Below are 55,799 nucleotides of genomic sequence, written 5' to 3'. Positions count from 1 at the left end.
AATTATTAGAAATTTCTTTCTTCAGATGCACTTCTTGCGAGAGTTCAGATAAATAAAAAGTTATTGAAATTCATTTTATAGTGCGTTAATATAGAACAATCAGAAAATACAAAACAATATTCTTATCACGAGAGGTGGAGGGACTGGCCCTTTGAAACCTCAGCAACCGGTTTGCTTTGCCGCGGGAAGGCAAAGTGCCAAGGTGCTAAATCCAGCAAGCGATTCACATGCTTGGAAGATAAGAGGAAGAGAAAAGCTCCTTCTTCTTATGAAGAGGGGGCTTTTTTATTTTTGAAAAGGATGGTGCTTACTGATGACGCAGCATGTTGATACAAAATTAGCCCAAATCGGAAATAGAAGCGAAGAAGCAACGGGAACGGTCAGTCCGCCGATTTATCTGTCCACCGCTTACCGACATAGAGGAATTGGAGAATCTACAGGCTTTGATTATGTGCGTACGAAAAACCCGACACGCCAGCTCGTTGAAGACGCTATCGCCGTGTTGGAAAACGGTGCGAGAGGCTTTGCTTTCAGCTCGGGAATGGCAGCCATTCAAACGATTATGGCTTTATTTAAAAGCGGGGATGAATTGATTGTATCCTCCGATTTATACGGAGGCACGTACCGTTTGTTTGAAAACGAATGGAGAAAATACGGCTTAAGCTTTATTTACGATGATTTCAGCGATGAAGACTGTTTACGCTCCAAAATAACGGAAAACACGAAAGCGGTATTTGTTGAAACACCGACAAACCCGTTAATGCAGGAGGCGGACATTGAAAAAATCGCCCGGATTACGAAAGAAGCCGGCCTGCTTTTGATTGTGGATAATACGTTTTATACCCCGGTGCTACAGCGCCCGCTTGAACTGGGAGCGGACATCGTCATTCACAGCGCCACAAAATATTTAGGCGGGCACAATGATCTCCTTGCCGGTCTTGCTGTCGTAAAGGATGAAGAGCTCGGCGAGATCATGTTTAATCACCAAAATGCGATCGGCGCGGTTCTTTCGCCGTTTGATTCGTGGCTTTTAATGAGAGGGATGAAAACACTCGGACTCAGAATGCGCCGTCATGAAGAAAACGCCCGTGAACTTGCGGAATTTTTAGAACAGGAAGAAGAAATCGCCGATGTGTTATATCCCGGAAAAGGCGGGATGCTGTCTTTCCGGCTGCAAAAAGAGGAATGGGTCAATCCGTTTTTAAAGGCGCTGAAAACGATCTGTTTCGCAGAAAGTCTCGGCGGGTTGGAAAGCTTTATTACGTACCCCGCGACACAGACGCACATGGATATTCCAGAAGACATCCGTATCGCAAACGGCGTCTGCAACCGTCTGCTGAGATTTTCAGTGGGCATTGAACATGCAGAAGATTTGAAGCGGGATGTAAAGCAGGCATTACAGCAAGTAAAAGAGGGGGCCGTGTCATATGAGTAATCACAATTGGACGCTGGAAACCCAGCTCGTGCACAATCCATTTAAAACAGACGGAGCCACCGGAGCCGTCAGCGTCCCGATCCAGCATGCTTCCACATTCCATCAGTCTTCATTTGAAGAATTCGGGACATATGACTACAGCCGCTCAGGCACACCGACAAGAACAGCGCTTGAAGAAACGATCGCAGGTCTTGAAGGCGGAACGAGAGGCTTTGCTTTCAGCTCGGGAATGGCGGCGATTTCGACGGCGTTTCTGCTCTTATCCCAAGGCGACCATGTCCTCGTCACGGAGGATGTGTACGGCGGAACATTCCGCATGGTGACTGAGGTTCTGTCCCGTTTCGGAATTGAACATACCTTTGTCGATATGACGGACACAGAAGCGGTCGCCCGCGCCATCCGCCCGAACACGAAAGCCATCTATATGGAAACACCGTCAAATCCGACGCTCGGCATCACGGATATTAAGGGCGTCGTCAAACTGGCAAAGGATCACGGCTGTCTGACATACCTTGACAATACTTTCATGACGCCTGCTCTGCAGCGTCCGCTTGATCTCGGCGTAGATATCGTGCTTCACAGCGCGACGAAATTTTTAAGCGGCCACAGTGACGTGCTGTCAGGCCTTGCCGCCGTAAAAGATGAAGAGCTCGGCAATCAGCTGTATAAGCTGCAAAATTCATTTGGAGCGGTGCTCGGCGTTCAGGACTGCTGGCTCGTATTGAGAGGCTTAAAAACATTGCAGGTCAGACTGGAAAAAGCGAGCCGGACGGCTGAGCGGCTGGCTGCCTATTTTGACGGGCATCCCGCCATCAAAAACGTTTACTATCCCGGCCTTGCCGGACACCCGGGAGCCGATACCCATAAACGTCAAGCGAGCGGAGCGGGCGCCGTCCTGTCCTTTGAATTGGAAAGCAAAGAAGCCGTCAAAAAGCTGGTCGAAAACGTATCGCTTCCGGTATTTGCCGTCAGCCTCGGCGCCGTCGAATCCATTCTCTCATACCCTGCAGCCATGTCGCATGCCGCCATGCCGAAAGCAGAGAGGGAGAAACGCGGCATCACAGACGGCCTTCTGCGCTTGAGCGTCGGAGTCGAAAACGCCGAAGATTTAGAGCGGGACTTCGAACAGGCATTGAAAAAAATAACCCCTGCCCAAGTGAGATCATAAACGAAAAGGGCGCCGTCAATTTTGCGACGCGCCCTTTTTTTATTTTAGATAAAAAAAGTGTTGACGAATGAGAAATCAGGATATATAATTATAAATGTCAGAGAGACAACAACATACCCAGCAACACATACATATCATGATTCCGTAGCTCAGCTGGGAGAGCGCTACCTTGACAGGGTAGAGGTCGCTGGTTCGAGCCCAGTCGGAATCATCCACGGCGGTTAGAGGCGTTATATCAACGTTTCTAGCCGTTTTTTATTGCGTTGACTTGGTCGATGACTTAGGCGTATTAAGGCGCAGGGTAGCGGTCCTACCAACGACAAGGTAGCGGTTTTTATTTCGGTGACTTAACCGAATGGAGGCGGTAATATGTCCGCAAATAGAACAGGAAAACGCGTCAAAAAGGAACGTACTTTACGGAAGACTACGCGCAATCTCGATGTGATTTTCTATTTCTACGGACTGAAGACAGTCTATCCTATTCTTTTATCTTGAGGGATTCAATGTGTTGTTTTATTTGTTCTGTAACTTGTTTAAGGCATTAGGAGGTCTACTATCAGGATTGGAGAGCCCTTTTTTTATTTTACTAATGTTTTTTGGATCACTCAGAACAGAAAAATATACTTTCCGACCTTTTCGGCAAGTGATGTCTGACATGTTACTCAAATTTCACGCACTATAGAAAGCCGATCTCTTATGAGAAAGGCTTTCATATTTTGGTCCTGTGGGAAATTTGAATTCCGGCTCAATAAAGGTTAAGAACCAAATTTCACCGCGTAGAATAATGAATGTACTTAATCTTTGAATATCTCAGGAATTTTATTTCTCCATATTAATAACAACTCTTTAAATTGGTCTGTTTCTATTGAGTTTTTATAAGGGTCATCGATTAAAAAAGGGTTTTCAACATCGGTAACATCTTTTTTTATCAATACACTTATCCCATTTAAATCAATTTCAAAATCCTCATGTATCCCATTTAAAACATTCTGGATGTATTCTATATACTCATCAGTTTGTTCTATTGTTGTAATATTTTCAATGAAGTCAGAGAAAAGACTGATTTCTTCTGGTAAAACTATTTTTATATCACCAAATGGATCCTTATCAAACCTGTATGAATATTTCATGTGTCACGGTCACCTTTAAGATTATTTTTTATATAACGGATATGCTGTTGCTATTGTTCCGTCACTATTTAAATACATTTCAATTTTAATTCCTGTTGAAGTGACTCCCCTATACTTATTTGAACGTACTTGTTTTCTAGTATGATAAGCTTCGTCAATTGCTTTTAATACATCGGCGCGGTTCCATTCTCTTGGAAAGAAACTTGAATCCGCTATCTTTTTTACAGACCCGACTTCAACTTTCGCCATATACACTCCATTTTTGTCAGGTTTCTTTTCTGTACCTGGTATAATCTTCCCACCCATCATGCTTTCATGGTGGTAGCCAACTGCTTTACCGCGTTTATTAACTTCTCCATGATAAATATGTTTCATTGTACCTGTGGTATACTTGCTTTTTCCTGTACTAAAATTTGAAGTCACAGATTTACTGTGAACACTCTCTTTCTGCTCTTCAATAATACTTTTCAGCAAAGGCGTATTCTTCACATTGTGAGTATTTTCAATATCCTGTGCTATTCCGGCAAGCGCGGGTTCGTACTTGTTTTTCGAAACGGAATTAATATAGTCTTTTCCTTTTTCAATCCCGGTTTTTACATGTTTTACAGCCGCTTTTTCTCCGGCTTCCAAGACGTAATCCACTTTGGCGGCACCTGTTTTTGCGAGCTTGCTTGATACTTTTACAGCTGAGCCGGAACCTTTTAGTCCGACGATGCTCCCGATGGCGTAGGTGATGTAATGTGATCTTGAATACGCATCCCCGTTAACCATTTTATCATTCCATGAATCCGCCAGGTTTGTCCATATGATTTTTGCGTAGGAGGGTGTGTTCAATACAGCTGATATGGTTTTAGCGACTTTTTGTTCATCAGAGAGATGGTAAAAATCCCATGCGCCGACAGCGAGATCTTTGACGCCTGTTATGGTGTCTTTCCCGACATCATAAAGGCCGACGCCTATTCCTTTGACGATATCCCAAGCCGTTTCTCCGACTTCTTCGAGCTGTTTTGCTTGTTCAAGCTGCATCACATATTCCACCTGAGCAGGTTCAAGGTTTTCATAGCCGATCTTTTTCGCGATTTCCAAATACTCATCCGGATCGGTCACACCATCGGCCAGCTTTTTCTTTAGGGCCTTAACTTCCCGCTCTTTCGCCTCTTCCTTCTTAATCGTCAAATAAGCATCCGAATGTCTTGCAATCTCGTCTTTTTTCTTATGGATGTCGCTTTCTCGGTACGCCTTGGCATTGTAGTGAAGCGGCGTGGCGCTTTTTCCTTTGCCTGTGGCGTTTTGGAGCTGCTGAAAGTCGGCTTGGATGAACTGTTCGTTCGCTTCGGTTTCTGCGTATTCTTTCGTTAGATCGTGATCAAGTTTGCCGAGTTTATGTATCGTTTCGCTTCTTTTTTTGTCAGCTGAAGAAAGCTTTTGTTCTGTGCTTTCGGTTGAAAACAATTCGAGCGAGATGATGTCTTCGATCTCTCTGAGGATGGACCCCATATCCTTTTTTTGCCCTTCCATAATTGCCTTTGATTTACTGAGGGCGTGGGTGAGCTCATGCTCCAGAAATGATTCCTCCACATGCGAATTGGAAAGTCCGGCATCTTCGACCTTACCGGGAAGGCTTGTGAGAAATGCGATTTTCATATCGATCAGATCAAGCCAGCTGTTTGTGACGCCGGCGTGGTCCTTGAAAAAAGCTTTGATATTATTGGCGCCCCGGCCTGAGAAGTCGCTGTCACCGAGATCAGCCATACCTTGAAACGCTTTTTTTAGATTGACCATCTGGCCGCGCAGTTTTTTGTATTCACTCGCGCGCTGTTTGGCAGCGGCCAGCAGGGTGGTTGCTTCGAAAACTTTCATGACCATAATCCTTTCATTCGAAATACTTCAACAAGATATTACCATGGAAGAATGAAGAAAAAGACAAATAAGTATTTTGAAAGTGCAAAATGATTAATTTGTTCTGGGTAAATTTACTTATTTTATGATCGGGAATTGGGGAAGAGTTAGCTTTAGGTTGAATCGGTTGTTAGAACATCATGTGACGCACCTCCTTTACAAAGCATACACACATATTAGAGGGCTGAAATTCACCCGTATGGATTGGATACGGCGACCCAAACGGCTTTTCGCATGGAACCAACATGCGGTAACTGGTCAACAGCTTTAGAAACTTCATTCTAACAGGGAAGTGCGGCAAGCATTGGGAATATAAAGAAATATAGGCTTACAGCTATGCAGGATGTGTGAATATCCGTCAGACGGCGAAGGAAAGGCAATCTCCATGTGTCGTGACAGTTCGAATGCGGGTGTATTAAACTTCCCATTCAACCGGAGTTATGTCTGAGGGACGAAAAGACTTTTTTTGAGGAGGAAGCGGAATGATTGAATTTACACGGCCATCGCCTATGAAGAAAACATGCACGATGCACCCGGAAAAGGAATCTGTCAGATCGGTTTCGTTTACTGATTTTAACGGCAATTCTGTAACAGTAACCCTTTGTCAAATGTGTCTGGCTGAATTAAAAATGAAAGCCGCGACTGAATACAGGAGCATGACAGAGGAGCGGGCCAAACTGAATCGTTTCAAGATTGGTGATCATGTGTATTTAGAGCATTTGGGAGTAGTCAGCGAGATAAAAAACATGGAAGGCGTTCAAGTGGCAAACAGGACAGACACAGACGGAGTCCGAAAGGCTACCCCTAAGGAAATCGCAGAATTTAAAAAGCAGGGGAAGCAATGACAATGAAAAAAACTACTCAAGTCAATCATTTATCCGTTGTGTTACTTACAGGAGCGGCGGCCGGATGTTTACGGATGCGCGACTTACACGGCCGGAGCCTCCACGGTGAAGTGAAGGAAAATTCAAACCAAGAATGTGAATTGATCAAACGCAGTTTCATGAATCTCCGAAGGCTTTCATCCGAAATTTAGGTGCAGTATGGAAAAAAATTTATGGAAACTTGACATAATGCTGTCAGGTCCCTATTGTATGATTAAATGAATGGCCAGTAAAATGATAGGAGGCGTTCAATATGAAATTGCTGCAAATTAGACTATTGGTTAATGACTTTAAGAAAAGCGTCGAGTTTTATAAAGATTCATTAGGACTTCCAATCAGTTGGTTAGAGAAGGAAATGGAATATGCACTCTTCGATAATGGAGAAACGAAAATAGAGCTTTTATCTCGAGAAAATATGGCTGAAATAGTTGGAGAAGAAAGAAAATCTTTAGACGGAGATGCGCAATCAAGATTTTTGCTTCAGTTTAAGGTAGAAGATGTTGATAAAACGTATGACTATCTGCACAAGCAAGGGATTAAATGCGTCAATGAACCACATGATCGTCAGGAATGGCGTGCACGAGTGGCTCATTTTAGAGATCCAGATAATAATCTTATTGAAATATATAAAATGATATAATTTTTTGACTGGCAGGATTAAGGTAATGCGTTTGTTAACTTACTTATGATTTTTATAGTCTGCAAGAGAAACATATATAGGTCCAAGACGGAAAGCCTGCGGACACTGATCATTGCACAGCTCACTGTGTTGTGATTAGTGTCCGTTTTTATTTGCACGGAGGGATAACAAATAGATGATGAACACGAAGCGGACATGCAAACATTCAGACGCGGCGAGGGCGGCGCATTTAATAAGGGGAGGAGTCAGAATGCAGGATTTAATCATCTCAAAGGAAATATATTGACTTTCATCCTGTTTGTAATGTTAATTAGAAGATGTATACAAAATCATTATAATGAGGAGGTCTGGATGTGAAAAATAAAGCGAGAATACAAGTTGGAATATGCATTGGACTTTTATGTTTAAGCTTTACCGGTTTCAATCCTTTATTCGGCTCAGCGCATGCTGAAGCGAAATCTATAGAAAACACAAAAATGACAAGCTGTATATTGAATCAAAAATTTGTTCAGCTTGAGAAAAAATTTGATGCCAGGCTTGGGGTTTATGCGATTGATACAGGTTCAAACAAGACAATTGCCTATCGGCCGAATGAACGGTTTGCTTACGCATCAACCTATAAAGTTCTGGCTGCAGCTGCTGTTCTGAAGAAAAGCTCAAATGAAAAACTTAATGCCATCATCCGCTACAGCAAAGACGATTTGGTTACATATTCTCCAATCACAGAAAAACACCTGGATACAGGCATGAGCCTGAAAGAAATCTCAGAAGCCGCTGTCCGTTACAGCGATAATACCGCCGGGAACCTATTGCTGCAGCAGCTTGGCGGTCCCAAAGGTTTTGAAAAATCACTGAAACAAATTGGGGATCATGTAACGAAAGCTGATCGATTCGAGACGGATCTAAACTCTGCGATTCCCGGGGATCGTCGTGACACAAGCACCGCAAAAGCACTGGCAACTGACCTTAAGACTTTCGCTTTGGGTAACACTCTCACGGCTGACAAGCGCACGATTTTAACAGATTGGATGCGGGGCAACGCTACCGGCGACGAACTGATTCGGGCAGGCGCTCCTGCAGGATGGGAAGTCGGCGATAAATCCGGAGCCGGAAGCTACGGCACACGAAACGACATTGCGATCGTTTGGCCGCCTGACAGAGCCCCAATTGTTTTGGCAATCCTGTCAAACCGGTTTACGGAAGATGCCAATTATAATAATGCTCTTATCGCTGAGACTGCAAAAGTCGCTCTAAATGCTCTTAAATAAACATTGCCGTTCATTTTTTATGGACGATTTTTATATGTTGAGAATGCGGTATGCCGGTTTCGTTTTTCGATAAATGTTATAATGTAAAGCCATAAAAAGATGGGAAGAGGGGGAATTTCGATGCATTACATAACGGCATGCTTAAAAATCATCAGTGATAAAGACCTTAATGAAATAATGAAAGAGTTCAAAAAACTTGAGGAAGAAACGAACAAAGAAGAAGGCTGTATTCAGTTCCATGCTTATCCGCTCGAACCATCAGAACGCAAAATCATGCTTTGGGAGATTTGGGAAAACGAAGAAGCTGTTAAAGTCCATTTTACGAAAAAACATACAAAAGACGTTCAAAAACAAGAATTAACGGAAGTAGAATGGTTAATGAAAAGCAATGTGAATGAGTAAAAGGCTTTGTCTGTTGTTGGCTGACTTTGCCGGCAACAATCATCAGTTTCATTCACTAAAACCCTTGCTGTGCAAGGGTTTTTTACTTTAAAAAGTTCTTTATATGGCAGTCTTTTTATGGGTAAGGAACAGACTTGGAATGAAGATGGCCGCAAGGATGATGACGGATACTAAGAATCCGGCATGGTAGCCTTTTAAACTGTTCGAAATCGTCGGCTGCAATCCTTGTATGACAGTTGCGGTAACGGTTGCGATCACAGCTGACCCAAAGCTGGAACCGAGGTTTTCAATCATATGAATACCGACACCCGCTTCCGGAAGCTGTTTGCTGTCAAGACCTGTATAAGCGTCACTCATCAATGGGAGCATAATTCCTCCAAAACTGGTGCCGCGGATAAATAATACGACGGAAATCCAAATCATACTTGTGTTATCGGTGATAAAAATAAGCGGGATAGATCCGATCAGCGAAAGAACAAGACTGACCGTAACCACGTATTTCGCACCGATCTTATCAATCATTTTTCCGATCAGCGGACGAGTCACGAGCATTCCGACTCCTTGAGGGATTAAAGCGAGTGCTGCTCCGGCTGCCGTGAAATGACGAATGTTTTGAAAAAACAGCGGAAGTATTAACATCGGCCCCATGATGGCAACATTCGCTAAGAACAACCCGATCGAAGATGATAAGAAGCTCTTGTTTGCAAACAAATTCATAGGCAGCACGGTTTGGTTTTTCTTGATCAGATTATATACAAGATAAATGGCTGCTGAAACAAGACCGATGCCCGCCCATAAAATGGTGTTGCTATTGTTAAATGATGCATGATCCGCCGCTTTTGTAATACCGTACATCAATGCCGTGCTCATTAATGACAAATTGATAATCCCGAAAATATCGAGTTTACGATCTTTGTTGAATGGTTCAAAGTCTGGAATGGTTTTCATCATAAGCGGTGCAGCAATCAAAACGATGAACACGTTGATGTAAAAAATCCAATGCCATGAAGCGCCTTGGACGATGAAGCCTCCAATGACAGGTCCTAAGATCGGACCGAAGATCATAGGGGTGCTGACGATTGCCATCACTTTTCCCAGGTTTTCCGGACCTGCCGTTTTAACCAAGAGTGTTGACATAAGCGGAGTCATAATGCCGGCGCTGAATCCTTGAAGCAAACGGAAGAAGATGAAGCTGGAAACGTCACGGCTCATTCCCGCAAAAACAGAAATGACACCAAAGGCGATGACTGAGCCGATGAAGATTTTCTTACCGTTATATTTATTCATAAGCCAGCCGGATACGGGTACTGCAATCGCAAGTGCTAAGACATAGCCTGTAACGGACCACTGAATGGTATCCAATGTCGTGTTGAAGTCTTTGGTCAGTTTGTCGATGGCGATGTTTACCATCGTAGAGTCAAGCATTGGAGCGATTGCTCCCAGTGCAATAGCCCAGGCGGCTGTGAGAACTTCTTTTGGCACCCGAAGTTCCTTTCTTTTATGTGTTGACATATTACTCTCCTCTCAAAATTGCTGTCTTTGTTTCCTTGTCAACAAAATAATAGAGTGATTTTGTTTCTTTGTCAACAATAAGAGGGATATAAAAAGGCAGCCCGTTTTCATGGAGAAGGGCTGCCTATGGTTTTATTCATATTTATTCCGATTTCATGTCTGCACCAAGTTTCTTTATTTCTGAATCCAAATGCCTGCTGTATGTTTCCACGAAGTTCAGCATCGTGTCAAATTGTTCATCGGTTACTTGTTCAAACACGATTTTGTCCCGTTCTTGAAACTCTTTGTGCAATTCCTCGTGAATTTTATAAATGACTTTTCCTTGCTCGGTAAGCCTGAAATAGATTTCTTTCTTGTTAAGCGGCTTCTGATAGCTTTCGATAAGGCCTTTATTGATAAGCTTCTTCGTTAATTTACTTATGGCGCCTCTTGTCATATAAAGGGACTCCGCAAGTTTTGTCACATTGGCGTCTTCAATTTTTTCGATGAATTCGATGCAATGCACTTCAGAAGGTTTATGCCCCTTAAGGCTTTCTTCCATCTTCAGCCTATTCAGCCACACCATCTTGTTAAAAAAGTCCCTGAAATCCGTGAGGAGCTGTTCTTTTTTGTCCATGTCCCGTCCTCCTGCTCGGTGGTGCTTACACAATATTATAAAATGTTTGTTTCTTTTTCAACAATCGTAAAGTTATGATTTAGGAACTGAGAGATAGTGCGCAGAAATAAGAAGGAGGGGGAACAGAAGAAGTATTCTATTTAAAAAGCGGCTTTTTAACCGAAACGTGGGTTTTCGGGTATTTTTCTTTCCGTATTCGTTACTTGCTCTGTTTCATAACAGGCCAACACTACAGCCTTATAAAAAAGCAGGCTGCACAATGAGCCTGCTTGAGATTCGCATCAATCATTTTCCTGTTGCGGCATCATGAAAAGCGTCGATTGCGGTTGTGTATTTCAAGACGTTTTTAGACACTTTGGCGGTTGCGCCTAATGGGTACGCGTCTGACAGAACGCTGGAGTGAGCTTCGGGTTCCCAGTAAAATACGCCGGTTCCTTTGCCGTTCGGAACGGCTTTCACCAGTTTTATGGTGTCTTTTATGGTCCAGTAGGAATCTTTCGGATTGTTTTCATCTCCGCCCAGTTCAACCACCATGACTTCCTTGTTGTAGCGTGAGGCGATGTCATTCAAATTAGATGATAAATGGCTGGTGAGCTCCCAGTACGGCTTACCTTCCCAATAGGGATAGAATGAAACGCCGATGATGTCGGTTTTTCCGCCGTTTTTAAAGAATTGATCAAACCACCATCTGAATAGGCTGTTGTCCGTGCCGTGTGCCAAATGGCTGATGACCTTGGTGGCCGGGCTGACGGATTTCACGGCGTCATAGCCTTTGTTCAGTAAGCCGGTCAATTTGCTGAAATCGTTCGTGCTGCCGTCGGGCAGTAAAATTCCTGAATTCATTTCATTCCCTACTTGCACCCAATCAGGGGAGATGCCGTGATTTTTAAGTTCTTTCATGACATCGTACGTATGGTTATACACGGCTGCCTGCAGCTGGCTGTTTGAATAACCGTTCCATTGGTTCGGCTTGATCTGGTGGCCTGGATCAGCGAACACATCACTGTAATGGAAGTCAACCATTACCTTCATTCCTAACGCTTTTGCCCTTTTTGCCGCTGCAAGTACGCCCGCTTTGTCACTATAGCCGAGCATGGTCCATGTTGTGCCGTCTTTCAGCCAATAATAGCTGCTTGGCGGATTCACAAACACTCTCAGTCTCACGGCATTTATTCCGTGATCTTTAAGAATCTGCAAGGCATCTTTCTGTTTTCCGCCGTCATCCAGCCAGCGCACACCTTCGTCCTCCATTTGTTTCAGCCATCCTATATCAGCGCCATAGGCAAACGGGGCTTCCGCTTTTGCTTTAGGAGACTTCTCAAAGAATGTAAAAGCAGTGAAAATGAGAGAAAGACAGATTGCGTTTACAAATACACGTTTCAATCGGTTTTTGAACATCACAATACCTCCTGATAAAAAAAATTGTTGATTGATTTCACTCTGAATGTTTCAGCTGCCATTCTCCAATAACGTCGTGAAACGCTGAAACGCCTGAATTCCTTCGGGTGTCATTTTAAAAACGCCTGCATCGGTCAGTGCGCGTAAAAATACATTCGCGGTTTCTTTTTGTAAAACAGCGGCTGCATTCTCCGATGTCACGTCTTTATCCGCTTTGATGTTTTCAGCCCACGGAAGATGAATATCTTTGATGTCATGAGGTTCATTCAGTAAATACTTTTTCACTTCTGCCAGCTCATCTTTCAGGCGGGGAGGTAAAACGGCGAGTCCCATCACTTCAATCAGACCGATATTTTCTCTTTTGATGTGATGCACATCTTGATGCGGGTGAAAAATGCCATCCGGATAATTTTCGGAGGTGCGGTTGTTTCTGAGAGCGAGATCGATTTCAAAATCCGTTCCCCTGCGTCTGGCAATTGGGGTGACGGTATTATGGGGTTCATTTGTCTTTGAGATGATGCTGACGGTTTCGTCTGAATATTCCCGCCACTTTTCAAAAACATACGCAGCGGCATCTGTCAGCAAATCCGGATCTTTTGCGCGAAGGCGGATCACTGATACCGGCCACTTCACGGCTTCGGCCTGAACGTCTGGAAAATGACGCATATGAAAAGGGTAGAGGGAACCCGCTTTTGCCATCGGAAACTCATGGGCGCCGCCTTGATAATGATCGTGAGAAAGAATGGAACCTCCTACGATCGGCAAGTCTGCGTTTGATCCCGCGAAATAGTGGGGGAAGATTTCCGTTATGGCCAGAAGCCTTCTGAAGCTGTCGCGGCTGATGTTCATCGGCTTGTGCACGCTTGAAAGAAAGATAGCGTGCTCGCTGTAATACGCATAAGGGGAGTATTGAAACCCCCACTGTTCTCCCGCTAAGTCAAGCCTGATGATGCGGTGGTTTGAACGGGCGGGGTGATGCGGTGTTCCGGCATACCCCTCGTTTTCCATACAGAGCAGACATGTCGGATACCGGTTTTCCGGACTGTTTTTTACCGCGGCGATGTCTTTAGGGTCTTTTTCGGGCTTTGATAAATTAATGGTGATGTCCAATTCCCCAAAAGGTGTTGATGAGCGGTACACGATATTTTTTCGAATGGCCCGCGTCTTAATATAGTCGTTGTTTTGGCTCAGTCGGTAAAAGTAATCTGTTGCTTTTTTCGGGCAATCTGATAACAATTTGCTGAATGCGGCGTTGATCAGAGAAGGGGCCGGTGTGATCACGTCCATGATTCTGCTTCCCAGCATGTCTCTTTCAGCCGGTGTATCGTTTATGATTGACCGTTTTACCGCGTCTTTCACCATTTCGTCCAAATAGTGGAGCCTGTTTTGTTTCTTGATATGTTTCGGTTCTGCATAATCCGTCAGTCCGAGCAGATCGAGAAGTCTGTTTCTTGTATAAATCACATCTGTTTCATTTATGTCGCCTAAGACAGTGCTTTCTTTCAGAAACCCTGTCACTGATTCAAAAACTTCAATGACCGCCGCCTCCATTTCATTTGTCCTTGTATCCGTTTGGATGTTGCCGATGCCAATTCCATGCTGACGCAATGATTTCCGATATGTCCGTTTGTTTCGGATTCCAGCCCAGAATGTTCCGCGCTTTATCGCTGGAAGCGATGAGGGTGCTTGGATCACCGGGTCTTCTTGCGGCCGCTCTTACTTTTATGTCTCTTTCGGTCACTTGCCGGGCCGCTTCCGCCATTTCTGATACGGAAAACCCGCTGCTTGATCCTAAATTGAAAATGCCGCTGTCTCCGCCGTTTTGCAAATATTCCAGAGCGAGAATATGGGCATCGATTAAATCGGAAACATGGACATAATCGCGGATGCACGTGCCGTCTTTTGTATCATAGTCAGTGCCGAATATCAAAACCTCCTCGCGCTGACCGAGCGCGGTTTGTAAAAGGATAGGGATAAGGTGGGTTTCCGGATGATGATCTTCTCCGATGGAACCGTCCGTTTTCGCGCCGGCAACGTTAAAATACCGAAGCGAGACATATTTTATGCCGCAGGCGGTTTCACACCACTTCAGCATTTTTTCTGCCATGAGTTTTGATTCGCCGTATGCGCTTTCCGGCTTTTCGGGCATGTCTTCTGTGATGGGCACTTTTTCAGGTTCGCCGTATACAGCGGCGGATGAAGAAAACACAATGTGTTTCACTCCGAATTCCTGCATGACCTCCAGCGTAATTTGCGTACCGTACACATTATTATTGAAATATGAAAGAGGGTCTTTCATTGATTCGCCGACAAGGGATTGAGCGGCAAAATGGAGAACGCCTGTTACGTTCTCCTTCGCAAACACAGAGCGAAGAAACGGTTTTTCACGGATATCTCCATGGTAAAAAACTGCTTTTTCATGAACAGCTTTCCGGTGGCCTGTCTGGAGATTATCCACAGCTATCGTTTTAAATCCTTTGTTTAATAATTGATCAACCGCATGAGAACCGATATAGCCGGCTCCGCCGAGAACGAGAATCGCCATGATTTATTTTTCCCTCCATTCAGCCGCGCCATCGCTTATATCCGCGATGTAGAAAGAAGCTTCAAGACCTGTCCTGCTGCGGTAGTGAGATGAAACGGCCCGGATAAAGCCGGCGGTTTCTTCACTTTCCACAATGGCTATGGCGCAGCCGCCGAACCCCGCGCCCGTCATCCGCGCTCCGAGTGCTCCTTCTTTCCAGGCTGCTTCAGCCAGCGCGTCTAATTCGTCACCGGTCACTTCATAATCATCGCGTAAAGAACGGTGGGACGCATTCATCAGCTCGCCGAACGTTTTCAAATCATTCGATTTGAGAGCCTCCGCGGCTGAGAGGGTCCGCTCGTTTTCGTTGACCGCGTGCCGGGCTCTTTTACGCAAAGTTTCACAGGAGAGAAGGGATTCGAGTTCGTTGAATTCTTCTCCCGTCAATTCCGCAAGTGAGGCGATATTCCGATATTGCCGCAGTTCTGAAAGAGCCTCGTCACATTCGCTGCGGCGTTCATTATATTTTGAAGCCGCCAGCTCCCGGCGCTTGTTCGTATTCATAATGACGATTTTATATCCGTTAAAAGCAGCCGGAATCATTTCGTGCTCAAGCTTATCGCAGTTTAACAGAATGGCCATGTTCTTTTTGCCTTTTTGCACTGCGAATTGATCCATAATGCCTGAATTCACGCCGATAAATTCATTTTCGACTCTTTTTCCGATAAGCGCCAGTTCAGTATCGGAAACATCCAGGCTGAATAACTTTCTTAAAATGGAACCTGTTAACATTTCAATAGAAGCGGAGGAGCTTAAACCGGCTCCGTTTGGAATCGTACCGTGAAAAAGAATATCCATTCCGCTGTCTATTTGGCCGCCGACTTTAAGAAGGTAATGGATCATCCCCTTCGGATAATTGGCCCAGCCGTCTTCTTTTTTGTATGCTGTGGCGGAAAGATCAAGGCAGACAATGCCGCTGTCAGGAAAGTTTTCTGAGTATAACCGGATCTGGTGATCTCCGCGTTTTGCGCATACGGCATAAGTTCCGATCGTGATCGCGCATGGAAGAACGTGGCCGCCTATATAATCCGTATGTTCCCCGATCAGGTTGATCCGGCCGGGTGCGAAAAACAGTTCTCCGTTACTTCTCTTGAAAATGTCTTCGAATCTTGATCTCAAAAGTTTTGCATCCATGATAAACCCCCGATTCTATTTTGAGGTATGCTCCAGTATGAACTGAATGGCTTTTTGTGAATTTCTGGTGAGGCTGATATATTCTGCTCCTTTCGTTGCGATGAGTTTCACTTGCAGGCGGTCCGCATCTTCTTTAATGTCATCGTAATAAGAGCCGACCTGCGGAGCCAAAATGATCATATCGAAGTCTTTCATGATGTCGTAATGGGATCCGTAGGCGCCTGCTGAGGCGGTAATCGGCACGTTATATTCTTCGGCTCCTTCTGTCAGTGCGTTCGCAAGCATGGCGCTCGTTCCCGCTCCGGCGCACAGCACTAACACATTGGTGCTGTGTTCCAAGGAGGATGAGGATTCCTGAAGATTTGTGCTGATGACGGAGGACGCGTCTTCGGAGGCGCCGGCCATGGCGGGCTGTAATGTTTGCGGCGCGGTTTCAGGCTCGGTGTGTTGGGCTTCTTTCGCCGCTAATACTTTGTCATAAGCTTTACAGAATGGCAGGTATATCAGGAAATCGACAATGATTAATACAGCCGTCAGCACAAAAGCCGAGAGCCCCATGCCGGTTCCGAGAATCAAGCCGGCGGGCGCCGGGGTGGCCCACGGAAGAACATACATAAAACTGTTCATTCCGATGACATCCACGAAAAATTTAAACAGACAGACATTCACCATCGGCGTTACAACAAACGGAATGAAAAAATAAGGATTTAAAATGATCGGCGCAGCAAAGAGCAGAGGTTCGTTTACTGCGAAAGACACCGGAACCGCGGATGCTTTTCCGACTGCTTTCAATTGCTTGGATTTCGCGAAAAGAAGAAAGATAAACGGAACAACAAGGGTTGCGCCGGTCCCTCCCATTGTGCCGACGAAGTTCCCGAGTCCGACGGTCAGCACGTTGGACGCCTGCTCACCGGCATTATGAAGCTGAAGGTTCGCCTCCACATTTGCGTAAATAATAGCTGCGATGGCCGGTTCCACAATAGAAGGACCGTGAACGCCGACAAACCAGAACAGCGCCATCATTCCCCAAATGACACAAATCCCCAGATAACCGTCTGCGGCGGTAAAAAACGGCGATAAGAGAGAGGAGAGAGCCTCTGCAAAAGATACGTTCAGCGTATTCCTGATCAATAAATCAACGATCACCATGGCCAAAACGGAAAAAGCGAACGGAAAAACATCTTTAAATGTTTGTGAAATGGTACCCGGTACTTCTTTCGGCATTTTAATCGTAATATTTTTCAGCACGCAGAATCTGTAAACGTTCACTGTTATGAAAGCGGATACAAAAGCGGCTAAAAGACCTTTTGTGCCGAGGTATTCCGTGGAGAATCCGCCATCGATTTGAGTGACGCTTAAAATGAGAAACCCGACGACTGAAGCAAGCATCGCTGAAACGGGGTTGATCCCTTTGTTTTTCGGCATTTTTCGGTTCATTGATTCACTCAGGCATTTCGCACTTGTTGCCGCAACGATCAGACCGAGGGCGCCCATTGAATAGTTATAAACTTTCCAAAGCCATTCAGAAACACTTTTAGGCCAAGTGAAACCCAACACTTCCGGCACAGCGGCGGTGAGGATGAAAATGCTGGCGAATAAAATAACAGGCATGGCCGTTAAGAAGCCGTCGCGGATCGCGCCTAAATAAATGTTTCTTGAGATTTTTTCAAAAAACGGTTTTCCCTTTTCGATTTGCTTGATGATACCGTTCATTTTTCCACTCCTTATCGGCGGCTTCGGTAGAGTTCTATAAAATCCTGAATAAGATCACGGAGCAAAAGGGTTGTCATCAAGTGGTCCTGACCGTGAACGAAAATAAATCCTAATTCCATGTCCTTGCCGTCAGCTTCTTCAGCTAACATTTTCGTTTGCGCATTGTGGGCGAGGGTTAAATTTTCATCGGCGCTTTTCAATGCTGCTTCCGTGTTTTCGAAGTTTCCGGCACGGACTTCCTTCAGGACTTTCAATAAAGTGCTTCTGGCGTCGCCGGCATAGGCGACGATTTCAAAACCGAGCATCTGCAATTCTTCCTTTGTCATGAAAAAAACCTCCTAAAGACGGCACACATGATGAAAAGAGACTCTTTTCACCATGTATGATCGTTAAATGATTGTTTTTGTTTCACTTACAAGTTTGTACCAGTAGGCCGATTCTTTCGGATATCGTTTTTGGGTGTCAAAGTCGACGTAAAAAAGACCGTAACGTTTGTTGTAGCCGTTGGTCCATGAAAATAAATCCATTAAGGACCATAAGAAGTACCCCTTTACATTGACCCCGTCGCTAATCGCTTTACTGACGGCTTCTAAATAGACTTTTAAATAGTCGATTCTTGCCTTATCCATAATGATGCCGTCTTCAAACTCATCTTTATAGCCCATGCCGTTTTCGGTAATGTACATTTTGTTATATTGCGGATAGTCCCGTTTGATGCGCATCAGCATGTCATACATGCCTTCAGGATAAATGAGCCAGTCCCAATCGGTCCGTTTCAGGCCTTCTTTGTAAATTCTTTCGCCGATTCCTTTTACTTTATAGACCGAAGTGCCCTTATCGCCCGTTCCGTTATGGTGAATAACGGTTTCTCCGTCGTACGCTTTGACGAAATGGCATTGATAATGATTGATGCCGAGATAATCATTGCGCGTTGAAGCTTTTTTCATCACGTCAAAGTCACTGTCTGAAAACTCGTATGAAGCGCCGTTTGCCTCACAGATTTCATCCAGAGCCCGCATGGTTTCCTCGGAGTAATAGCCGAGGTAGGTGGCGTCGAGGAGAAATCTCACTGATAACGCGTCATCCAGAAAACAGGCGCGGCGGTCTTCTTCTGAGTCGCTGGCGGGATATTTTGTTTCCAATGAGTGGACGACACCGATTTCTCCCGGATAGCCGCCGTCTTTAAAAAGATTGACGGTCATCGCATGCGCTACCATCATATGATGGAGGCATTGAATGACTTTTGTGATATCACTTTTAATTGATGGCGGGAAAACCCCGAGTAAATACTGGTTGGTGGCTGTGGGATAAATTTCGTTAAACGTGCTCCAATATCTGATTTCGCTGAATTCTTTAAAGCAAAACTCCGCATAGCTGACGAACGCTTCTATTGCAGCGCGGTTGAGGAAATCTCCCTGGTCAAATAATCCTTTCGGTGTATCGAAATGATGCAGCGTGACAAAAGGGGTGACGTTGCGTTTATGGCACTCTGAGAAAATACGATGATAGTAATCAACACCTTCCTGATTGATTTTGCCCGTGCCGTCAGGGAAAATTCTCGTCCAGGCTATAGAAAGGCGGATGCCGTTTATTCCGAATTTTTCACATAGTTTAATATCTTCCGGAAACTGGCGGTAAAAATCACTTGCCGGATCAGGGCTGAATCTTCCCTGTTTTTCAAGGAATTCATCCCAGGCCACAGGCCCTTTGCCGCCTTCTTTTGTGGCGCCTTCCGCTTGATATGCCGCAGTCGCCCCGCCGAAAATAAAGTCATGAGGTAATTTGAGCATTACTGAATCCTCCTTCGCCAATGTGGGAATTGAAGTTTGTTAATGTTTGTAATTGTTATCTTTTGTTTAATAGTAAACGCATACATTTTTGTTGTCAATAGCTTCATAAAGAAATAACATCTGTGTTCATAGGGGTTTTATAAGTTTCTTGTTGTTTTATATGTTGATTATGTTGTTTGTTAGTGTTTGTTTTTGTTGACCGGAGTGCCGCGGTGTGTTAGATTGTGTGTAAAGTTGAGGGGATGATTGAACATGTTAAAAAAAGAGCGTCTTTTAAAAATCATCGACATCGTAAACTCGCGGGGGTTTATTACGGTGAGTGATATTATCGATGAACTGGATGTTTCTGATATGACAGTGAGAAGAGATCTGGACGAGCTGGATAAGGCCGGAAAAATCGTACGTATTCACGGAGGCGCACAGAGCATATCTTATTCCATTGATCACGAATTATCGCATAATGAAAAACTGGGTGTTCAAATGGATGAGAAGGGGAAGATCGCGGAACTCGCAGCTTCATATGTAAATGACGGCGATACCGTTTTTTTAGGGCCCGGCACGACGATTGAACTTTTAGCCAAACACCTGCTGCATAAGCGAATCAGGATTATCACAAACAACTATCCCGTATTTGATATTTTAAAGCATGGTGACACTGCGGATACCATTCTGATTGGCGGCGATTTCCGAAAAAATACCGGTGCCTTCGTCGGGCCCATCGTGAACGGCAATCTGCAGAAATTCAATTTTACGAAAGCTTTCATTAGCGCAAACGGCATACATAATGATGAGATTTCTTCTTACAGCATTGAAGAAGGGGAAGCCCATCAAATCGCGCTGAATAATTCGCGGACGAAATTTTTGCTGGCGGATAATAAAAAATTCAACCGGGAAGATTTTTACGTGTTCTATAACTTACACGATATGGATTATCTGATTACGGATGATAAAGTGATGAAAGATGTTCAGATTCATTATGAGCAATATGTAGATGTCAAAATCGCAAAAAAATAAAAAAGGCGGGCGGTTCGATGAAAGGGGTTATTTTTGATTTTAACGGCACGATGTTTCAAGATTCGCATCTGCACGAAAAAGCATGGTTTTTCATGGTGAAAAAATACGCGCCGAAAACTATTTCTGATGAAGACATTTTCGTTAACATTCACGGGAGAACAAACAGTGAAATCCTGACGTATTTTATTTCCGGCGATTTAACAAATGAAGAAATCAAGAAGCTGTCTTTTGAAAAAGAAGCCTACTACAGAGAATTATGCCTTGAAAACAAAGATGAGTTAAAGCTGACGAAGGGACTGACCGGCGTATTGAACCATCTGAAAAAATCAGAAACGCCGATGACCATTGCCACGGCTACGGTAAAGGAAAATGTCGAGTTTTACTTTGACGTCTTTCAGTTGGATCGGTGGTTTGATTTTGACAAAGTCACGTTTGATGACGGGAGCTTCCCCGGAAAACCGGCGCCGGATATTTTTCTCATCGCATCGGAAAAGTTAGGCCTCAGGCCTGAAGAATGCTTAGTCATTGAAGATGCCTTTTCGGGGCTCACAGCGGCGAAAAAAGCAGGTGCAGGCAAGATTATGGCCATTGACCCGCTCGGAAAAAACCGCGCGCTATTTGAAGAAAAACAGCTGGCGGATGACGGGATACTGACAGATTTCACCTCGTTTTTTGAGGTGATTGCCGGACATTCTGTTTGAGAGATCAGCCGGTTCTTCATGCCGATATGGCTGTACAGGCTGCGAACTCCGTTCGCAACACGGGATGTTTTTGTGTTCGGCGGTGTCTGCTTCTCGTGAAGAAAGGGGTTTCGCTTTTTAATCGGAGTCACTTTTAAGACAGGGGTATCCCTGTTTTTTTAATTCCTCGTATTTCTTCCAAAGAAGCGCTAAGGTGCTTATTGCTGACTGTTTATATGTTTCACGATAAAATCCTGAGCATACAAGAAAACCAGCCATCCTGTAAGTCCAAGCCCTGATGCGGCAATGAAAGACAGTGAATGGCGAAGGGCGATGCCGATAATGACCAGCATAATGACTGTGGAGGGGATGCCGGAAGCCACGCTGAATGCAAAATGACTTAATGTCTCCTTCGTTTCGCCTTGGATGTACAGCCAAACCATGCTCAGCATACTGACAATTGGTAAAGCCGCTATTATACCTCCATAACTCGGGCTTCTTCTTGATATTTCAGTGATAATCCCAATAATAGCAGCGGAGACAATGATTTTAACGATCGTAAACATCTTCAGCACGCTCCTTCATCAAACTGAATGCTTTTAGGACAAGTGTTCTTTCTTCATTATTCATGCTGTCAAAAAGAAGCTGTTTAAGCTTTTCTTCATCAAGACCGGAATGCCGGTAAAGGACATCCGCCCCCAAACTGGTAAGTTTTAAAATGACTTTCCGCTCATCCTCAACACTTCTGGTTTTATAAACGTACTTTTTCTGCAGTAACCGCTTTATATGTTCCGAAGCGGTATTATGTGATACTTGAATCGCTTCGGCAATGTCTTTTATTCCGACTGCCTTCTCTTTTTGAATGACTTGCAGAATCCGTACACCTTGGTGAGTGATTTTTTCATGGTGCTGATAACGGAGCCGGTAATAAATATCTGTCCAGAGGTCATTTAATCGCATGATTTCGTTTGACATCATCATCCACCTTCTATCGTTTATTAAGATTATATCTTATATTACGATATATTTTTGCGGATTGAAAGCAATTTTTGAGTATGAGGGAGCGGCATTCGTTCTGTTTTTAGAAGATTGGAAGAGACAAGCGGCCGCAGCTTCAACGAATAAACTTGTTTCATATACTCTCAATAAGTTATTTCCTTTATTTTGGAAACGCCAGCTTAATACCTTCCGCATATAAATAAGGGCACTGACAATATGATAAAGAACCAAAGTATATATTCAAATGCAGTTTTTTTCAGCAGGGCAGTCCTGTGCTGATTGAAAAAGATACGGGGGATAAAAAGCGGGTAAGAAGATAAGGAAAGGAGAGAGAGGGATGGAACTTGATTTTGTGATTCGTCTGGCGGTTGCGGGTCTGCTTGGGGCTCTTATTGGATTGGAGAGAGAATTCAGGGCGAAGGAAGCCGGTTTGAGGACGCATTTTTTAGTGGCCGTCGGCAGCGCCTTGATGATGATCGTTTCCAAATACGGCTTTTTTGATTTGTTATCCAACAGCCATACGTCCTTTGATCCGAGCCGGGTGGCGGCGCAGGTCGTCAGCGGCGTCGGATTTTTAGGAGCCGGCACGATTATTTTGCAGCGGCATGTCGTGCGGGGGCTTACGACGGCCGCGGGGATTTGGGCTACGTCGGGCATCGGGCTGACGATCGGGGCAGGTATGTATGTCATCGGCATCAGCGGCACGATTTTGGCGTTAATCGGGCTTGAACTGTTAAATTTTCTGTTTAAACCGGCGGCGCATTCTTTGTCTGTCAGTTTCAGGATTGAGGAGAAAGCCGTCATGCATGATATTTTAACTTCTCTTGAGGAAAAAGGAATTCTTATTACGTCCTATGAATTGAATAAGGCGGTGCTTGAAGTGAAGGGAAGGGTGAAAAGCAAAAGCGGGAAAGCGGCGGTAATGGAAAAAGTTCAAGCCCTCCCGTATATCCTGTCGGTCAAAGTTGAATAGCAGACAGGGGAAGCCTCCTGTCTGCAGTCATTTCTTTTCAAACATTAATACCAAGGATAGAACGGGATATACGGCCGCGGATAGTATGGATATGGTCTAGGATAATAATAAGGCGGCCGCGGATAGTATGGATACGGTCTGGGGAAATAATAAGGCGGCCGCGGATAATGATATGGCACCCGTTCGTGGCTCTCGGCTGTGTATTCATGATAGAAAGGATCGTACAAGAGGAAAACCTCCTTTTCAAATGTTTGGTTCCGTTTACCTTATTCCTGTATGCCCGGTATGGTGTACGTACAACGGGCAAAAAAAAGACGCCGGTTATCATCCGGCATCTTTTTTTACACTTTCACATCAATTGAATGTCCGGCAGTCGGGTGCTGGGACGGCAGCATTTTCACTGTTTCTTCCGCCGCAGCCTGTGCTTGCTGCATGACCGTTTTTGTTAAAGCGATATTTACATTCTGCGCCAGAGATGCTTGGTGCATAGCGATTGATAACGCAGGGATATCCATAGCTTCCACCTCCTTATCCCTTCATATCGGCGGCATGCTCCGATTATGAAGGGGACTGGCGGTTTCTTTTTACGGCCCATTCTAAAAATGCGGCGGCGCATACCCCGAGGGTATAGGCGAAAATATCACTCCAGACAAATTGCCAGCCGAGGATCAGCCCGCCGAGCGTGCTGCTTCTGATTGCGTCAATCCAAGGCGCGTGATACAGCTGGCTGCATTCAATCAGACAGCAAAACGAGAGGCTCAAAAATGCGGCTGTTTCCGTCCGGATGTGCCGAAACAAAAGCCCGAATCCTGTAAAAATCATTGCCGCCCACAGGGCATCTCCTAAATAAGCGTTTATGATGCCGGGCAATAGGGCGGTGATGTATGCGGTTCTGGACAGCAAACCGAGGGCGATGATAAAAACGGTACATATTCCGTATGTTAATGGATGTCTATTCACTTCACGCTGTTCCCCTTTTTTTGTACTCCCATGTATTGTAAGGAACGACGGAGAAGCTGTCTATGAAAAAACGGCCCGGGAGTCCGCTTTTTTTGCGTTATCTGGCTTTTAGGTTGACGTGGTCTGCTTTTTGGTCACTGCCGATGACGAAGCGGAGCTCATACTGCCCCGTATGGTAGACGTAATCTGTTTCGCCCGTTTTTGGCACTGTCAGGATTTTGTCAGCGCTGCCGATTTGTTTGCTTAAGACGTCAGGTGTGACGCTGCCGAGGTTTAAGCGCCGCTCGACCCCCGTTCCGAAATAGCGTATTTCCGAGATTTTTCCGTTTTTATGATAGGAAAATCCATAACCGGGGTTTCCCATGTTCCAGCTGTATAAATCAAATGGATTGCGGCTGTCTGCTTTTTGTTCCGGCTCGCCGATTTTATCGTAAACGTCCTGTCTTGTGCTTTGGTTGATTTTCAGGCCTTTCACATTTTGCGGCATTTCCCCTTTAAATGCCGATTGGTAAAGGCTGTTCACCAGTTCTTGTGCACGTTGGTTTTCTGTTTTTGAAGCGGCTGCGGCATGGACGGGCTGTATAACCGAAAATGCTTCTGCGCCGAATGCGCATCCCGTGAGCATCACTGCCGATAATCCCGTGGCGAGTGTTTTTTTCTTCAACATATGTGAACGCCTCCTTTTTACCGCTCATACCCGTATGTTTCCTGAGATAAACGAGATGTTTTAGTGAAAGGCCGGCTGGGAATCATAGAGGATGTATAGAGGGGTACAGAAAGGGGAAAAGAAAATGGCTGATACAAAGAAGGTTACAATCAATGGGGTTGAAATGGAAGCGCCGGACGGTCAAACCGTTTTGCAGCTTTTGAACAATAGTTCAATTGACGTGCCGCATGTGTGTTATCACCCGAGTCTCGGGCCGATTGAAACGTGCGATACCTGTATCGTCAATGTTAACGGGGAACTGGTGCGTTCGTGTTCCGCGCAAATAAAGGACGGAGATGTCATCGATACGCTTTCGTCCGATGTGAAAAAAGCGCAGATTATCGGCATGGACAACATTTTGCACAACCATGAATTGTACTGCACGGTCTGTGATTACAACAATGGGAGCTGCGAAGTACATAATACCGTAAAGGAAATGAAAATCAATCATCAAAGCATTCCGTTCGATCAAAAACCGTATCCTAAAGATGAATCAAATCCGTTTTACCGATATGATCCCGACCAGTGCATTTTGTGCGGACGCTGCGTCGAAGCCTGTCAGGACGTACAGGTAACCGAAACCTTAAGCATTGATTGGGAGCGGAAACGCCCGCGGGTCATTTGGGATCAGGATGTGCCGATCAATGAATCATCATGTGTTTCCTGCGGACATTGTTCGACGGTATGTCCGTGTAATGCCATGATGGAAAAAGGCATGGAAGGCGAAGCGGGGTATTTAACAGGCATTAACCAAGAGACGCTTCGTCCGATGATTGACATCACAAAAGGCGTCGAAACCGGATACGGATCGATTTTGGCCATATCGGACATGGAATCGGCCATGCGGGATGAAAGAATCAAGAAAACGAAAACCGTATGCACTTACTGCGGTGTCGGCTGCAGTTTTGATATATGGACGAAAGGAAGAGACATTTTAAAGGTAGAACCTCAGGCCGAGGCGCCCGCAAATGGCATTTCGACGTGTGTGAAAGGGAAATTCGGCTGGGATTTCGTCAATAGTGAAAAGCGCCTTACCAAACCGCTTATCCGGGAAGGAGACTCGTTTCGGGAGGCGGAATGGGATGAAGCGCTGCAGCTGATCGCTGATAAATTTACCGATATAAAAGAACATTTCGGCCCGGACGCACTTGCCTTTATCACATCTTCCAAATGCACGAATGAAGAATCATACGTGATGCAGAAGCTTGCAAGAGCCGTCATCGGCACAAATAATGTCGACAACTGCTCACGCTACTGCCAGTCTCCCGCCACGGCCGGATTGTTCAGAACGGTCGGATACGGCGGTGATTCAGGGTCGATTACAGATATAGAAAAAGCTGAGCTCGTGCTGATTATCGGCTCAAATACGTCTGAGTCTCACCCCGTCCTGTCCACACGCATTAAACGTTCTCATAAACTGCACGGACAGAAGCTCGTCGTCGCTGACTTGCGAAAACATGAAATGGCCGAGCGCTCCGATGTGTTTTTCCAGCCGCGTGCCGGATCAGATATTGTCTGGCTGAATGCCGTATCGAAATATCTGCTGGATCACGATTTGGCGGATACTGCATTTCTGAAGGAGAGAGTGAACGGATTAGATGAATTCGTGAAAAGCCTTGAACCTTATACAATGGAATATGCGGAAAAACATACCGGTGTGGACAAGGATACCCTAATCAAAGTGGCCCGGATGATTCATGAAGCCGGCAGCGTGTGCGCACTGTGGGCGATGGGTGTCACCCAGCATATCGGAGGAAGTGATACGAGCACGGCCATTTCCAACATGCTTCTTGTGACCGGAAATTACGGCAAGCCCGGCGCAGGCTCATATCCGCTTCGGGGCCATAATAACGTGCAGGGAGCCAGTGATTTCGGCAGTATGCCTGACAGCTTCCCCGGCTATGAAAAAGTAACGGATGAAAAAGCCCGCAAAAAGTATGAGCAGGGCTGGGGAACAGACCTGCCGAAAGAAATCGGAATGACAAATCATGAAATGATCGAAGGCATCCACTCAGGAAAACTGAAGTCCATGTACTTAAAAGGAGAAGAAATGGGGCTTGTCGACTCCAATATTAACCATGTTCATGCCGCATTTGAAAAGCTTGATTTCTTCGTTGTGCAGGATATCTTTCTTTCGCGTACGGCCGAGTTCGCCGATGTCGTGCTTCCGGCAAGCCCGAGCCTTGAAAAAGAAGGGACGTTTACGAATACGGAACGGAGGGTGCAGCGTCTTTACGAAGTGTTTGAACCGCTGGGCGATTCAAAGCCTGATTGGCAGATCATTACGGACATCGCCAACCGTCTGGGCGCTGATTGGCACTATGAACATCCGGCAGACATTATGGAAGAAGCGGCAATGCTTTCGCCGCTCTACGCAGGCGTCACTTACGAACGTCTCGAAGGCTACAATTCACTGCAATGGCCGGTTGCAGCGGACGGAACCGATTCACCGCTTTTATTTACGGACAAGTTCCCGTTTTCAGACGGCAAAGCGATTCTATATCCCGTTCAGTGGACCGAGCCGAAAGAATTTGATGAAGAATATGATATCCATGTGAATAACGGGAGGCTGCTCGAGCATTTTCACGAAGGGAATCTGACTTACCGATCAAAAGGAATATCCGAAAAAACACCGAGTGTGTTCCTTGAGGTCTCGCCCGAACTCGCCGAAGAAAGAGGGCTGGAAGACGGAACGCTTGTCCGTCTGACTTCACCGTACGGAAATGTGAAAGTCAAATGCGTCATCACAGACAGGGTAAAAGGCAAACAAGTCTATCTTCCGATGAACGATTCAAAAGACGCCGCCATTAACCTTTTGACAAGCAGCTATGCGGATAAGGATACCGATACACCGGCTTATAAAGAAACATCAGCGAAGATGGAGATTTTGAAAAAAGAAGGCGTTAATCCGCTTCCGAAAATCAATTTCCGTTACGGAAACCCGCAGCCGCAGATCGGTGTCCGGGTTGATCGGAAATGGGCGCGTAAAGATTATGTATTTCCGGGAGACGCCGTAAAAAGGGGGAAGCAGCAAAATGGCTAAAGCAATCAGCGGCATCCGAAAACAGACCGTCACAGAAGAAGACAAACGAAAAAAGGACTTAGAAGAGATCGAGACGGCTCTTTTACGAAATAAAGACGCGATTTTGGAATCTCTGCACATTCTTCAGCACATGAACGAGCGCGGCGTTTTGGCGCTTCTGCGCGGGCTCTTCGGCCAGGGAGACAAAGTGATGGATATCCTCGTGAAGAAGGCGAATACTCCGGAAACGGCCAATATGCTGAAAAATCTCCTGCTGTTAAGCGGCGTTCTCGGCATGCTCGATGTAAAACAGCTTGAGCCGTTTATCGTTAAAATCAATACGGGGGTCACAAAGGCCGTCGAGGAAAAAGACAGCGGCAGGAAGACCGGGTATTTTGATATCGTCCGCGCTTTAAAAGACCCGGAAATCAACAAGGCCGTCACTCTGCTGTTTTCTTTCCTGAAAGGCATGGGCGCTGATACGGACGATATGGAAAGAAATACGCAGCCTCCTGAAGACCAAAAGCAGCACCAGAAACCGCAGACGAATGAGTGAACATATCTCCCGAGCCTGGCCGAAGGCTCGGGTTTTTTGTGCGCTTCTGCTGTTTTCTTGGGAGAAATTTCACCTCCGGATTCATGACTTTTGTTGTGTTATGTTAATAGTTAAGGTTATGAATAGAAAAAAATTGAAAATATGTGCTAGGATAAAATTCAAGGTACGTCAACTATTCAAATATGAAACAATCAGGAGTGATGAAACATGAGTAAGCTGAGGAGCACGAGACAAGCCATCCAAAGAACCCTGATGAAAGGAAAAAACGGCCTGGACGTATACAACCCTTTTCCTTGGTACGAAAAAATGAGACGGGAAAGCCCTATACACTTTGATGAAGAAACGAAGGTTTGGAGTGTGTTTTTATACGATGATGTCAAAAAAGTCATCAGTGATAAAGAGACGTTCTCAAGCCTCATGACTGATGTGAAAAGCTCGATTGCAAAGTCCATGCTGAATATGGACCCGCCGAAGCATACCCAAATCAGATCCGCCGTCAATCGCGCTTTCACTCCCCGCGTCTTGAAGGAATGGGAGCCGAGAATTAAAGACATTACCGATCATCTCCTGAAACAGGCAAAGAACAAAGGGCGGATTGATATCGTTAAAGATCTCTCTTACCCTTTGCCGGTCATGGTGATTTCAGAATTATTAGGCGTTCCGTCCGAACGTATGGATCAGTTTAAAAAATGGTCGGACATTCTCGTCAGCATGCCGAAAGATGCGAGTCCTGAAGCGGCGGAGAAAAATCAGCAGGAACGTGACCAATGTGAGGCGGAGCTGGCGGCGTTTTTTGCGGAAATAATAGAAAGCAAACGAAAACAGCCCGGCCAAGACATTATTTCTATTTTGATAAAAGAGGAAGAAGAGGGAGAGAAGCTCACGGCAGAAGATCTGATCCCGTTTTGCAACCTGCTTTTAGTGGCGGGAAATGAAACAACGACTAATCTCATTTCAAATGCGGTTTACAGCATATTAGAGACGCCCGGCCTTTATGAAGAGCTGAGACAGGACCCTTCTCTCATCGCGCAAACGGTGGAAGAGACGCTGCGTTTTCGCGCTCCCGCTCCGTTTGTCAGAAGGACGGTCCGGCACGACACTGAACTGCGCGGACGCCGCTTGAAAAGCGGGGAGATCGTTCTCTGCTACGTTGCATCTGCCAACCGTGATGAAAACAAATTTGAGAAGGCGGGCGTATTTGATATTCATCGCCAATCGAATCCGCACCTTTCCTTCGGATTCGGCGTACACTTCTGCTTAGGCGCTCCGCTTGCCAGACTTGAAGCGGAAGTGGCGCTGAAAGGAATTGTAAAAGCCTTTTCACACCTTGAGCCGGTCCAGATTGAGCCGATCCGAAACAGTGTCATGTACGGGCTGGAGTCTTTAGAAGCGGAGATAAACGAAAATGAGGGAGAAGAAAAATGATGAGAAAAACACACATCGCCATTATTAATGTGGCCGCTCACGGTCATGTCAATCCCACGCTGCCCGTAGCCGAGGAACTTGTCAATCGCGGGTATAAAGTGACATTCGCTACGACTGAGGAATTCGAAGCTTCCGTTGCCAAAACGGGCGCCATTCCCGTTTTATACCGCACAAGCATAAAGGCGGACCCGGAGACGATAAAAGAACGGGTAAATAAAAATGATGCGTTTGTGATGTTTCTGGAAGAAGCGGTTGAAGTGCTTCCGCAGCTGGAAGAGCTGTACAAAGACGACCTTCCTGACATCGTCCTGTTTGATTTTTTAGCTCTTGCAGGAAAATTGTTTGCGGATAATAGCGGCATCCCGGCCGTAAAGTTCTGCCCGAGCTATGCAATGAATGAGTATTTTCAATTAGGAAGAGACGAAGAAACACTGGAAGCGGCCAAACAGGCGATAGAAGAATACCAGGAGCAGATTGAAAATGAACAATTGAAACGGATGACAATGGAAGAATTTTTTATGCCTGAAAAACTGAATATTGTCTTTATGCCAAGGGCCTTTCAGCCGAAACAGGAAACCTTTGATGAACGATTCTGTTTTGTGGGTCCGTCTCTTGGAGAACGCACAAATACGGGAAGTCTGGAAATTGATGCAGCCGATGACCGTCCGCTTATGCTCATCTCACTGGGAACGGCGTTTAACGCCTGGCCTGATTTTTACCAGATGTGTATTGACGCGTTTCGGGACTCGGACTGGCGGGTTATTATGTCAGTCGGCACAACAATTGATCCGGAAAGTTTTTCGGATGTCCCCGATCACTTTATCATCCGCCAGCACGTTCCTCAGCTTGATGTGCTGGAGAAAGCAAAGCTGTTCGTATCTCACGGCGGGATGAACAGTACAATGGAGGCGATGAATGCGGGTGTCCCGCTCGTTGTCGTTCCGCAAATGCACGAACAAGAGGTTACCGCAAAGCGTGTGGATGAATTGGGGCTTGGCGTGCATCTGCCGCCGAAAGAAGTCACTGTGGCCCGTTTGCAAAAAGACGTTCAAAACGTATACGGCGATAAAAACATCCTCAGCCGCGTGAAAAGCATGCAGCAGAAAATAGAAGAAACCGGCGGCCCCAAACAGGCTGTTTGTGCCATTGAAGAATTTTTGAAAAAGGCGGCCGTCGAAAATTGATTGAGAAACAGGCAGCGCACCGGAAGGCGGCTGCCTGTTTTGTTATATGTTTTTCTTCATGCCGCATCTCCGGCATTCCCTCAAAAATTTTCCGCCCTTCACTGAGCTTTTAAACAGCGTGTAGTCACAATTGTCACATCGGCCGCTGTGAACATCAGGATATTCATTGAACTCATAAATGACCGAAGTATCGTATCCTTTTGTCTCGAACTCTTTTTTTGTTTCCATGATTGAAAATCCCTCCGCGAATCAAATCGTTCTGCCCGGTTAATGATACAGCAACTGCACGGGGGATTCAACGGGAGCATAGCTTGATTTTCCCGGCTGATTGCGTAACAATAATAGAAATAAATGACGGCCTGCCATAGGGCGCCCGGCATCTGAAGGGAAGAAGAAAACAGCGATGGGAAAAGGATTGAACGGGAAACGGATTGCCATCGGCGGTTCGCGGAAAACAGAAGAGATCACAAGATTAATAGAAAAGCAGGGCGGAACGGCGGTCGTCCGTTCCCTCCAAGGAACCGTATACCTGGCGGAGGATCAAATGGAACCCGACGTAAGAACATTTGCCGGGCAAAAAGCCGACTGGGTGATATTCACCACAGGCATCGGTACGGAAACGTTATTGTCGGTATCGGAAAAAATCGGTCTGAAAGAAGAATTTTTAGCGGCCGTTCATGAAGCGAAAATCGGCTGCAGAGGCTATAAAACATATGCGGCCTTAAAAAAACTCGGCATCACGCCGCATGCCTCAGATGAAGACGGTACAACAAGAGGGCTGATCCGCTCCTTGGAACGATTTGACTTTAAAGATAAAAAAGTCATGATACAGCTTCATGGCGAAAAAGCGCCGGTCTTAACGGAGTTCCTTGAGAAAAACGGAGCGGAGGTATTCCCTGTTCTGCCGTATCAGCATATTCCGCCTGAAAGGGAGACGGTTAATAAACTGCTGGGAGAGCTGTTAAACGGAGAGGTCGATGCCGTATGTTTTACAACAGCCATTCAAGTGCGCTCTCTCTTTGATTATGCAAAAGAAAAAGGGTTCACAAAAGAATTGCAGCAGGCATTCGAAAAACAAGTGCTTGCCGCCGCAGTCGGCAAAGTGACGGCTGAAGCGATCCGGGATGAAGGGGTAAAGAGGGTCCTTGCTCCGGACATTGAGCGGATGGGAGCGATGATTATTGAATTATCCCGTTACTATGAATCTCTGACCTTGTCATAAACCATCATTCAGCAGGGAAAAAAGCCTACGCTTCCCTGCTGAATTTTTTTAATTGCCAGTGTTCCGTGAAAAGGGAAGGATATGTCAAGGCGCTGAGTATGATACATGTAAGAAGAGCGGAGGCCATCGTTGTAAAAACGATCAGCAGCTGAAAGCGCACCGCCTGTATCGGATCAGCCCCCGCTAAAATCTGCCCCGTCATCATGCCGGGAAGCTGAACGAGACCCAATGTTTTCTGGCTTTCAAGCGTCGGGATCATACTGAGCTTCATACTGGACGTCAATATCTGCCGGACGGCCTGCTTAGGCGTTCCTCCGAGAGAGAGAATCAGCTGGATTTCTTCTTTCCGCAGGTCTGCTTCCGAACTGAGCCTGCTTAAAAACAGGCTTGAGAGCACCATGGAGTTTCCGATGACCATGCCGCTTATCGGAATGACATATCTTGAAGTGAACGGAATGATGTGAAGGGTCAGTAAAAGTCCCTGCGTCACGGTTTCCGCGATCGCCAGTGTCAGAAAAACGCGCCAAAATGAGCCGATCCGCATTTTTTTCCGTTTGGAGACATTGTGCGAAGCGGCCGTGAGCATGAGAAGCACCATTAATATGATAAATATCGGGTGATCACCGCGAAAAATCAGCGACAGCACATAGCCGATGATGAGAAGCTGAATGACGGCCCTGACGGTTGCGACGATCATATCCTTTTCGACGCCGGCTTTAAAAGATGTAGACAGGAATAAAGCAATAATGACAAATATACTTGTCAATAATAGAGAAAGATCATTCATATCAGCACCCGCTCCCTTGTAAAAGCGCCCGGGCCTTTTCGTGTTTCGGTTCCTTAAAGAACGTTTTCGTTTCCGCGGTCTCTAAAAGCCGACCCTCAGCCATAAACCATACCGTATCGGATAATCGTTCCGCTTGTTCAAGGTTATGGGTGATCCACAGGACCGTCAGCTGTTTTTGCCGATGGAGTTTCGTAATCAGTTTCTCAATGATGAGAACGGATGACGGGTCCAGCGCCGAGGTGATTTCATCCAGCAGCAGGATGGACGGCAGTCCGGCGAGAGTTCGCGCTAATGAGAGCTTCTGCCGCTGCCCTCCGGATAATTCTTTTGCATTTCGATCCAGAAGCCCGCGCGGAAGGTCTGTAAAATCTGCGAGCTCTTCAGGCGTATAGTGCTGTGCTCCGTGGAGTTTTTCTGCGAGCAGAAGGTTGTCCCGCACCGTTCCCTCGAGGGCGGGAGCTGATTGAAATGCAAGGCCCGCGGTTTTTCTGAGCTCTCTGATGTCCCAGTGTCTTATTTCTTTTCCGAATACAAGCACTTCCCCTTCATCAGGTGTATTCATCAGATTGCACAGTGACAGCAATGTGCTTTTTCCCGCGCCGGAAGGCCCTATCAACGCCGTGATAGAACCTTTTTGAATATGTCCGGTTACACGGCTTAGGACATCAAAGGACGTATTGTTTTGTTCAAAGCGTTTGCCGGCTGACAGAAAAGATATTGCCGGAATTTCTTCTTTCATACAGGAGGACACCTTTCGTAAAAAAATCAGGAACCGGTGAGATTGGCTGACGTTTGCTCAGCCGTTTTCTGGTCTGTCTGCCGGGAAGCGAATGTATGCATGACCATTCCCGCAATAATAATGAACAGTCCGGCAAATGAAAGAAGTGACGGAAACGCCGCGGATAAAAAGACGATTTCGCCGATCAGTGCAAAAAGAACCTCTCCGGACTGCGTCGCTTCAACAGCAGCGAGCTTCTGCGGCTCATTCCTCACCATATCGGTGGCGCGGAAAAATAATACTGTTGCGATAACGCCAGAGCTGAGTGCGACGATAAAGGATTGGAATGTCTGTCCCATTGACGGAAGCCCGTCTCTATGCCAGCCGAAAGCGGCGATCAAAAGCCAAAACGGAAGGCTTGCGAGCGTCATGCCGAGCACCCGCTGAAACGTATCGAGTTTTCCGCCGTATTGTTCCAGCATTTTGCGGTTGCCGAGCGGATAGGAAAAAGCGGCGATGACGACCGGCACAACGCTGAATAGTATCGTGCGGCCGGACAGAGAACCCGCATGCTGAAGCTGAATCAGACCGGCTCCGATCAGGATGATGACGGAAGTAACCAGCGAAATCAGCGGGATCTTTTGTCTGGCGGAAACCGGGCCCGCCGGTGAATTTTTTGTTTCGTAGAAAAACGGCGACAGAAGCACACCCGCGACAATTGTAATCTGCCACGTGCCGGCGATCAGCCAGCCCGGCCCATATGCCGCCGCAAACGTAATCGGGGCATAAAAAAGCACGAACCCGGTAAAACTCCACTTCAGCCAAAAAAACGGTTTTTTTCGGATTTCATGCCAGAGCGGCGCCCATTTTCCTTTCACATAAACGATCAAAAATAAAAACGGAACCATAAAAAGAAAACGCAGGGAAGAGCTCCACATCCAGCTTCCGCCGGAAAGCTCCATCGCCCTGTTTAAAATAAAGGTGACTGCAAAAAACAGAGATGCCAATATTCCGATCACGATGGCTTTCATTAAATCCCTCATTTTGACACATATTTTTTTATACTATACTATTCACCGGCAGGCTTCGCAATGGAATATGAGAAAATAGCGTTTTAACAAATGATGAATGGGAAACAGACATATACGGAGGTGAAAACAATGCAGAAAGAGGATATTCAAGTGCTTTATTTTGAAGATGACGGCCGCATTCCGAATAACCCGAATCTTCCGCTTGTTATTTATAACGCGGTATTTAATGAAGAAACGGTACAGAAAGCAGAGTCCGTCCTCCGCCGGCACGATTGGTCGAACAGCTGGACGGGCGGAGTATTTCCGTATCACCATTTTCACAGCACCACGCACGAAGTTCTTGTCGCGGTAAAAGGAAACGCGGTTTTGAGGTTCGGCGGGGAACAAGGAGCGGACGCCGTTCTTCAAATGGGAGACGCAGCGGTCATTCCGGCCGGCACCGGACATAAAAAACTGTCGGGCAGTTCTGATTTTACCGTGATCGGGGCTTATCCGGGCGGGCGGCAGTACGATACAAAAACGGAGAAAAATGATAGAACTTCAGAAGAAATCAGCCGTGTCCCGCTCCCGGAATGCGACCCCTTTACGGGAAAAACGGGCCCGCTATTAAAATTGTGGGAGAAATGACAGGGGAAAAGCGGATGGTCTGTAAAAAAATAGCCTAAAAGAAACGTTATTACACCCCCGCCATATAAATAATTTCATAAACGAAACAATTCACGTTCAAATTTTGTTCAAAAAGTGTTATTATATAAGAGTAAATCAAATTGGGGTTTTTTATGTTTGCTATTTTCAGAGAGGAAAAAGAAATTTTGACTTATTCAATTGTTTTTGTTGATATAAAAATAATACTGGATATGGCAAAGTGAAAAACTGGGTAGTAAACATTTATTTTTGTAAATGATTGTGCATGAATTCACAATCTTGCTTTTTCATGCTTTTCTGCATGAAGGGGGAAAGGCTACCCTTTCCAAAAAAATCAGCATACTGCTTATAGTAAAGGAGAATCGGATATGCCAGAAACAATCGATCAAACAAATGCATCTGTCAGCCAAGGCCAACGCGATCTTATTGATCAGCTGCTAAAACCTGAAGTTCAAGAATCACTGACTGTTTTAGTGGATCAGCTTCCAAAACTGACTGAGTTAGTAAATATTTTAACGAAGTCTTATGATTTTGCACAGTCTGTAGCGACAGACGAAGTATTGAAGAGCGATACAGTGGGTGCGCTTACAGAAATTCTTGAGCCGGTGAAAGAAACAGCGAAAGAAGTGGCGGCTACTGCGATCGAAGCAAAAGACCGCGCGGATGCAAGCAATGAAACGATCGGACTTTTCGGCCTGCTGCGCATGCTGAAAGATCCTCAAGCTCAAAAGCTGTTCCGTTTTGCTAACAGCTATCTTGAAATCATGAACGAAAAACAAAAATAATCTCAGATTCAAATTGATATAAAGGACGGAGGATATACGATGTCAAAACATATTGTCATTTTAGGCGCTGGTTACGGCGGAGTTCTTTCTGCTTTAACCGTTCGCAAACATTACAGTAAAGATGAAGCACGCGTAACCGTTGTGAACAAATACCCGACTCACCAAATCATTACGGAACTGCACCGCCTTGCAGCCGGCAACGTGTCTGAACAGGCTGTTGCTATGCCGCTTGAAAAACTTCTGAAAGGAAAAGACGTCGACATTAAAATCGCAGAAGTCAATTCTTTCTCAGTTGATAAGAAAGAAGTTGCCCTTTCTGACGGTTCTAAGCTGACTTATGACGCGCTTGTTGTCGGACTTGGTTCTGTTACGGCTTATTTCGGCATTCCTGGACTCGAAGAAAACAGCATGGTGCTGAAATCTGCGGCTGATGCCAACAAAGTATACAAACACGTGGAAGACCGTGTGCGTGAATACGCTAAAACGAAAAACGAAGCTGATGCAACGATCCTTATCGGCGGCGGCGGCTTAACAGGCGTCGAGCTTGTCGGTGAGCTTGCTGACATCATGCCGAACCTTACGAAAAAATACGGCGTAGATCCGAAAGAAATCAAACTGAAATTAGTAGAAGCAGGTCCGAAAATTCTTCCTGTTCTTCCTGATGACCTTATCGAACGCGCGACAAAAAGTCTTGAAAAACGCGGCGTTGAGTTCTTAACAGGTCTTCCTGTTACAAATGTTGAAGGAAACGTTATTGATCTGAAAGACGGTTCAAAAGTCGTTGCCAACACATTTGTATGGACAGGCGGCGTACAAGGCAACCCGTTAGTCGGCGAATCCGGCCTTGAAGTGAACCGCGGCCGTGCGACGGTTAACGATTTCTTACAATCTACTTCTCATGAAGATGTATTCGTTGTCGGAGACAGCGCTGTATACTTTGCGCCGGACGGCCGTCCGTACCCGCCGACAGCGCAAATCGCTTGGCAGATGGGTGAACTTGTCGGTTACAACCTGTTCGCTTACTTAGAAGGAAAAACGCTTGAAACATTCAAGCCTGTAAACTCTGGTACGCTTGCAAGCCTCGGACGTAAAGACGCGGTTGCCATCATCGGAGCGAACTCTACTCCGCTGAAAGGTCTTCCGGCATCTTTAATGAAAGAAGCAAGTAACGTACGTTATTTAACACATATCAAAGGATTATTCAGCCTCGCTTACTAATTAATCCTTAAGATCACACAGAAGACATTGCCGGACTTTCTCGGCAGTGTCTTTTTTTTGTATGAAAATGTTAATGGATACAATTTTCTGAAAAATAAAATAAAATGATTGATATGTGAGAAAGAGGAAGCTAAAATAAAAAAGAACCATTTTGTTAACGTTAACATTTTTAAGAGGGAGGATGAAAGTGTGAAAGCTTTTATGGGTGATGATTTTTTACTGGATAGTAAAACGGCCGTAAAGCTGTACAGGGAATACGCCGAAAACATGCCGATCATTGATTATCACTGTCACTTAAGCCCAAAGGAAATCTATGAAAATAAAACCTTCGCAACGATTACGGAGGCATGGCTTTACGGTGACCACTACAAGTGGCGTATCATGAGGGCCAACGGCATTGAAGAGCGCTGCATTACCGGAAACGCTTCAGATGAAGAGAAGTTTTTCGCCTGGGCAAAAACGGTGCCGATGGCGATAGGCAATCCGCTGTACAGCTGGACGCATTTAGAGCTGCAGCGCTGGTTCGGCATTTATGACGTATTGAATGAAAAAACGGCCGCGGCAATTTGGAAAAAAACGAATGAGCTCCTGCAGGGAGACGGGTTTGGCGCAAGGGATCTCATTCTGAAATCAAAAGTCAAAGTCATTTGCACAACCGACGATCCTGCCGATGCGCTGACATACCACGAACTGTTGAAAGAAAGTGATTTTCCGGTTCAAGTGCTGCCCGGATTTCGGCCTGACAAAGGACTGGACATCAGCAGCCCGGGTTTTGCCGATTGGGTCCGTTCGCTGGAGAGCGCTTCCGGAATGGCTGTCACCACCTACCAATCGTATTTAGATGCGTTAGAATCCCGCGTCCGCTTTTTTCACAATGCCGGGGGAAGAGTGTCGGATCACGCATTAGATCAAATGGTCTATGCCGAGACGACCGAAGAGGAAGCGGCCCGGATTTTTGCAGCCGGATTAAGCGGAGAGCATGTGTCTTTTGAAGATGAAAAGAAATTCAGAACACGGACGCTGCAATATCTTTGCGGTCTTTACGCCGAACTGGACTGGGCGATGCAGTTCCATATTAACGCGTTAAGAAATACCAATACAAATAAGTTCAGCAGCCTCGGTCCTGATACGGGATATGACTCAATTAATGATGAACGTATCGCAAAACCGCTCGCCCGGCTGTTAGATTCCGCCGAAAAAAAGCGGCAATTGCCTAAAACGATTTTGTATTCTTTGAATCCGAATGACAACTATATTATCGCCAGCATGATCAACAGCTTTCAGGATGGGAAAACACCGGGGAAAATTCAATTCGGCACAGCCTGGTGGTTCAATGACACGAAAGATGGAATGCTCCAGCAAATGAAAGCGTTATCAAATACAGGCCTGTTCAGCCGTTTTATCGGGATGCTGACGGATTCAAGAAGTTTCCTGTCCTATCCCCGCCATGAATACTTCAGGCGGCTTGTCTGCACGCTGATCGGCGGCTGGGCGGAACAAGGCGAAGCGCCTTACGATATGGAGCTTTTAGGAAAGATTGTCGAGGGGATTTGTTACCGGAATGCTGAGGAATATTTCCGCTTTTAAAAAATGGAATGAAAGAGGTGGCCTATGAGTAATGTGCCTGTCGTGACAGCACCTGCCGCAAAAGTGAAGGAGCATAAGCTGAGTCTGAAAGAAAAAGTATCCTATGGTTTTGGAGATTTTGGGAACGGATTTATGTTTGATCTCGGGCAGATCTATTTGCTGAAGTTTTTCACAGATGTCGCAGGCATTCCGGCAGCGTTCGCCGGCAGTATTTTTTTGGTCAGCAAGCTGTTTGCGGCTGTGACTGATCCGATTGTCGGCTCGGCCATTGACTACAGAAAAAAGATCGGACCCCGGGGGAAATTCAGGCCGTACTTATTATTCGGAAGTATTATTCTTGCGGTCATGACCGTATTGATTTTTGTGTCACCGGACGTGAGCGTCACCTGGAAGCTTGTGTACGCCTATGCTTCTTACATGCTGTGGGGGGTCGCTTATTCTTTCGTCAATATTCCGTACGGCTCCCTCGGCGCGGCCATTACACAGGATGCGGAGGACAGAACGGCGCTTTCTGCATTCCGCCAGATCGGCTCCCTCGGCGCGCTGCTCATTACAAGTGTCATCGTCATCCCGATTCTCGTTCATTTTGATAACGTTCACATCGGCTACCCGGCAGTCATGGGAATGATGGCCGTAATCGGAATCGCGGGATTTATGATCTGCTACCGAAACTGCAAAGAAAGAATTATCGTCCGTGAAGCGCCGAAAGAAAAGCTGTCCGTCATGTCGGTTTTCAAATGCTTTATCGGCAACAAACCGCTTCTGACCGTCGTTTTCATGACGATTTTCTCAATATCGGCATATAACATTAAATCCGCTATGCTTGTTTACTTCGCCCAGTACAATCTCAACAATGCGGAGCTGATGTCCTACATGAGTTTTATCATCATCGGTTCTTCATTTTTAGGTGTTTTGTTTATGCCGAAACTCGTCAAACGTTTCGGAAAAAAGCAAACGGTGATGATCGGTTTTGCCGTCAGCGCCGCGGCTGATGCGCTGAATTTCTGTCTGCCGTCAAATGTATATATCTTTACGGCGTTAGCGAGCATTGCTTTTATCGGGATCAGCATACCAAACGGCATTACGTGGGCGCTTGTGTCGGACATTATTGATTACGGGGAATGGAAGACGGGTGAACGGAAGGAGGCGACGACATATTCGCTTTTCAACTTCTCCAGAAAACTCGCCCAATCTTTATCAGGTTTTCTTTCAGGCATCGGGCTGAGCGTTATCGGCTATATCCCGAATGCATCTCAGACAAAAGGCACGCTGATCGGGATTAAAGGGCTTCTGCTGCTGTACCCGGCTTTCGCTTTAGCGTGCGCCATGCTGATTATCGGTTTGATGTATAAGCTGACGGACCGGCAGCATGCCGAGCTCGTTCAGGACTTACATCATGCAAAACCTTAACTTTAGTGATTTTATGGACTGTCCGTTAATGGTACAATAGAAATAAATGACAGCATACAGAAAGAAAGGAAAAACGATGGTAACCATAAAAGATATCGCAAAACTCGCCAACGTATCCCACACAACCGTATCCCGGGCACTTAACGGCAGCCCCTACATTAAAGAGCATACAAAACAGAAAATATTAGAGCTCGCTTCACAGCTGAATTACACACCGAATGTAAATGCAAAAAGCCTTGCCATGCAAAAGTCCCATACGATCGGGCTGTTTTTTACAAGCATCACAAACGGAACCTCACACAGCTTTTTTTCCGATACCATCAAAGGTGTAAACCGCACAATCAGTGAGGAATACAATTTGTTCGTCCGCGCGATTGACGACCTGAAAAGCTTTGAAACCATTACGCCCATGAGATATGACGGAATCATTTTAATGAGCCAAAGCGACAGTGATAATTCATTTATTTATCATATCCGCGAGAAAAACATCCCGCTTGTCGTGCTGAACCGGGACATTGATGACCGGAGCATCACGAATATCCTGTCAAACGATAAAGAAGGCTCCAGACAGGCGGTCGACTGCCTGATCGCAAACGGACACAGAGATATCGCGATCATTGAGGGAAAGGAAGGATTCAGGTCAACTTCTCAGCGGAAAGAAGGCTATTTGACATCTTTAATTGATCATTCTATTCCGATTAAGCATGAATACAGTGTAAAAGGCCGCTATGATATGGAAAGCGGCAGTCAGGCGATGGAAAAACTCTTGGCGCTTCAATCACCTCCTACGGCTGTTTTTTGTTCAAACGATGATATGGCGATCGGGGCGATGAACGCCATTTTCGCCAAAGGCCTGAACGTTCCGGAAGATATATCCGTTATCGGGTTTGATGACATCGGCATTTCCCAATACATGACGCCGAGGCTTTCGACAGTAAAACGCCCGGTTGAAAACATCAGCATTCTCGGCGCAGAGAAGATTTTGGCGCTAATCGCCGACCCGGATACGGCGGCGGAAAAAATATATGAAAACACCGAGGTGATGATAAGAGATTCCATTAAAAAACTCACATAACGGCCCGTCTGAATATCCGGGTTTTCACACGGAGAAATGTTAACGTGTGCATAAATACAGAAGGAGGCGGACAGCTTGCAGCAGCTGAATAAAAAGATGTGCGGCGAATACATTCAATATCCTGAAAAAGTCCTTCAGTTCGGTGAAGGCAACTTTTTGCGGGCTTTCGCTGACTGGCAGATCGATCAATTGAATCAATTGACGGATTTTAACGGAAGCGTTGTCGCCGTACAGCCGAGAGGCTCTGAGAAAATAAAACGTTTAAACGAGCAGGACGGTTTATTTACGCTTTTTTTGCAGGGGATAAAGGACGGAAAACCGGCTGAAGAACACATGATCGTCAAATCCATCAGCCGCGGCATTGATCTTTTTTCTGACTATGATTCCTTTAAACGGCTGGCAGCACAAGAGGAGCTTCGTTTTATCATTTCCAATACGACAGAAGCGGGAATTACGTTTGAGAAAGGCGACCGGCTTGAGGATAGACCTCAAAAAACATTCCCCGGGAAATTAGCGGCGTTCCTTTATTTCCGCTATAAGGCATTTGCGGGTGACGCCGAGAAAGGGTGTATTGTGCTTCCATGTGAACTGGTCGAAGAAAACGGACGGAAACTGAAGGCGGCCGTGCTTCAATATGCCGGGCTGTGGGAGCTGGAACCTGGTTTTACTCAATGGATTCATGACGCGAACATCTTCTGCAATACCCTCGTGGATCGGATTGTTCCCGGATTTCCTGTTGATACCGCGGAAGAACTTACCGATTTTCTCGGATACGAAGACCGTCTGCTTGTGGTTGGTGAGCATTATTATTTGTGGGTGATAGAAGGGCCGGAACAGCTTCAGAATGAGCTTCCTTTTGCTGAGGCCGGGCTGAACGCACTGATCACGTCTGACCTTACGTCTTACAGGACAAAAAAGGTGAGAATCTTAAATGGCGCTCACACGGCATTGGCGCCAGTGGCTTTACTATACGGACTGCAAACCGTCCGGGAAGCGGCTGAGCACGAGGTGACGGGCAGATTCATTGAAGAGCTGATCAATGAAGAAATCCTCCCTGTGCTGCAAATGGAGGATGTCACCCAATACGCGGCAGATGTGTTACAACGGTTTAAAAACCCTTATATCCACCATTATCTGCAAAGCATTACCCTTAACGCCGCCGCGAAATTCAAAACAAGAAACCTGCCGACGCTGAAGGCTTATATCGAACAGGAGGGCCGGCTACCTGAGAAGCTGGTATTTTCGTTCAGCGCCATGATCTATTCATACTGGAACGGACCGAACAAACCGGCAGACTGCGAGGAGGTTCTTAACCGTTTTCAAATGGCGCGGTCCCGTTGCAAAGATGATATGTTTCAAGCGGCATCTGCCATATTAGGAGAAGAGCGATTGTGGGGGAAGAATCTGAATCATCTTCCGGGGCTTACTGAACGAACGGCTTTTTTTCTGTCTGTCATTCATAAGCGGGGTATGAAGCAGGCGATACATGAATGCTGCGGAAAAAAGGGGGAAGTGAAATGAAAGAGGTCATAAAAATCCATAAAAACGATAACGTGCTTCTCGCCATGCGCCATTTTAACAAAGGGGAACGGCTGCATACAGACGGAATGACGATTGAAGTGAAGGATCCTGTCAAGCGGGGGCATAAAATCGCGCTGCAAACCATTGAAGAAAACGGCAGCACCATTAAATACGGTTTTTCAATCGGGCGTGCGACAAGGCGGATTTCGGCCGGCGAGCATATTCATACCCATAATCTGCAAACGAATTTATCCGATGTGCAGGAATACACGTATTCACCGCGCTTCGAGGACAATCCTTTTACAAATGAGAACCGGACATTTAAAGGCTACAGAAGAGAAAACGGTACATCCGGCGTCCGGAATGAACTGTGGATCGTGCCTACAGTCGGCTGCGTAAACGGCGTCGCTGAGAAAATCCTGCAGCGCTTCGTAAAAGAGGCGAAAGACATTGCGCCCTTTGACAATGTGCTGGTATTAAAGCACCAATACGGCTGCTCCCAGCTTGGCGATGATCATGAGAATACGAAACAAATGCTGATGAACGCCATCCGTCATCCGAATGCGGGCGGTGTGCTGGTTTTAGGGCTCGGCTGTGAAAATAATGAGCTGGCGGCGATTAAGGAAACACTTTCTGAAGTGAATGGAGATCGGGTGAAATTTCTCGAATCACAAGCTGTCACAGATGAAATTGAAGCGGGTACTGCGCTTCTTAAAGAGATACACCTTGCGGCAAAGGGAGATAAACGTGAGGACATTCCGCTGTCAGAATTGAGCATCGGATTGAAATGCGGCGGGTCGGACGGTTTTTCCGGCATCACCGCAAACCCTTTATTAGGGAGATTTTCAGATTACTTGATTGCACAGGGAGGGAGCACGGTCTTAACGGAGGTGCCTGAGATGTTCGGCGCTGAGACGATTCTCATGCAGCGTGCGGCGAGTGAAGAAGTGTTTCATAAAACAGTCCGATTGATCAATGATTTCAAGCAATATTTTATGAAGCACGAGCAGCCGATTTATGAAAACCCGTCACCAGGGAATAAGGAAGGCGGCATTTCAACGCTCGAAGACAAGTCGCTCGGCTGCACCCAAAAAGCCGGTCTTGCACCGGTTTCTGATGTGCTGACATACGGTGAAACACTGAAAACAAAGGGATTGACACTGCTCAGTGCGCCCGGCAATGATTTAATAGCTTCTTCAGCGCTCGCCGCGGCGGGCTGTCACATCGTTTTGTTTACAACCGGAAGAGGCACGCCGTTCGGCACATTTGTCCCGACTGTGAAAGTATCAACAAATACCGATTTATTTCAATCAAAGCCTCATTGGATTGATTACAACGCGGGCAGATTGGCGGAAGACCAAACAACAGAAGATCACATTGTAAGAGATTTTATTCAATACATTATTAAAGTTGCAAGCGGAGAATTCGTCAATAACGAAAAAAACGATTTTCGGGAGCTTGCAATCTTTAAGTCCGGTGTGACGTTATAAGGGAAAAGGCGATCTGACAACAGACCGCCTTTTTTATATTAATTTTATTCCGCTGATTAAAATAATCGCCGCCATCACAAACTGCAGCGGGCGCGGTGAGAATTTCGGCGAAAAGAAGCTGCCGAGAAGCACACCCGGCACAGAGCCGATCAACAGATTCAATACAAGCAGGTAATCGACGCTTCCGAAGCTTGCGTTTAACAGACCGGCAACAGTTACGAGCAGAAAGGCATGTGCGATATCCGTTCCCACCACTTCTGCCGTTTTCATTCTGAACAGGTATAGCATGGCGATCGCAAATAATGAGCCGGATCCAATAGATGTCAGGCCGACGATGAAACCGAAAATGACGCCGATCAATATCATGAGTGTCCGCTTTTCTTCAAGCGTTTTTTGCTGCCAGCGGTTCGGCCGCAGTTTTTTATCGAAAAAAAGGCGGGCGATAATGGAAATGGCTACAAGGGTCAGCACGTAGCCGAGCGCCTGTTTGATAATCTGCTCCTGATGCTGGTGAAAAGCGGGAAACAAGTGAAGAACACCGATGGCGGCTGTTGCGCTGGGAATGCTTCCGAGCGCCAAGTAGCCGACAAGTTTAAATTGAACGGTGCGCTGCTTCCAATGAGAAACGACACCGAACAGTTTGGTGATGGAGTTATATAAAAGGTCAGTGCCGACGGCGATTGAGGGGTTGATCCCCAAAACGATCAGTAAAGGAGTCAAAAGCGCTGCTCCTCCCACACCCGTCAATCCGACAAGCGTTCCGACAAAGAAACCCATAAACACAATGCTTACAGTCATCTGTGTGCCTCCTGAATAATCCTACTATTTTTATCAGATTATATATGATTAAGAGGCGGTAATCAATTAAATTTTCGGAAAATTTTATACAGAACAAAAAATCCGCCAGCCTGCTGTTATGTCGCAGACCGGCGGATGGCCGGATTATGATTTTTGCTGATAAAACGGAAGTTCCGTGTGGCCCATTTCTCTGACATACACGAAAAGATTGCCTTTATGATGAATTTCATGCTCCATGGCAAGCTGAAGGAGAGCCGCGCCGTTTATTTTTCTGCCGAAAGAGGCGGTCAGGTCAATTTCGCGGTTCAGCTGCTCTTCAGTCAGCTGTGACAGGATGTCTGTCGTTTTTTCAGTACATGCTTCAGCCAGTTTGACGAGGTCTGTTTCCGCTTCTTCTTTCGGTTTGTTCTGGATAGCTGATCCGTTTCCGTCGTTAATGACGTTTGCAAACATAAGAAAAGAATAAACGATGTGTTTTACAAGTTCCTGAGCGGACATTGATGTCTCTGCCGGCTTGTAGTCGTAATGCTCGCGGCTGATTTTTTCCGCCAGCTCAATCGTCACGTTTCGATGTGACAGAAAGTGGCTGACCAATTGATTTTGTGCTGTCATGTGAAAACCCCCATTTAATACAGAATAAAAGCTGCAAGGATATGCTATATCAACGGCACGGAAGAAACAAGCAATAAGCTTGTGACGGAGATAAATCGTTGCGGATATCCGAAATTCGACAATTGCGGTCTTTTTGCGTTCTTCTTTTTCTAGCAAATATGATAAAATATGACATATCTCGGTCATTCCAAAAGGGGGGATTTATTGAGGATGAAGCAGACTATTCCGTCCTCTTTTGTCGGGCTCAAAATTAATGAATGGTATACCCATATCCGGCAGTTTCACGTCCTTGAGGCGGAGCGCGTCAAACGTGAAGTAGAGAGAGAGATCGAGGATATGGAAGAAGATCAGGATCTGCTGCTGTATTATTCATTAATGGAATTCAGACACCGTGTCATGCTGGATTACATCAAGCCCTTAAAAGAGGACCCTTCTCAGCCTGAGTTTTCAGAATTATTGGAAGACATTGAAGGCAACCAGTATAAACTGACAGGACTGCTTGATTACTACTTTAATTTTTTTCGAGGAATGTACGAATTTAAACAGAAAATGTTCCTAAACGCCATGATGTATTACAAACGGGCTGAAAAAAACCTTGCACTCGTTTCTGATGACATCGAGAAAGCTGAGTTTGCTTTTAAAATGGCCGAGATTTTTTACAACCTGAAACAAACCTACGTCTCCATGAGTTATGCCGTTCAAGCCCTTGAAACGTACCAATCGTATGAGACGTACAACGTCCGCAGAATCCAATGTGAATTCGTTATTGCAGGGAATTATGATGACATGCAGTATCCAGAAAGAGCATTGCCCCACTTAGAACTTGCTTTAGATCTTGCAAAACAAGAAGGCAATCCCCGTCTTATCAGTTCAGCCTTATATAATCTCGGAAACTGTTACGAAAAAATGGGAGACCTCTCTAAAGCAGCCGAATATTTTGAGACATCCGTTTCCATTTGCAGGTCAGAAAAGTTCGATAATCTTCCGCATTCTATTTACTCATTAACACAGGTTCTTTATAAACAGAACACTACAGCCGAAGCAGAGAAGCAGTACCGTCTCGGGCTCAGTATCGCCCGCGAATACAATGATGAATTGTTTGTGAATCTGTTCCAATTTTTACATGCGTTATACGGCAAGGAAATGGATAACGCATCCGTCAGGCACACGTTTGATTTTCTGGAAGAACACATGCTGTATCCGTATGTTGAAGAATTGGCGCATGACGCTGCCAAATTTTACATGAAACACGGACAGCCTGAAAAAGCGCTCACGTTTTATGAAAAAATGGTGCACGCCCAAAAACAAATCCAGAGAGGAGATTGTCTATATGAAATCTAAACTGTTGTCAGGATTGCTGCTTGTTGCTGTCGGGTTCAGCTTTACACAGGTGATCGGCCATGAAAGCCATTTGGAAAACCAAGCGGACGGCACATTCCATATTGCCGCGCGCAACCAAACATAACATAAAGACCCTTCTGTGGAAGGGTCTTATTTTTTGCATGCGTATCCATTCCATTTTTATCCGAATGCAGGGTCTATATGCTCAAGTTATCTGTCCTACGAATGCCATCTATTGATGAAAAAGGCATAAGGAGAGATGAAGAGTGGGGATTGAAGTGAAAAAACGGCTCGTATCGGCTGATAAATATGCGTTAAAATGTCCGAATCCGATGACGCCGGAGTATATTACCATTCATAACACGGCAAACGACGCATCCGCCGCTAATGAAATCAGCTATATGACGGGAAACAGCGAATCAACGAGCTATCATTTTGCGGTTGATGACAAAGAAGTGATCCAGGGAATTCCGTTGGACCGGAATGCCTGGCATTCGGGAGACGGCACGAACGGTACCGGAAACCGAAAGTCGATTGCTATAGAAATCTGTTACAGTAAGTCAGGCGGCGAACGGTACAGAGCCGCAGAAGAACTGGCGATTGCGTTCGCGGCGCAGCTTTTGAAAGAACGGGGCTGGGGGATTGACAGAATCAGAAAGCATCAGGACTGGAACGGAAAGTACTGCCCGCACCGCATTTTGTCTGAAGGCCGCTGGGATGAAGTGAAGGCGAAGATTGAAAAGAAATTAAGCGGAAGTATGCCGGCAAAAAAAGCCTCTATTTCTTCTTCCGCGTCTGAATACCATGTGAAAAAAGGCGACACCTTATCGGAAATCGCCGCATCGCACGGTGTCAGCGTAAAATCGCTGCAAAGCATCAACCATATCACAGATCCGAATCACATTACAGTCGGACAAGTGATCAAGCTCGCTCAGACGGGTTCTTCTTCAAAAAGTCAGGCTGTGTCTTCCTATCCGCTTCCATCAAGTGTGATCAAAGTGACGAAACCGCTGACGAAAGGGACAAACGTAAAACAAGTGCAAAACGCTTTATCCGCTCTTTATTTTTATCCCGATAAAGGAGCAAAAAATCATGGGGCGGACGGCGTTTACGGTCCGAAAACGGCAAATGCCGTAAAACGTTTTCAATCCGTCAGCGGGTTAACGGCAGACGGAATTTACGGCCCGAAAACGAAGGCGAAAATTGAAGAAAAACTGTAATCAATAAAACGGAAGCTCCCCGGGCTTCCGTTTCTTCTTACATACAAACTGCGGCAAGGGCCTTTTGAATATCATAAATGCTTTCATCTTTTTTAAACTGCTTTGAGACAGCGGGAAGTTCCGCGCCTGAAATCCAAATTTTCAGCTCTGAATCAAGGTCAAAGCGGCCGGCGGTTTCTACGCTGAATCTGGAAATGCTCTTGTACGGAATGGATTGAATCTCCGTTTTCTTCCCCGTGAGTCCCTGTTTATCAACAAGAATAAGACGCTTATCCGTAAAGACAATGATATCTCGGACAAGCTTAAATGCGGCGTTGACATTCTCACCTTCCAGCAGAATACGAGCCAGTTCTGCTTTTGCTTCAGCCGTCGATATTGTCGACGCATTGCCCAGCAATCCATTGATGAACCCCATGATATATCCCCCCTGATACGTATTCTATCAAATCATACTATAAAAAGGTTTCCATTCCCAGATGAGTAGAGTAAACTGGTGCTGACTGGAAAAGGAGAGCATGCTACACATGAAAGATAGATATGACAATTTCGCAGCCCTTTCTGCTGCTGAATCGGAATACAGAATTATTTATGAAGAAAAAGAGGGAAGTAAATGTATCGTCCTCGCTCCCCACGGCGGCAGGATTGAGCCGGGTGTCAGTGAGCTGGTGCGGGCATTTTCTGACCAAAGCTCAATTTATTTATTTGAAGGAACGAAGCGGTGCGATAACCGTTCTCTCCATTTGACAAGCACACGCTTTGACGAACCCCTGGCTTTAGAAAAAGTGACCGCCCATCATTACGGATTGGCTTTTCATGGGTATTATGATCTGAAAAAGGCAAATACACTCGTCGGGGGCGCGGATCTGGAAAAAGCAAGACTGATTTGTGATCTGCTGCGTGAAGCGGGGTTTGATGCCGAGCTGACAGAGAAGAATGATCGGCTGGCAGGTGTAAATCCCCGCAACATTGTCAATCGGACAAAAAGGAAAATGGGGCTGCAATTGGAAGTGAGCACGGCGCAGAGACACGCGCTGTTCAGCAATTTTGGCTGCCGGGGAGAAAAATATACGCCAACCGATCTGTTTTTTCGGTATGTAGAAGCCGTGAAGGCCGGTTTTTATGATAAATGAACAGGGGGCCCGTTCTTATATTTACTGGAGCTGCTATGCGGCGCAAGAAGTGCGTGGCGGGCAGCACGGTGAGAACAGCGTCATGATGCAAAAACCTTTCCTGCGATGTGAAAATGATGACATTCTGCCGGCTGCGTTCCAAGCCGCGGAGAATCGCTAATTTTCAATAAAATACGGCGTTTTTTCTTCAGCGGCATGCAAGTGTGTCTGTCCGCTTTCATAATACACATTCGGCCGCTTGTCGGATAACAGACAAGCGAGCCGCTTCTGAAATTGAATACCTGCTTTACGCCGTTCAAACAGCTCGAGTCTTTTTTCCGCAAATGATGCCGTCACCCGGAAAGCGGCTGCGATTAAAATAACGGCATGGCTTCTCCGTTGGGGAAGCTCCATGTTTAACAGCATAAAGGTCGGCACACAGAAGTGGTACATAAAATGGTTGGCCTGAAATTCCTGCAGTTCCCTGAACAGCTTGTTCATATGAAAATGGTTGCCGGTATGCTTCAGCACATGGCACAGTTCGTGCGCAAAATCCTGCCATTGCTCTTCGGGTGACTTTCTTTGATTCAGGACGATGCTGTACATGCCGTCCCGCTTCAGCATCATACTGTGCGTATCTTCAAAATGAATCCAAATGTCAAGCTCCTTGGCAATCATCTGCATATCAATATGGAGAGGGGCGGTCATTCCCATGCGGCAATATAAGTTTTTGACGTATTCCTCAAGATGTGTTAAAAAATCGCCCAATTGAATACACCCTTTCGAACATATGTTCTTTTTTAAGCGAGAAAGAAAAGCCCTGATCGGACTTTGAATCAATTCCCTTTTCTTTTAAAAATAAACATTCAGCTTTTATATCGGCTGAACGTTAAGCAATTTAAAGGAAAAGAGCGGATTATTTATGTTTCGGCCTGCGGTTTTTCTCTTTTTCTTTTAAATAATTAATGAATTCAATGGCCTGCTGCTTGCTTTCCGGGGAAAAGTCCTGCATGTCCCGATATGCGATCTGCAGGTCGGGATCGGCAAACATGTCTTCATCTGAAGGTTCTTTTCCGGTTAACAAATAATCAGTCGACACTTTGAAATAATCCGCAAGCTTTTGCAGCGTGTCGTAATCGGGTTCAGATCGGCCGTTTTCATAATGAGAATATCTGGCGCGCGAGACACCGATATGATTTGCGACTTCTTCCTGTGTTTTCTTTCCTCTGAGACTCTTTAATCTTCCGCCTATCATCCGAATGACCTCTCTTTTTTCAACACCCTAAGTTACTTATGATTATAGATACAAAATGTATCAAAATAAAGAGATGATAAAAAAAGTATCAAAAAGGTCTTGATGATACGAAATGTATCGTATATAATCAACATCATAAGGATACAAAATGTATCAATATACGATAAAAAATTGATCAGGAGGGTGAGAGATGCAGCCGATAATCATCCGTTTCAGCAGCAATCCGGCTGACCAGAGATGTTTAGGAAAAGCAGGCGGTTCGATATCTTTTACCGCTTGCGGACTTCCGGTATTCCGATTTGATAACCGATTGCAGTATGAACGCTATATAGGTCTGAAGACAAACGGAGACGTCCCTTATGAATCGTAAAAGCTACCCGTTTTTCATCTATTCCGGATTATTGAATTCAGAACATTATGACAAAATAGGGTCTGCTATTTGGCTGTTTTTATGGTTCATCAGCTCAACGACAAAGGAACACGTAAAAGACGGTGTAAAGTGGGGGATCGTCCTTGGTCATAAGCCCGTAAAAGCAAGAGAGATGGCCGATGTATTTGCCGTCAGCGAAAAAACCGTCAGACGGTGGCTTGAGGTTTTGGAACAGCATGAATATATCAAAACCGTCCGCGCCCCTTACGGACTCATCGTCTCCGTAAAGCACTCGAAAAGATTCACGCCGAAAAAGACATTGACCCGCCCGGAAGCAACTGACCGGACAATATCGGCGGATCACCGGGACAAAAATGTCCGGAGAGAAATAGATATAACAAAAAATCATACTGCTGAAGAAGCGATTAACGACATTGCCGCCCATTTTATCAGATTAAGGTCTGCACAGGAGGGGCGGAGCGTATACCCGTCGCCCCGGGATTATCAGGCCATCGCCCGTATTGTTTCCCTCGGTGCGTCAGCACAAGAAGCAATCAAATGGCTCGGCGAATGCTTTACCGCTTTTGAACAGCGGCGCACCTCTTCAGCTGAAACGATCAAGGCTTTCAGCTATTGCGCCAAGTATATGGAAGACCGCTTGAATGCACGAATTGCGGGAAGGACAATCACAACAAAAAAAGAGAGGAATACGATACATGACAAAACGAACGATCGAGCAGATACTGGCCGACCTGAAAAACGGAAAACGTCCATTACTGGCGGACAGACCGGAAGAATCAGACGAAAGCCGCTTTGACTGTCCGCTCTGTAAAGATCAGGGCGGTTATCTCAAAAACCAGCTGGGAATGGATGTGTGGGTTAAGTGCCGCTGCGCCGCCGAACGAAAAGCAGAGCGCATCCTCAGCGCAAGTGAGATTACAGGCGCCTTTCGGAAGCTGGACTTCAAAGGATTTATCACGCGGGGCAAGCCTCAGGCAGTCGTCGACGCATATGAGTGCGCCCTTGAATATGTTGAAAACTTCGACAAGATTAAAAACTGCCGGAAAAACAGCATTGCCCTTTTAGGGCGTCCGGGGTCGGGAAAAACCCATCTTTTGACCGCTCTCAGCAATTATGTCATGAGACAGATGCAGACACCCGTGCTGTATTTTCCTTTTGTGGAGGGCTTTACGGATTTAAAAAATGATTTTGATCTGCTTGATGCAAAGCTTGGCCGTATGAAACAGGCGGATGTGCTTTTTATTGACGATCTGTTCAAACCGCTGAACGGAAAACCCCGGGCGACCGATTGGCAGATTGAACAAATGTACGCCGTCGTGAATTACCGCTATTTAAATCATAAGCCGGTTCTTATCTCGAGCGAGCTGGCCTGTGACAGACTGGTGCAGGTTGATGAAGCCTTGGGCACAAGAATTTATGAGATGTGCAGCGATTATTTAGTCATCATTAATGGCAATTCATTTGACGTAAACCACAGATTAGAGGGGGCGAGATAATGTGTAAGCTGTGCGGGCCGAAGAAGGTCATTGTGACGGAAACGGGTTTCGGCGCTGTCTTTCACCCTTGCCCGAACTGCAAAACAGGCACTGATTTAACGCCGGTCATTAAACGTCTTGAGCGAATGGTTCAAGACGCAAAAGCGAGGCTTGATGCACGTGTATAAATATATTAAATGGCTTTTTTGCCTGCTGTTCAGGGCGAAACGGATAGAAAAGCAAATTGAAGCATGGCATGAGGCTGATGGAAAGTGAGGATAACCATTGCAAGAAAAACACAGCCCCGCTCCATGGCGGGCCGTACACAGCGGAAAAGAAAAACCCATTTACATTTATTCCGCTTACAGCGAAGCGGATAAAGAGAAGTTCCCTTATTCAAACGGAAGGCTCATCGCGGCCGTTTTCAACTTAAGTTCATACTCTCAGCAGATCAACGCGGCATTGATGGCAAAGGCTCCGGAACTTTTTGAGGCGGCCGAAACGGCTCTCCGCCTGCTCCGGGGAGAAAGTTCTGAAGAAAAAGAAGCGTTCATAAATGAGCTCGGAAGCCTCATACATGAAGTAAACATCCTGAAAAAAACGGAGGACGTAAAACATGAATCCTAAAAAACTGACTGACATTGAACATACAACATTACAAAGCCAGCTGGAAGAAGGCAAGGTTCGGGTGATTATTGTAGACGGACTGAAGAAGGAAGCATGGCTCGCCGAAGCGCCGGAGCACGGCAAAACGCTTGTCGAAACGCGAAAAGGGGATCTGGCCCGGGTCGAATATGAAATCGGCTTTAAATTGAATTAATCGAAAAAAACAGAATACGTCCAAGACGGAAAGCCTGCGGACACTGATCAATCGCGTACATGCTGCGCATTGGTTGGTGTCCTTTTTTTGTTCCGAAAAAGAGGAGGATCTGCATGGAAGACTTACTATTTGAATATAAACGCACGCTGAAAGAGACGAAAAAGTGGTACAAGCAGCTGGAGGAAGCCGATGAAACGGTGCTTACTTCAGAAGAACTGAAAGATAAAAAAATCATCAGAACGATCATTACAGATGTGGAATATGTCATCGAATGGCTTGAAAAAGGCCGGCAGCCCGGCATAAGAAGAGCGATAGACCGCAGAGACGCTTATCAGAGAATGCTGATTAAAGATCCGAGAATCATAGAAACCTATTCGCAGGCGCTGATGTTTGAACCTTCCGGGAATGTGACTGAAGAAGACAGAATCAGACTGCGGGACGCATTAGCCGTTTTAACGGATAGAGAAAAAGAAATGCTGCTGCTCCACAAAGCGGAATGCTTTTCATATGAACGGATCGCCGCCTTGCTGAATGTAAAGAAATCAACCGTACAGACGACGGTCAAACGGGCGCTTCTAAAAATACAAAAACAGCAGGAACAAAGAAATCAATCGCCTGCTTCATAAGTTGTCATACGTTTGCCACCTAGAAGTGAACAGACGATCACAAAAAGCGGCCCGATTAGAAGCCGCTTTTTATTATAGACAATCATGTCGGAGGTGGCGGTGATGCCGTAGCATGAAAAACGCAAAAAGAAAACAGGCATTTACAATCTATCAGTCTCATAAAGGCCGCATCACAAATCGCGCCCTTGCCGGCAAATCAGGCGTATCCGCAAGAACGATCGGCAGATGGAAAAAAGAAGGGCGCTGGGACGAGGCGCTTCATAAGAACGCGGAAAGCGGCGGAAAAAACAACCCGGGCGAAGGTGATGAGTTAAACGAACGCCAGCGGCTGTTTTGTCTTTATTATGTGAAAAGCTTTAACGCCACTCAATCTGCGATAAAAGCCGGCTATTCACCGGAAAGCGCGCATGTGACGGGAAGCAGGCTGTTAAAAAACGAAAAAGTCGCCAAAGAAATCAGCCGCATGAAAAAGGAAATGGTCAATAAAGTGTTTGTCGAAGCGATGGACGTTCTTCAAGTCTATGTGAAAATCGCTTTCGCCGACATTACCGATTATGTAACCTTCGGAAAAAAAGAGGTTCAGGCCTTCGGAAAATCAGGGCCGCTCTTTGACGAAAATGATAAGCCGATTATGCAGGAAATCAGCTACGTTGACGTTAAAGATTCGCACCTTCTGGACGGAACCATCGTCACAGAAGCAAAACTCGGAAAAGAGGGCATTGCAATAAAGCTTGCCGACAAGATGAAGGCTCTTGAAAAGCTGTCCTTGTACTTTGACCTTTTCCCTGATCAATTTAAACAAAAAATCGAAAATGAAAAATTAAAGCTGGCACAGCAGAAGATGGAAAAAACAGAAGACAGCCAAAAGCCGATTGACATTGTCATTACGCGGAAAGAGGAACGGTCATGATTGAAAAAGCGGTCAACCCGCGCTTTGAAGATTATTTGTTCAATTGGAATGAAACGTACCAATTTCTCGTCGGAGGCTACGGCTCGTCAAAAAGCTATCATACCGCGCTGAAAATCATCCTGAAGCTGCTTCGTGAAAAGCGGACGGCGCTTGTCGTGCGGGAAGTTTTCGATACGCACAGAGATTCTACTTTCGCCTTGTTTGAAGACATTATCGGGGAGCTTGAGCTGGGACATGCCGTAAAGGCCGTATCTTCGCCGATGCAGCTGAGATTTTCAAACGGAAGCCGGATTATGTTTAAAGGGATGGACAACCCGGCCAAATTGAAATCCATTCATCATATTTCACTGATATGGATTGAAGAATGCTCTGAAGTGAAGTATGAAGGCTTTAAGGAGCTGATCGGGCGTCTGCGCCATCCTGAGCTTTCGCTTCATATGATATGCACCACAAATCCAGTGGGCACCTCCAATTGGACGTATCGGCATTTTTTTCGTGATGACCAAAAAAAACGGTTTGTATTGGATGATCAGACGCTGTATGAAAAAGGCACCGTCGTTAAGGGAGATACGTATTACCACCATTCCACAGCGTGCGATAATCTGTTTTTGCCGAAAAGCTATATTAAGCAGCTGGACAGCTTACGGCATTACGATCCTGA

At 45.8% G+C, this 55,799-nt stretch carries 61 protein-coding genes, 1 tRNA gene, 1 pseudogene and 1 riboswitch (1 of these 64 running past the window's edge); of the genes and pseudogenes, 37 read left to right on the top strand and 26 right to left on the bottom strand.

Annotation, left to right across the window (positions count from 1 at the left end; translation table 11 throughout):
* Positions 1 to 119 precede the first annotated feature (119 nt).
* A riboswitch (SAM riboswitch) is annotated at positions 120 to 245 on the top strand.
* A 68-nt stretch (positions 246 to 313) separates the two neighbouring features.
* From BGM27_RS03485 to BGM27_RS03475, 3 genes are all read left to right on the top strand, one after another.
* Positions 314 to 1,435: a methionine biosynthesis PLP-dependent protein gene (locus tag BGM27_RS03485; protein WP_007409074.1), complete on the top strand. Its 1,122-nt coding sequence runs from the start codon at positions 314 to 316 to the stop codon at positions 1,433 to 1,435.
* Complete coding sequence (gene metC / locus BGM27_RS03480; protein ID WP_007409073.1) at positions 1,428 to 2,603, top strand: cystathionine beta-lyase; 1,176 nt, start codon at positions 1,428 to 1,430, stop codon at positions 2,601 to 2,603. Before BGM27_RS03485 ends, metC begins: the two co-directional genes overlap by 8 nt.
* A 138-nt stretch (positions 2,604 to 2,741) precedes the next feature.
* Positions 2,742 to 2,814 (top strand) — tRNA-Val (locus BGM27_RS03475).
* A gap of 583 nt (positions 2,815 to 3,397) precedes the next feature.
* On the opposite strand, the gene BGM27_RS03470 is transcribed toward BGM27_RS03475, so the two are convergent.
* Positions 3,398 to 3,733 carry a hypothetical protein gene (locus BGM27_RS03470; RefSeq protein ID WP_007409072.1) on the bottom strand — a complete coding sequence of 112 codons (336 nt, stop codon included), beginning with the start codon at positions 3,731 to 3,733 and terminating at the stop codon, positions 3,398 to 3,400.
* A gap of 21 nt (positions 3,734 to 3,754) precedes the next feature.
* Positions 3,755 to 5,593, bottom strand: coding sequence for a T7SS effector LXG polymorphic toxin (locus BGM27_RS03465; protein ID WP_020953970.1), 1,839 nt, complete (start codon positions 5,591 to 5,593; stop codon positions 3,755 to 3,757).
* Positions 5,594 to 6,114: 521 nt separating this feature from the next.
* Between BGM27_RS03465 and BGM27_RS03460 the strand changes: the two genes are divergently transcribed.
* From BGM27_RS03460 to BGM27_RS03445, 4 genes are all read left to right on the top strand, one after another.
* Positions 6,115 to 6,477, top strand: coding sequence for a hypothetical protein (locus tag BGM27_RS03460; RefSeq protein ID WP_007407336.1), 363 nt, complete (start codon positions 6,115 to 6,117; stop codon positions 6,475 to 6,477).
* A 292-nt stretch (positions 6,478 to 6,769) separates the two neighbouring features.
* Positions 6,770 to 7,156 carry a VOC family protein gene (locus tag BGM27_RS03455; protein WP_007407334.1) on the top strand — a complete coding sequence of 129 codons (387 nt, stop codon included), beginning with the start codon at positions 6,770 to 6,772 and terminating at the stop codon, positions 7,154 to 7,156.
* Between the two features lie 347 nt (positions 7,157 to 7,503).
* On the top strand, positions 7,504 to 8,424 hold the full coding sequence (gene bla, locus BGM27_RS03450) for a class A beta-lactamase (protein WP_124693399.1): 921 nt from the start codon (positions 7,504 to 7,506) through the stop codon (positions 8,422 to 8,424).
* 120 nt (positions 8,425 to 8,544) lie between these two features.
* On the top strand, positions 8,545 to 8,826 hold the full coding sequence (locus BGM27_RS03445; RefSeq protein ID WP_007407331.1) for a putative quinol monooxygenase: 282 nt from the start codon (positions 8,545 to 8,547) through the stop codon (positions 8,824 to 8,826).
* A gap of 99 nt (positions 8,827 to 8,925) precedes the next feature.
* Here the strand turns inward: BGM27_RS03445 and BGM27_RS03440 are convergent, their stop codons facing one another.
* From BGM27_RS03440 to lacG, 9 genes are all read right to left on the bottom strand, one after another.
* The gene (locus tag BGM27_RS03440) at positions 8,926 to 10,338 is read right to left on the bottom strand and encodes an MDR family MFS transporter (RefSeq protein WP_007407330.1); all 1,413 of its coding nucleotides are present in this window, start codon (positions 10,336 to 10,338) and stop codon (positions 8,926 to 8,928) included.
* 142 nt (positions 10,339 to 10,480) lie between these two features.
* A complete protein-coding gene (locus tag BGM27_RS03435) occupies positions 10,481 to 10,954 on the bottom strand; it encodes a MarR family transcriptional regulator (protein WP_007407329.1) in 474 nt (157 codons plus the stop codon).
* Positions 10,955 to 11,239: 285 nt separating this feature from the next.
* Positions 11,240 to 12,352: a glycoside hydrolase family 53 protein gene (locus tag BGM27_RS03430; RefSeq protein ID WP_007407328.1), complete on the bottom strand. Its 1,113-nt coding sequence runs from the start codon at positions 12,350 to 12,352 to the stop codon at positions 11,240 to 11,242.
* A 51-nt stretch (positions 12,353 to 12,403) separates the two neighbouring features.
* Complete coding sequence (gene galT, locus BGM27_RS03425; protein ID WP_007407327.1) at positions 12,404 to 13,903, bottom strand: UDP-glucose--hexose-1-phosphate uridylyltransferase; 1,500 nt, start codon at positions 13,901 to 13,903, stop codon at positions 12,404 to 12,406.
* Position 13,904: 1 nt separating this feature from the next.
* A complete protein-coding gene (gene galE / locus BGM27_RS03420) occupies positions 13,905 to 14,897 on the bottom strand; it encodes a UDP-glucose 4-epimerase GalE (RefSeq protein WP_007407326.1) in 993 nt (330 codons plus the stop codon).
* 3 nt (positions 14,898 to 14,900) lie between these two features.
* Positions 14,901 to 16,070, bottom strand: coding sequence for a galactokinase (locus BGM27_RS03415; protein ID WP_007407325.1), 1,170 nt, complete (start codon positions 16,068 to 16,070; stop codon positions 14,901 to 14,903).
* A gap of 15 nt (positions 16,071 to 16,085) precedes the next feature.
* Positions 16,086 to 17,783: a PTS lactose transporter subunit IIBC gene (locus tag BGM27_RS03410; protein ID WP_007407324.1), complete on the bottom strand. Its 1,698-nt coding sequence runs from the start codon at positions 17,781 to 17,783 to the stop codon at positions 16,086 to 16,088.
* 11 nt (positions 17,784 to 17,794) lie between these two features.
* A complete protein-coding gene (locus tag BGM27_RS03405; RefSeq protein ID WP_007407323.1) occupies positions 17,795 to 18,109 on the bottom strand; it encodes a PTS sugar transporter subunit IIA in 315 nt (104 codons plus the stop codon).
* A 63-nt stretch (positions 18,110 to 18,172) separates the two neighbouring features.
* Complete coding sequence (gene lacG / locus BGM27_RS03400; RefSeq protein WP_007407322.1) at positions 18,173 to 19,573, bottom strand: 6-phospho-beta-galactosidase; 1,401 nt, start codon at positions 19,571 to 19,573, stop codon at positions 18,173 to 18,175.
* Positions 19,574 to 19,825: 252 nt separating this feature from the next.
* Between lacG and BGM27_RS03395 the strand changes: the two genes are divergently transcribed.
* Both BGM27_RS03395 and BGM27_RS03390 read left to right on the top strand, forming a co-directional pair.
* Positions 19,826 to 20,587 (top strand): DeoR/GlpR family DNA-binding transcription regulator, encoded by a 762-nt coding sequence (locus tag BGM27_RS03395; RefSeq protein WP_007407321.1) that lies wholly within the window; start codon positions 19,826 to 19,828, stop codon positions 20,585 to 20,587.
* A 17-nt stretch (positions 20,588 to 20,604) separates the two neighbouring features.
* On the top strand, positions 20,605 to 21,288 hold the full coding sequence (locus BGM27_RS03390) for an HAD family hydrolase (RefSeq protein WP_007407320.1): 684 nt from the start codon (positions 20,605 to 20,607) through the stop codon (positions 21,286 to 21,288).
* A 197-nt stretch (positions 21,289 to 21,485) separates the two neighbouring features.
* Here BGM27_RS03390 and BGM27_RS03385 read toward each other — a convergent pair whose 3' ends face one another.
* Together BGM27_RS03385 and BGM27_RS03380 are read right to left on the bottom strand one after the other, a co-directional pair.
* Positions 21,486 to 21,833 (bottom strand): DUF3147 family protein, encoded by a 348-nt coding sequence (locus tag BGM27_RS03385; RefSeq protein WP_007407319.1) that lies wholly within the window; start codon positions 21,831 to 21,833, stop codon positions 21,486 to 21,488.
* Positions 21,817 to 22,242, bottom strand: coding sequence for a MarR family winged helix-turn-helix transcriptional regulator (locus tag BGM27_RS03380; protein WP_015239656.1), 426 nt, complete (start codon positions 22,240 to 22,242; stop codon positions 21,817 to 21,819). The genes BGM27_RS03385 and BGM27_RS03380 overlap by 17 nt, the downstream gene beginning before the upstream one ends.
* A 361-nt stretch (positions 22,243 to 22,603) precedes the next feature.
* On the opposite strand from BGM27_RS03380, the pseudogene BGM27_RS20855 reads away from it, so the two are divergent.
* A pseudogene (locus tag BGM27_RS20855) lies at positions 22,604 to 23,000 on the top strand (MgtC/SapB family protein); the annotation flags it as partial.
* 283 nt (positions 23,001 to 23,283) lie between these two features.
* Here BGM27_RS20855 and BGM27_RS03370 read toward each other — a convergent pair.
* The 4 genes from BGM27_RS03370 to BGM27_RS03355 all read right to left on the bottom strand — a co-directional run bounded on the left by BGM27_RS03370 (position 23,284) and on the right by BGM27_RS03355 (position 24,866).
* The gene (locus tag BGM27_RS03370; RefSeq protein WP_076851211.1) at positions 23,284 to 23,466 is read right to left on the bottom strand and encodes a hypothetical protein; all 183 of its coding nucleotides are present in this window, start codon (positions 23,464 to 23,466) and stop codon (positions 23,284 to 23,286) included.
* 114 nt (positions 23,467 to 23,580) lie between these two features.
* Positions 23,581 to 23,754: a YjfB family protein gene (locus tag BGM27_RS03365; RefSeq protein ID WP_007407314.1), complete on the bottom strand. Its 174-nt coding sequence runs from the start codon at positions 23,752 to 23,754 to the stop codon at positions 23,581 to 23,583.
* 43 nt (positions 23,755 to 23,797) lie between these two features.
* Positions 23,798 to 24,199: a ribosomal maturation YjgA family protein gene (locus tag BGM27_RS03360; RefSeq protein WP_007407313.1), complete on the bottom strand. Its 402-nt coding sequence runs from the start codon at positions 24,197 to 24,199 to the stop codon at positions 23,798 to 23,800.
* A gap of 97 nt (positions 24,200 to 24,296) precedes the next feature.
* A complete protein-coding gene (locus tag BGM27_RS03355) occupies positions 24,297 to 24,866 on the bottom strand; it encodes a YjgB family protein (protein WP_007407312.1) in 570 nt (189 codons plus the stop codon).
* 124 nt (positions 24,867 to 24,990) lie between these two features.
* On the opposite strand from BGM27_RS03355, the gene fdhF reads away from it, so the two are divergent.
* The 4 genes from fdhF to BGM27_RS03335 all read left to right on the top strand — a co-directional run bounded on the left by fdhF (position 24,991) and on the right by BGM27_RS03335 (position 31,092).
* Positions 24,991 to 27,948, top strand: coding sequence for a formate dehydrogenase subunit alpha (fdhF, locus tag BGM27_RS03350; RefSeq protein ID WP_007407311.1), 2,958 nt, complete (start codon positions 24,991 to 24,993; stop codon positions 27,946 to 27,948).
* The gene (locus tag BGM27_RS03345) at positions 27,941 to 28,483 is read left to right on the top strand and encodes a helical membrane plugin domain-containing protein (protein WP_007407310.1); all 543 of its coding nucleotides are present in this window, start codon (positions 27,941 to 27,943) and stop codon (positions 28,481 to 28,483) included. Before fdhF ends, BGM27_RS03345 begins: the two co-directional genes overlap by 8 nt.
* A 207-nt stretch (positions 28,484 to 28,690) precedes the next feature.
* Complete coding sequence (locus BGM27_RS03340) at positions 28,691 to 29,908, top strand: cytochrome P450 (RefSeq protein ID WP_007407308.1); 1,218 nt, start codon at positions 28,691 to 28,693, stop codon at positions 29,906 to 29,908.
* Complete coding sequence (locus BGM27_RS03335; protein WP_007407307.1) at positions 29,908 to 31,092, top strand: macrolide family glycosyltransferase; 1,185 nt, start codon at positions 29,908 to 29,910, stop codon at positions 31,090 to 31,092. The genes BGM27_RS03340 and BGM27_RS03335 overlap by 1 nt, the downstream gene beginning before the upstream one ends.
* A gap of 42 nt (positions 31,093 to 31,134) precedes the next feature.
* Here BGM27_RS03335 and BGM27_RS03330 read toward each other — a convergent pair whose 3' ends face one another.
* Positions 31,135 to 31,320, bottom strand: a complete 186-nt coding sequence (locus BGM27_RS03330) for a DUF8096 family protein (RefSeq protein WP_003154919.1) — start codon at positions 31,318 to 31,320, stop codon at positions 31,135 to 31,137.
* A 175-nt stretch (positions 31,321 to 31,495) separates the two neighbouring features.
* Between BGM27_RS03330 and BGM27_RS03325 the strand changes: the two genes are divergently transcribed.
* Positions 31,496 to 32,314, top strand: a complete 819-nt coding sequence (locus BGM27_RS03325; protein WP_007407306.1) for a uroporphyrinogen-III synthase — start codon at positions 31,496 to 31,498, stop codon at positions 32,312 to 32,314.
* 25 nt (positions 32,315 to 32,339) lie between these two features.
* Here the strand turns inward: BGM27_RS03325 and BGM27_RS03320 are convergent, their stop codons facing one another.
* Genes BGM27_RS03320 through BGM27_RS03310 form a run of 3 tightly spaced genes read right to left on the bottom strand, consistent with a single transcriptional unit; the run spans position 32,340 to position 34,850 of the window.
* Positions 32,340 to 33,101, bottom strand: coding sequence for an ABC transporter permease (locus tag BGM27_RS03320; RefSeq protein WP_007407305.1), 762 nt, complete (start codon positions 33,099 to 33,101; stop codon positions 32,340 to 32,342).
* Between the two features lies 1 nt (position 33,102).
* Positions 33,103 to 33,840, bottom strand: a complete 738-nt coding sequence (locus BGM27_RS03315; RefSeq protein WP_007407304.1) for an ABC transporter ATP-binding protein — start codon at positions 33,838 to 33,840, stop codon at positions 33,103 to 33,105.
* 26 nt (positions 33,841 to 33,866) lie between these two features.
* The gene (locus BGM27_RS03310; RefSeq protein ID WP_007407303.1) at positions 33,867 to 34,850 is read right to left on the bottom strand and encodes a DMT family transporter; all 984 of its coding nucleotides are present in this window, start codon (positions 34,848 to 34,850) and stop codon (positions 33,867 to 33,869) included.
* 129 nt (positions 34,851 to 34,979) lie between these two features.
* Between BGM27_RS03310 and BGM27_RS03305 the strand changes: the two genes are divergently transcribed.
* The 8 genes from BGM27_RS03305 to BGM27_RS03270 all read left to right on the top strand — a co-directional run bounded on the left by BGM27_RS03305 (position 34,980) and on the right by BGM27_RS03270 (position 44,581).
* On the top strand, positions 34,980 to 35,477 hold the full coding sequence (locus BGM27_RS03305) for a cupin domain-containing protein (RefSeq protein WP_007407302.1): 498 nt from the start codon (positions 34,980 to 34,982) through the stop codon (positions 35,475 to 35,477).
* Between the two features lie 386 nt (positions 35,478 to 35,863).
* Positions 35,864 to 36,280: a DUF1641 domain-containing protein gene (locus BGM27_RS03300; protein WP_003154908.1), complete on the top strand. Its 417-nt coding sequence runs from the start codon at positions 35,864 to 35,866 to the stop codon at positions 36,278 to 36,280.
* Positions 36,281 to 36,319: 39 nt separating this feature from the next.
* Positions 36,320 to 37,498, top strand: coding sequence for an NAD(P)/FAD-dependent oxidoreductase (locus tag BGM27_RS03295; protein ID WP_014417508.1), 1,179 nt, complete (start codon positions 36,320 to 36,322; stop codon positions 37,496 to 37,498).
* A 189-nt stretch (positions 37,499 to 37,687) separates the two neighbouring features.
* Positions 37,688 to 39,085 carry a glucuronate isomerase gene (gene uxaC / locus BGM27_RS03290; RefSeq protein WP_007407299.1) on the top strand — a complete coding sequence of 466 codons (1,398 nt, stop codon included), beginning with the start codon at positions 37,688 to 37,690 and terminating at the stop codon, positions 39,083 to 39,085.
* A 24-nt stretch (positions 39,086 to 39,109) separates the two neighbouring features.
* The gene (locus BGM27_RS03285; RefSeq protein ID WP_012117354.1) at positions 39,110 to 40,495 is read left to right on the top strand and encodes an MFS transporter; all 1,386 of its coding nucleotides are present in this window, start codon (positions 39,110 to 39,112) and stop codon (positions 40,493 to 40,495) included.
* A gap of 76 nt (positions 40,496 to 40,571) precedes the next feature.
* The gene (locus BGM27_RS03280) at positions 40,572 to 41,570 is read left to right on the top strand and encodes a LacI family DNA-binding transcriptional regulator (protein WP_007407297.1); all 999 of its coding nucleotides are present in this window, start codon (positions 40,572 to 40,574) and stop codon (positions 41,568 to 41,570) included.
* A 75-nt stretch (positions 41,571 to 41,645) separates the two neighbouring features.
* On the top strand, positions 41,646 to 43,091 hold the full coding sequence (locus tag BGM27_RS03275) for a tagaturonate reductase (protein ID WP_007407296.1): 1,446 nt from the start codon (positions 41,646 to 41,648) through the stop codon (positions 43,089 to 43,091).
* Complete coding sequence (locus BGM27_RS03270; protein ID WP_038462165.1) at positions 43,088 to 44,581, top strand: UxaA family hydrolase; 1,494 nt, start codon at positions 43,088 to 43,090, stop codon at positions 44,579 to 44,581. Before BGM27_RS03275 ends, BGM27_RS03270 begins: the two co-directional genes overlap by 4 nt.
* 33 nt (positions 44,582 to 44,614) lie before the next feature.
* Here BGM27_RS03270 and BGM27_RS03265 read toward each other — a convergent pair whose 3' ends face one another.
* Together BGM27_RS03265 and BGM27_RS03260 are read right to left on the bottom strand one after the other, a co-directional pair.
* Positions 44,615 to 45,379: a sulfite exporter TauE/SafE family protein gene (locus tag BGM27_RS03265; RefSeq protein ID WP_003154887.1), complete on the bottom strand. Its 765-nt coding sequence runs from the start codon at positions 45,377 to 45,379 to the stop codon at positions 44,615 to 44,617.
* Between the two features lie 144 nt (positions 45,380 to 45,523).
* Entirely contained in the window at positions 45,524 to 45,991 is a 468-nt protein-coding gene (locus tag BGM27_RS03260; protein WP_007407292.1) for a DinB family protein, read from the bottom strand.
* A gap of 204 nt (positions 45,992 to 46,195) precedes the next feature.
* Between BGM27_RS03260 and BGM27_RS03255 the strand changes: the two genes are divergently transcribed.
* The 3 genes from BGM27_RS03255 (at position 46,196) to BGM27_RS03245 (ending at position 48,552) form a co-directional block, all read left to right on the top strand.
* Positions 46,196 to 47,332 (top strand): Rap family tetratricopeptide repeat protein, encoded by a 1,137-nt coding sequence (locus BGM27_RS03255; protein WP_087920760.1) that lies wholly within the window; start codon positions 46,196 to 46,198, stop codon positions 47,330 to 47,332.
* Positions 47,322 to 47,456 (top strand): PhrA family phosphatase inhibitor, encoded by a 135-nt coding sequence (locus BGM27_RS03250; protein WP_003154881.1) that lies wholly within the window; start codon positions 47,322 to 47,324, stop codon positions 47,454 to 47,456. Before BGM27_RS03255 ends, BGM27_RS03250 begins: the two co-directional genes overlap by 11 nt.
* A gap of 142 nt (positions 47,457 to 47,598) precedes the next feature.
* Positions 47,599 to 48,552, top strand: coding sequence for an N-acetylmuramoyl-L-alanine amidase (locus BGM27_RS03245; RefSeq protein ID WP_020953976.1), 954 nt, complete (start codon positions 47,599 to 47,601; stop codon positions 48,550 to 48,552).
* 37 nt (positions 48,553 to 48,589) lie between these two features.
* Here BGM27_RS03245 and BGM27_RS03240 read toward each other — a convergent pair whose 3' ends face one another.
* Positions 48,590 to 48,967 carry a PH domain-containing protein gene (locus BGM27_RS03240; protein WP_007610770.1) on the bottom strand — a complete coding sequence of 126 codons (378 nt, stop codon included), beginning with the start codon at positions 48,965 to 48,967 and terminating at the stop codon, positions 48,590 to 48,592.
* Between the two features lie 109 nt (positions 48,968 to 49,076).
* Between BGM27_RS03240 and BGM27_RS03235 the strand changes: the two genes are divergently transcribed.
* The gene (locus tag BGM27_RS03235; RefSeq protein ID WP_007407288.1) at positions 49,077 to 49,682 is read left to right on the top strand and encodes a poly-gamma-glutamate hydrolase family protein; all 606 of its coding nucleotides are present in this window, start codon (positions 49,077 to 49,079) and stop codon (positions 49,680 to 49,682) included.
* Positions 49,672 to 49,842, top strand: a complete 171-nt coding sequence (locus BGM27_RS03230) for a hypothetical protein (protein ID WP_007407287.1) — start codon at positions 49,672 to 49,674, stop codon at positions 49,840 to 49,842. Before BGM27_RS03235 ends, BGM27_RS03230 begins: the two co-directional genes overlap by 11 nt.
* Here the strand turns inward: BGM27_RS03230 and BGM27_RS03225 are convergent.
* Both BGM27_RS03225 and xre read right to left on the bottom strand, forming a co-directional pair.
* Positions 49,839 to 50,429 (bottom strand): ImmA/IrrE family metallo-endopeptidase, encoded by a 591-nt coding sequence (locus BGM27_RS03225; protein ID WP_007407286.1) that lies wholly within the window; start codon positions 50,427 to 50,429, stop codon positions 49,839 to 49,841. The two genes, BGM27_RS03230 and BGM27_RS03225, sit on opposite strands and share 4 nt — an antisense overlap.
* A 148-nt stretch (positions 50,430 to 50,577) precedes the next feature.
* Positions 50,578 to 50,916, bottom strand: coding sequence for an HTH-type transcriptional regulator Xre (xre, locus tag BGM27_RS03220; RefSeq protein WP_003154871.1), 339 nt, complete (start codon positions 50,914 to 50,916; stop codon positions 50,578 to 50,580).
* A 190-nt stretch (positions 50,917 to 51,106) separates the two neighbouring features.
* Between xre and BGM27_RS03215 the strand changes: the two genes are divergently transcribed.
* The 9 genes from BGM27_RS03215 to BGM27_RS03175 form a co-directional block, all read left to right on the top strand.
* Positions 51,107 to 51,286 carry a hypothetical protein gene (locus BGM27_RS03215; protein ID WP_007407285.1) on the top strand — a complete coding sequence of 60 codons (180 nt, stop codon included), beginning with the start codon at positions 51,107 to 51,109 and terminating at the stop codon, positions 51,284 to 51,286.
* Positions 51,276 to 52,103 carry a hypothetical protein gene (locus BGM27_RS03210; protein ID WP_007407284.1) on the top strand — a complete coding sequence of 276 codons (828 nt, stop codon included), beginning with the start codon at positions 51,276 to 51,278 and terminating at the stop codon, positions 52,101 to 52,103. Before BGM27_RS03215 ends, BGM27_RS03210 begins: the two co-directional genes overlap by 11 nt.
* The gene (locus BGM27_RS03205) at positions 52,003 to 52,803 is read left to right on the top strand and encodes an ATP-binding protein (RefSeq protein ID WP_007407283.1); all 801 of its coding nucleotides are present in this window, start codon (positions 52,003 to 52,005) and stop codon (positions 52,801 to 52,803) included. Before BGM27_RS03210 ends, BGM27_RS03205 begins: the two co-directional genes overlap by 101 nt.
* Complete coding sequence (locus tag BGM27_RS03200; RefSeq protein WP_003154863.1) at positions 52,803 to 52,970, top strand: hypothetical protein; 168 nt, start codon at positions 52,803 to 52,805, stop codon at positions 52,968 to 52,970. Before BGM27_RS03205 ends, BGM27_RS03200 begins: the two co-directional genes overlap by 1 nt.
* A 97-nt stretch (positions 52,971 to 53,067) precedes the next feature.
* Positions 53,068 to 53,409, top strand: coding sequence for a hypothetical protein (locus BGM27_RS03195; RefSeq protein WP_007407281.1), 342 nt, complete (start codon positions 53,068 to 53,070; stop codon positions 53,407 to 53,409).
* Positions 53,399 to 53,602: an XtrA/YqaO family protein gene (locus BGM27_RS03190; RefSeq protein ID WP_007407280.1), complete on the top strand. Its 204-nt coding sequence runs from the start codon at positions 53,399 to 53,401 to the stop codon at positions 53,600 to 53,602. The genes BGM27_RS03195 and BGM27_RS03190 overlap by 11 nt, the downstream gene beginning before the upstream one ends.
* A 113-nt stretch (positions 53,603 to 53,715) precedes the next feature.
* Positions 53,716 to 54,228: a sigma-70 family RNA polymerase sigma factor gene (locus BGM27_RS03185; RefSeq protein ID WP_007407279.1), complete on the top strand. Its 513-nt coding sequence runs from the start codon at positions 53,716 to 53,718 to the stop codon at positions 54,226 to 54,228.
* A 112-nt stretch (positions 54,229 to 54,340) separates the two neighbouring features.
* The gene (locus BGM27_RS03180) at positions 54,341 to 55,138 is read left to right on the top strand and encodes a terminase small subunit (protein ID WP_007407278.1); all 798 of its coding nucleotides are present in this window, start codon (positions 54,341 to 54,343) and stop codon (positions 55,136 to 55,138) included.
* Positions 55,135 to 55,799: the 5' portion of a PBSX family phage terminase large subunit gene (locus BGM27_RS03175; RefSeq protein WP_007407277.1), read on the top strand. It continues 634 nt past the right edge of the window; the window shows 665 of its 1,299 coding nt (coding positions 1-665); it begins with the start codon at positions 55,135 to 55,137; its stop codon lies off the right edge, out of view. The genes BGM27_RS03180 and BGM27_RS03175 overlap by 4 nt, the downstream gene beginning before the upstream one ends.

Origin of the sequence: Bacillus sp. FJAT-27001 (genome assembly GCF_019039175.1) — a bacterium.
GTDB lineage: Bacteria > Bacillota > Bacilli > Bacillales > Bacillaceae > Bacillus > Bacillus velezensis.
The sequence above is the reverse complement of the archived record's forward strand: the minus strand, read 5'-3'. Positions and strand labels throughout refer to the sequence as shown.

Coding starts and splice junctions, on each gene's coding strand:
- BGM27_RS03485 (WP_007409074.1), top strand. CDS start 314: ATGACGCAGCATGTTGATACAAAATTAGCCCAAATCGGAAATAGAAGC.
- metC (WP_007409073.1), top strand. CDS start 1,428: ATGAGTAATCACAATTGGACGCTGGAAACCCAGCTCGTGCACAATCCA.
- BGM27_RS03470 (WP_007409072.1), bottom strand. CDS start 3,733: ATGAAATATTCATACAGGTTTGATAAGGATCCATTTGGTGATATAAAA.
- BGM27_RS03465 (WP_020953970.1), bottom strand. CDS start 5,593: ATGAAAGTTTTCGAAGCAACCACCCTGCTGGCCGCTGCCAAACAGCGC.
- BGM27_RS03460 (WP_007407336.1), top strand. CDS start 6,115: ATGATTGAATTTACACGGCCATCGCCTATGAAGAAAACATGCACGATG.
- BGM27_RS03455 (WP_007407334.1), top strand. CDS start 6,770: ATGAAATTGCTGCAAATTAGACTATTGGTTAATGACTTTAAGAAAAGC.
- BGM27_RS03445 (WP_007407331.1), top strand. CDS start 8,545: ATGCATTACATAACGGCATGCTTAAAAATCATCAGTGATAAAGACCTT.
- BGM27_RS03440 (WP_007407330.1), bottom strand. CDS start 10,338: ATGTCAACACATAAAAGAAAGGAACTTCGGGTGCCAAAAGAAGTTCTC.
- BGM27_RS03435 (WP_007407329.1), bottom strand. CDS start 10,954: ATGGACAAAAAAGAACAGCTCCTCACGGATTTCAGGGACTTTTTTAAC.
- BGM27_RS03430 (WP_007407328.1), bottom strand. CDS start 12,352: ATGTTCAAAAACCGATTGAAACGTGTATTTGTAAACGCAATCTGTCTT.
- galT (WP_007407327.1), bottom strand. CDS start 13,903: ATGGAGGCGGCGGTCATTGAAGTTTTTGAATCAGTGACAGGGTTTCTG.
- galE (WP_007407326.1), bottom strand. CDS start 14,897: ATGGCGATTCTCGTTCTCGGCGGAGCCGGCTATATCGGTTCTCATGCG.
- BGM27_RS03415 (WP_007407325.1), bottom strand. CDS start 16,070: ATGGATGCAAAACTTTTGAGATCAAGATTCGAAGACATTTTCAAGAGA.
- BGM27_RS03410 (WP_007407324.1), bottom strand. CDS start 17,783: ATGAACGGTATCATCAAGCAAATCGAAAAGGGAAAACCGTTTTTTGAA.
- BGM27_RS03405 (WP_007407323.1), bottom strand. CDS start 18,109: ATGACAAAGGAAGAATTGCAGATGCTCGGTTTTGAAATCGTCGCCTAT.
- lacG (WP_007407322.1), bottom strand. CDS start 19,573: ATGCTCAAATTACCTCATGACTTTATTTTCGGCGGGGCGACTGCGGCA.
- BGM27_RS03395 (WP_007407321.1), top strand. CDS start 19,826: ATGTTAAAAAAAGAGCGTCTTTTAAAAATCATCGACATCGTAAACTCG.
- BGM27_RS03390 (WP_007407320.1), top strand. CDS start 20,605: ATGAAAGGGGTTATTTTTGATTTTAACGGCACGATGTTTCAAGATTCG.
- BGM27_RS03385 (WP_007407319.1), bottom strand. CDS start 21,833: ATGTTTACGATCGTTAAAATCATTGTCTCCGCTGCTATTATTGGGATT.
- BGM27_RS03380 (WP_015239656.1), bottom strand. CDS start 22,242: ATGTCAAACGAAATCATGCGATTAAATGACCTCTGGACAGATATTTAT.
- BGM27_RS03365 (WP_007407314.1), bottom strand. CDS start 23,754: ATGGATATCCCTGCGTTATCAATCGCTATGCACCAAGCATCTCTGGCG.
- BGM27_RS03355 (WP_007407312.1), bottom strand. CDS start 24,866: ATGTTGAAGAAAAAAACACTCGCCACGGGATTATCGGCAGTGATGCTC.
- fdhF (WP_007407311.1), top strand. CDS start 24,991: ATGGCTGATACAAAGAAGGTTACAATCAATGGGGTTGAAATGGAAGCG.
- BGM27_RS03345 (WP_007407310.1), top strand. CDS start 27,941: ATGGCTAAAGCAATCAGCGGCATCCGAAAACAGACCGTCACAGAAGAA.
- BGM27_RS03340 (WP_007407308.1), top strand. CDS start 28,691: ATGAGTAAGCTGAGGAGCACGAGACAAGCCATCCAAAGAACCCTGATG.
- BGM27_RS03335 (WP_007407307.1), top strand. CDS start 29,908: ATGAGAAAAACACACATCGCCATTATTAATGTGGCCGCTCACGGTCAT.
- BGM27_RS03330 (WP_003154919.1), bottom strand. CDS start 31,320: ATGGAAACAAAAAAAGAGTTCGAGACAAAAGGATACGATACTTCGGTC.
- BGM27_RS03325 (WP_007407306.1), top strand. CDS start 31,496: ATGGGAAAAGGATTGAACGGGAAACGGATTGCCATCGGCGGTTCGCGG.
- BGM27_RS03320 (WP_007407305.1), bottom strand. CDS start 33,101: ATGAATGATCTTTCTCTATTATTGACAAGTATATTTGTCATTATTGCT.
- BGM27_RS03315 (WP_007407304.1), bottom strand. CDS start 33,840: ATGAAAGAAGAAATTCCGGCAATATCTTTTCTGTCAGCCGGCAAACGC.
- BGM27_RS03310 (WP_007407303.1), bottom strand. CDS start 34,850: ATGAAAGCCATCGTGATCGGAATATTGGCATCTCTGTTTTTTGCAGTC.
- BGM27_RS03305 (WP_007407302.1), top strand. CDS start 34,980: ATGCAGAAAGAGGATATTCAAGTGCTTTATTTTGAAGATGACGGCCGC.
- BGM27_RS03300 (WP_003154908.1), top strand. CDS start 35,864: ATGCCAGAAACAATCGATCAAACAAATGCATCTGTCAGCCAAGGCCAA.
- BGM27_RS03295 (WP_014417508.1), top strand. CDS start 36,320: ATGTCAAAACATATTGTCATTTTAGGCGCTGGTTACGGCGGAGTTCTT.
- BGM27_RS03285 (WP_012117354.1), top strand. CDS start 39,110: ATGAGTAATGTGCCTGTCGTGACAGCACCTGCCGCAAAAGTGAAGGAG.
- BGM27_RS03280 (WP_007407297.1), top strand. CDS start 40,572: ATGGTAACCATAAAAGATATCGCAAAACTCGCCAACGTATCCCACACA.
- BGM27_RS03270 (WP_038462165.1), top strand. CDS start 43,088: ATGAAAGAGGTCATAAAAATCCATAAAAACGATAACGTGCTTCTCGCC.
- BGM27_RS03265 (WP_003154887.1), bottom strand. CDS start 45,379: ATGACTGTAAGCATTGTGTTTATGGGTTTCTTTGTCGGAACGCTTGTC.
- BGM27_RS03260 (WP_007407292.1), bottom strand. CDS start 45,991: ATGACAGCACAAAATCAATTGGTCAGCCACTTTCTGTCACATCGAAAC.
- BGM27_RS03250 (WP_003154881.1), top strand. CDS start 47,322: ATGAAATCTAAACTGTTGTCAGGATTGCTGCTTGTTGCTGTCGGGTTC.
- BGM27_RS03240 (WP_007610770.1), bottom strand. CDS start 48,967: ATGGGGTTCATCAATGGATTGCTGGGCAATGCGTCGACAATATCGACG.
- BGM27_RS03235 (WP_007407288.1), top strand. CDS start 49,077: ATGAAAGATAGATATGACAATTTCGCAGCCCTTTCTGCTGCTGAATCG.
- BGM27_RS03230 (WP_007407287.1), top strand. CDS start 49,672: ATGATAAATGAACAGGGGGCCCGTTCTTATATTTACTGGAGCTGCTAT.
- xre (WP_003154871.1), bottom strand. CDS start 50,916: ATGATAGGCGGAAGATTAAAGAGTCTCAGAGGAAAGAAAACACAGGAA.
- BGM27_RS03215 (WP_007407285.1), top strand. CDS start 51,107: ATGCAGCCGATAATCATCCGTTTCAGCAGCAATCCGGCTGACCAGAGA.
- BGM27_RS03210 (WP_007407284.1), top strand. CDS start 51,276: ATGAATCGTAAAAGCTACCCGTTTTTCATCTATTCCGGATTATTGAAT.
- BGM27_RS03205 (WP_007407283.1), top strand. CDS start 52,003: ATGACAAAACGAACGATCGAGCAGATACTGGCCGACCTGAAAAACGGA.
- BGM27_RS03200 (WP_003154863.1), top strand. CDS start 52,803: ATGTGTAAGCTGTGCGGGCCGAAGAAGGTCATTGTGACGGAAACGGGT.
- BGM27_RS03190 (WP_007407280.1), top strand. CDS start 53,399: ATGAATCCTAAAAAACTGACTGACATTGAACATACAACATTACAAAGC.
- BGM27_RS03185 (WP_007407279.1), top strand. CDS start 53,716: ATGGAAGACTTACTATTTGAATATAAACGCACGCTGAAAGAGACGAAA.
- BGM27_RS03180 (WP_007407278.1), top strand. CDS start 54,341: ATGAAAAACGCAAAAAGAAAACAGGCATTTACAATCTATCAGTCTCAT.